Here is a 57,199-nt window from a genome sequence, read left to right as displayed (position 1 = left end):
TCGCCGGCATCGTGGACGCGGTCTCCTTCGGCGGCCAGGACGCCTCCCCGCGCGTGGTCGACGACTGCGCCCGCCACGCCGAGACCGTGCGCGGCGGCCTGGGCCCGGCCTTGGCCGGGAGCCGCCGGGCCCGGGCCGCCGACGTGCTGGGGCGGCTGCGCTTCGGCGCGCTGGCGCGGACGTACGCCGTGCACCGCGCCGCCGCGGCGGACCGCAAACGGGCGGGGTCCTGAGGCGGGTCACGGCACCGGACGCGGTGCCGACGGGCGCCCGCGCGGTTGAAGCCGCTGCACGGCGGTGTCGCCCGAGGTACGGGCCCGCCGGCATTCGGCGGCGAAGGCGGCCGGGGTGACCCCCAGACTGCGGCTGAAGTCGTTGATGAAGTGCGGCTGGTCGAAGTAGCCGAACTGGGAGGCGACCCGCGTCCACGGATCCGGCGCGCGCACCAGCGCCGCGGCCGCGCCCAGGATGCGGCAGCGGCGCATCGCCGACTTCGGCCCGGTGCCGAGGTGCGTGTGGAACAAGCGTTGCAGCGACCGGATCGACAGGCCGTGCCGGTCCGCCGCCTCGCGCACCTGCCGGTTCCGGCCGGGGGCGAGCACCGCCTCCAGGACGTCGCGGGCCCACACTGGCTCGCGTTCGCGGCCGCGGCATCGCGCCAGTTGTTCGGAGAGCACGGCGACCATGTCTCCGGGGCCGGCCGATGCGCTTAGGGCGTCGCGCAGGGCTGCGGCGTCTCCGGTGCCCGTCCAGTGCGCCAGCGGCATCACGCGGTCGACGAGCGCCGAGGCGTCCCGGTCGCCGAACAGGGCGGTGAGCGCGCCCGGCCGCAGTTCGACCGCCAGAACGCTGCCGGTTCCCCGGAGTTCGTGCGTGTGGCGCCGGGTCCACACGCCGGCGACGGCGACGCGGTCCCCGGACACCACGAGGTGCGGGACCGGGTAGCCGAGGACGACGGCCTGCCGGCGTTCGGCCGGGGCGAAGTCCCAGGCGGCGTACGCCCACGGGCCGAGCCACGGATCGTCCGTCGGGGGCTGCCCCCGTTCCGAGCGCGGACCCGCGCCCTTGACGCCGATCACCGCCCGGTCGCTGGTCGCGGTCCAGTCACGGTCGTTCGGACGGGCGGAGGGCATCGCGGCGGTCCTTTGCACAGGGCGGGCCCGCACGGGCGGCGGAGGCCGTCCGCCCGGATGCGCGGGCCCCGCCGCGAGCCAGTTTTCGCGCGCCGGGGCCGATGCCGGGAGGCCGAGGCCGTTACCCAGGACTTGCCCGGGTCCGGCAGGCGTCCCGGCGACTCGGCACCGCCTACGCCTCGGCCGGCGTACCGATCGGCAACCCGTCGGGCGCGGCCACGGGCCCCTCGGCCGCCGGACGCCCCGCGGCCGCCACGTCCCAGCGGAGGGTGAGCGCACGGGGAGCGTGCAGGTCGGCCCGGCAGCAGGTGATCAGCACCGTGCCGTCCTCGCGGTGCGTCCAGGCCACACCCGAGGACGACGGCGCCTCCCGGCCGTCGGCCTGCTCCTCCAACACGTCGCAACCGCGCAGTGTGGCGACCCCGAGTTGACGCACGGTCAACTGGAGCTGCTTGGTCGGCCGGACGATGTCCTGCCGCCAGTAATGGTCGTTCACGAACAACCCTCCGGTGCACAGGTATTGCAAGACCAACGACTCCCGGGGCGCGAGCGGCGGGGTGATCAGGCACGCGAACTTCAGGAAGGTCTCCGTCTCGTGGACCCGCCGGATGGTCACCGCGTGCGAGGGCGCGGTTCCGGCGGTGGGGGACCGTACCGGAACCAGCGAGATGCGCCCCGAGGTCTGCTCGAACCACACCTGCCGCGCGAACCTGGCCATGGGCCGTTCACCGAGGTTGAGCAGCACGTGCCGGTACAGGACGCGGGCGTGGCCGCCGACCGCGATGTCCAGGGCGACTTCGGTGCTGAGTTCGACGACCTTCTCGGCGTTCTCCGCGAAGCCGACGTCGAACGCGTCCGCCAGGGCCGTGTCGTGGCCCGACGCGGCGCCCTCGTGCTCCCCGCTCCCGGGCCACGGCGGACCGGTGGGCTCCCCGCCGATCCGGGGCACGCGAGGTGCGGGCAGCGCCGGTACGTCACCCGATTCCCAGGGACGCGGCGCAAGGCCGAGCATGTGCCCGGGAATTCCGAGGCCGTCCGCGACCCGCTCGATCACCTGCTGCTGTTGCGCGTGCGACCGCCCGGAGGTGTACTCGCCCACCCTGCTCGGTGTCAGCCCGCACAGCCGTGCGAGCCTGCTGTTGTAACAACCGGTGTGCCGCCTCGCGAGCCGGAAGACCGCCCCGATGTCCCGGGCCGCGCACGCCTCGATCATCTCGTCGCGGCCCAGCAGCCATTCCGGCATGCGGTACTCGGACTCGCGCCCCTGCATTCCCCACCCCAACCCGCCGGCCCGTCGGCCGCATCGCGAACACGCCTGGTACGGCGTGGAATCCATGATGTGCGCCGGGCACCCGGCGGACGTGTAAATACGCGCCGATATTCGCCTCGGGCAAACCGCCCGGTAAACCCACGGAATGATGGCGCCTTTTTCCAGAAATCCCGGGGGAAGATTGGCGTTACGATTCCGAAGGGGAATCGACGCAACGGGGATGCGGGGACTCTTGTGGCCACTTCGACACGCACAGCGGTACAGCGGCGCACATTCGACCGGGCACCGGCGGAGCCGACGTGAACGGGGACCGAGTACTACGGCACCGGGACTCCGCCACCAGCTTCGTCGGACGCCGACGGGAACTGGCGGACATCGCCCGGGTGTTCGCGAACGGAGCGCGACTGGTCAGCCTCGTCGGCCCCGGCGGCATCGGCAAGACGCGGTTGGCGATGCGCGTCGCCCGGCTGCGCGCCGACCGCGGCCAGGAGGTCGTCCTGGTCGACCTCGCCCCGATCTGCTCGCACGGCCGCCTGGAGGACGCGGTCCTGAGAGCGGCCACGCGTGGCGCCGAGGCGCGCGGCCTGCCGCCCAGGTCGTTCACCGAACTCCTGGGCGACCGCGAGGTCCTCGTGGTCCTCGACAACTGCGAGCACCTGACCGCCGAGGCACGCCGGGTCGCCGAGTCACTGCTCACCGACTGCCCCGGCGTGCGGATCATCGCCACGGGCCGGGAACCGCTGCGGGCCGAGGGCGAGACCGTGCGGCACGTCGAACCGCTCGCGGTGGACTCCGAGGCAGAGGGTGCGGGCGGCCACGACAACCAGGCGGTCCGCCTGTTCATCGACCGCGCGCGCCTGGTCCGCCGCACGCTGGACGTCTCACCCTCCGTGGTCGGTGACGTACGCCGCATCGTGCGCGCGGTGGACGGCATCCCGCTCGCGATCGAACTGGCCGCCGCGCGCGCCCGCATGCTCACCGTCCACGAGATCGCCGACGGCCTCAACCTGCACATGCTCTCCGCCACCCGCCGCGGCGGCGACGCCCGGCACCGCACCATGAGCACATCACTCGACTGGAGCTACTCACTGCTGTCGATCCCCGAGCGGGTGCTGTTCCGGCGTCTGTCGCAGTTCCGGGGCCAGTGGTCGGAAGAGGCCGCGATCGCCGTCTGTGCGGACGACGACCTGCCCCCCGAGGCGGTACCGGGCCACCTGCGCGCCCTCGTCGCCAAGTCTCTGGTCGTACGCCGCGAGACGCCCCTCGGCGAACGGTTCCGCATGCTGCTGCCGATCCGCGACTACGCGCGCGAGCAGGTGTACTCCGCGCACGACCCGGCCGTGCACCCCGTCGCGGGCGTCCCGTCCGCCGACCGCCATCTGCGCTACTACGTCGAGCTGGCCGAGCGCGCCGACGCCGCACAGTGGGTCCTGGACTTCCAGGGGCGCGAGGAACTCGAGGACGCCTCCGCCAACTTCCACGCCGCCCTGGAACACGCCTGCGCACACCACCCGGAGGACGCGCTGCGCCTCGCCGCCGCGCTCGGCTTCTACTGGCGCGTCACCGGCCGCCTCACGATCGCGGCCGAGGCGTCGGCCCGCGCCCTCGAGGCCGCGCCCGGCACGCCGCATCCGGCGCGCGCCGTCGTGCTGGCGAACCAATCGGCGCTGCTCTTCTGGCTCGGCAACGTCTCGGACGCCCACGCGTACGCGGTCGCCGCGGTGGATTCCGCGAGCCTGACCGGTGACACCCGGGCCCGGGCGCACGCACTGGTCCGGCTCGGCAGCAGCTTGGCCGCCACGTGCGCCCGTGAGGCGCAGACGGTGATGCGCGAGGCCGTCGACCTGGCCCGCCGATCGTACGACCCGGTCGTCCTCGGGGACGCGCTCGTCAACCTGACGCTCAGTCTGATGTGGCAGGAGGACTACACGGCCATGCGCGAGGCCGCCGAGGAAAGTGCCAGCCTCGCCTACATCTTCGGCTTCGACTACATCGAAGCGCTCACGCTGTGGTGCCAGGCCCACGAGGCCAGGGCACGGCACGACCCGGCCAGGGCAAGGGCGTCGGCCGAGCGGGTGCTCGAACTGACCGGCGGGGACACACCGGGGCGAGGCGGCTGCGACGTACGCACCTTCTGCCACAACGGCGCGGTCCAGATCCTCGCGCTCACCGCGGTCGACGAAGGCGACCCGGAACGCGCGGCGGCCCTCGTCGCCGCCGAACTGGCCCGCTGCGAGAGCGAACCGGTGCCGTGGGGTGTCGGCGTACTCCTGCACGCCCGAGGGTGCGCCGAACTCGCCGCGGGGGACACTGCCGCCGCCCGTGCCACCGGCATGCAACTGTACGAGCGCGAGCGCGGTGGCAGCGCGGCCCTGGCCTGGCGGGGCCTGGAGATCCTGATGCGCGCGGCACTCGCCGAAGGGGACACCGCGGCCGCCCGGCGCCACGCCGAGGGCATCCGGATCCTGGCTCGGGACCTGGGAAACCGGGTGGCCGAGGCCACCGCGACGCTGGGCACGGCACACGCGGACCTGGCCGCGGGCGACGCGGGCAGCGCGGAGATGCGTGCCCGGGAGGCGTTCGGCATCGGCCTCGCGGCGCGGATGCCGGCACATGCCGTCGCCGCGCTGGACCTCCTCGGCGAGATCGCGGTGGCCCGCGGACGTCCGGCGCAGGCCGCGTGCCTCGTCGCGGCCGCGGACGCCTCGGGCGGTGCCGTGCGGGAGCCGTACCGCCAGGCCGCCTACGCGGCGGTGCGCGGGGCGATCGACACGGCGCTGGACGCGTCCGAGCGCGAGGCCGCGTACGCGCAAGGCGCCGGCATGACGCTCGACGACGTCGCGGGATACCTCCGCCGTACGCGCGGCAAGCGCGTCCGGGCCGACCGCGGATGGGCGAGCCTCACCGCGACCGAGACCGCCGTCGCCCGGCTGGCCGCGGACGGGTTGCTCAACCCCGCGATCGCGGAGCGCCTGGTCATCGCGCGCGCGACGGTCAAGGTGCACCTGTCGCGGGTGTACGCCAAGGTCGGTGTGGCCAACCGCACCGAACTGGCGGCTCAGTTGCGGGCGGTACCGCCGACGTGACGCCGTGGGACGAGCCGGAGGGGCACGTACGGGTCGACGTGTCGCTGGAGAAGCGCGGGCCGGCGGGGCGCCGGTCCGCGGGACGGTTGGTGCCGCCGCCGGACCCGGGACTCGATCCGGCGCTCGATCCGGCGCTCGATCCGGGACAAGATCGGGGACCCGAGTCGGCACCCGAGTTGGGTTCGGCGCTCGTGGCGGCAGTCGGGGCCGAGGCGGAATCGCCGCACCAGGTCGGCCCGGCGGCTGAACCGGACCCGTCGGTCGAGGCTCAACTGCCGGTCGAGCCGCGACAACCGGGCGAGCCGCCACCGCCGGGCGATGCGGCAGCGCCGCCGGACCTCGACGCCGTACCGGCCGAGGTGTCCCTCCGGATCCCGCTGTGGTGGTCCGACGGCGGACGGTCCACCGCTGCGCCGAGCAATCCGCCCTACTGGGCCGGGACCCCGCGAAGCGACGGCCCCGAACGCCCCGATCACCTCGACCCGGGCGACGACGGCAGGGGCGGCGGCCCGGCACCCGCGGAGGCCGAGCGGTCGTTCGCGTGGGCCTTCGACGGTGCCGAAGATCCGCCGGTGTACTCGTCGAGCGGCCGCCGCTTCCTCTGGATCCTCGGCGGCGTCGCCGCCGTCGCCGCCGTGGTGGCCGCCGCCCTCGTGCTCGGCAGCGACGGGGAGAAGACCGCGAAGCGCCCGAACGGCCCCCCGCAGTCGGCCGCGCAACCGCCGCCCGCCGGGGCACCGCCCGGGCCGGCGTCCGCGTACATGCCCCGGACCCTGGCCCTCAGCGGCTTCGAGAACAAGGTCCAGGTCACCTGGCAGCCACCCGAGCGAGCCGGCGAGGCGGTGGGCTTCATGGTCGTCGCGCAGAGCCGCGAAGGCGCCGTCCTGGAACACCGTTTGGTGTCCGCGGGGGAGACCTCGGCCGTCTTCGCCGCCCCGCCCATGACCCGCGACGGGTGCGTCGTCGTGGCGACACTCGTCCGCGGCCCGACGGGAGTCACGCCCATACGCGCCGACCCGGTCTGCCGCTGACGCCTGTCGGCGGTCCGTTGCGACGGCAAGTCCCGCCCGCCCCACCTCTGCCAGCCCGCGATGCCGACGGGAGCCCTTGGATGATCGACGAAACGGCCGTCCCCGACTGGCCGGTGGTGACGATCCGGATGTCGCCCGACGGGCGTGCCGAGGTGGACGGCCAACCCGTCGTCCACGGTCCCGGCGAGGATGCCAGGGACGCCGCGATGAGCCGGGCCGCCCACGCCGCGCAAGGGCTCGGGCGTCCGGTCCGCGTCGATGCCCGGGAGGCCGACGGGACGCTGTTCCCGCTCATCGTCGATCCCACCGGAGCGGTCACCGAGGCGGGGCCGCCCGTACCGGCCGCCTCCGAGCGGCGCGGCCTGCTGCGGCGGCGCAGGAGCACGGTTACCGAAGAACTCCCGAGGCCGCCGGCGGCATACGCGGAACCTCCGCGACACGAACCGGAGTTCGTGCCCGCGAGCGCAGGCTCGGCCGGCCCGGTCCGGGCCGTCGCCCACCCGTCCGAGGTCACCGGAGACCCGTCGCTGCCTCGGCCGGGCGTGCACCACGTACAGGTCCTCGACCAGGTACGCGGTCTCGCGGAGTCGGGCGACCACCCCGCGGCGCTCCGCCTGCTGGCGGAGCTCCAGCCGGACGCCGATGCCGAGGAGGCCGTCGCCCTCGGCGAGATCCGGGCGTATCTGGCGTTCCTCGAAGGCGATGCCGTACGCGCCACCCGCCTGTACACGGATGCGGCACTCGCCTGGTTCCGGCTGCGCACCGCGGTGGACGGGTGGGTCCTGGGCCTCACCGAATGTGCGCACTACAGCTGGGGCCACGTCGACGACCCGGATCAGGCGTTCGGCCTCGGATGCGAACTCGTCGCCGCCTACCAGACATTGGGCATCACCGATTCCCCGCGCGCCCACGTCGCCCGGGCGAGGCTGGAGCAGACCCGGGACCGGCTGCTCTAGCACACGGGTCCCGGCCCCGCGGCCGCATCACGCGCCGGACCGACCGACCGGTCGGATCACTCGGAGTACTCGGAACAGTTGGACCAGGCCGGCAGGCCAGGCAGGCCAGGCAGGTCAGTCGGCTGAAGCCAGGCCCGTGGTCGTGGGCCCCTTGGTGGTGGATCCGGCCGCGCGCCCGGCCGGCGACGGCAGCACATTGAGCATGGGGTGCTCCGCGACCTCCGGCGGTGCGGGCAGCAACGGCAGGGGTTCGGGCGGGAATTCGCCGTGGCCGCTCTCCGGGTCGCAGGCGGCGAAGGGCCCGTACGTCGGGTCCATCAACTGGCGCATGTGCGGGTCCGCGTGGTCCAGCCACCAACGCGACAGGCCCACGGCCGGATCCCCGCGCATGTGCTCGAACGAGCGCCACAACACGGACAGCCGGGCGATCGCCTCCGGGTGCTTCCACCAGGCAGGGCACCAGATGGCGGTGGCCCGGTTGAGCCTTCTGCGCAGGACCTCCGCGAGGTAGTCGCGTACGAACGCCTCCAACGAGTCGAAAGCCGGTTCCGGGTCCGCCGGTTCGGCTACCAGGATCATGCGGCACTCGCCTTCCCGGGAACCGCCTCGGTGCGAGGCGCCGGCCCGTGTTCCAAGAGCGATGCGCGGATCTCCGTGGCGTGGTCGCCGTCCCACCACGGCACGGTCCGCACAAGAGCGGGCGGGCTTCCGCTGACCTGCACGAACGCGCGTCCGCGCGGCAGCGACGCCAGGTCGGGGACGTCCAGCACCGGTTCGGAGCGGGACCCGGTGCTGATGTTGCGCTTCCAGACGTCGCTGGTGGAGTAGCTGACGCCGACGGTGTGCGGCTCGAACACCCCGGAGGCGGAAGACAGATCGGCGAGGAACTTGGTGTCAAGTACGCCGCCGCCGTACACGCGCACGTTGGCGGCGCCCCACAGCTTCGCCATGCCGGTCTCGCCCCACGCGGACACCCCTTGGGCCCACGACTGGAGGATGGTCATCATCACAATGCCGCGCGATCCGAAGTGCGAGTACTTGTCGGGCAGGGCCTTCCACGGGCAGACGTTCGCGGCCTCGTCGAGGACGAAAAGCATGGGGGTCGGCAGTCGGCCGCCGGGCCCGGCGGTGCCCTGGTTCTCCGCCTCTTCGGCCAGCGCGGCGGTGAAGACGGTGATCAGCGGCGCCGCCATCTTGTTCGTCTCCTCCGACAGCAGGTACAGGCTGTCGGTCGCGTCGCGCACGAACTCCTTGTAGCGGAACCGGGGTCGGCTGGGGTCGCTGCCGGGTGTCACCCACTCGGTCATGCTCGGTGCGGTCAGGAACGACGCCATCTGCGCGGCGGTGCCGTACACGCCCGCGCGCTGCCGCTCGGGCGAACTCACGATCGCCAGCACCGAGTCGGCCGAGAGCGTGTGGCCGTGCGCGCGCAGGATGCGTACCGGGGCGTCGTCCGCGGGCCGGGTGAGCCAGGTGTAGACGGCGGTGATCACCCGTCCGTCCAGCGACGCGGCGAGCAGCAGGTTCGCCAGCAGCTCCTCCGCGGCGGGCTCGAAGTACGCGTCGCTGCGCACGTGTTCGGCGCGGTTGATGGACGCGATGCGGCTCGCCGTCTTCACCGCGAGGGTGATCTTGCCGTTCACGTACTCCAGCGGGTCCCAGTACCAGGACGGCGGCTCGTTGGCCTGGTTCTGCGGGTCGAAAACCCACACGCGCCCGCGGCGGGCCCGCGAGTTCCGGGTGGCGTCGACGACGTCGCGCTTGTTGGACGTCACGACGACGGCGCCGGGGGCCGCCACGATGTTGGGGATGGCCCGCGCCGAGGTCTTCCCGGTACGCGGTCCCCAGATGTCGACGTGCATGTCCTCCCAGGAACCCCACAGCATTTGGCCGCCGCGCACGAGGCGGCCCACCGCGACACCGGGAGGGTCCACATGCCCGTAGCCGATCTTGTCGGCGGTCTCGCGTACGCCCCGCGTGGTGGTGGCCATCAGGTCCCGCGGCCTGGCCAAGTACGGGATCGCGCGGTCGATCTTGACCCGGCGACGCTTGCGGAGCAGGACCGACACCCCCACCATCAGCGCCGAGCTGAGGAAGGCCGCGCCGAGCAGGGACGCGTACAAGGTGGCCTTGGCCCCGGGCCACGTGTAACGGCCGTTGCGCAGGTGCCAGATCATCGTGATGGGCGACGCGGGCGGCTTCGGCGCACCCGCCGGCGTGGCCAGGTAGGCACCCAGCCAGACCACCCCGCAGCCGAGGAAAGCGACGACCACGAGGCCCAGGAGCACGTGGAGTTCGCTGAACGGGTACGGCCCGCGGCGACGGGTCGTGGCGCTCATCGCAGGATCCTTCCGAAGCCGGTGCGGGTGGTGCGGGTGGTGCGGGTGGTTCGGGTGGTTCGGGTGCCGCGGTGGGGCGGCGGTGCGGCGTACCTCACGGGACGTGCCGCGGGGTCTGCGGGGGCCGCAGCCCGGTGGGCACCTGGACGCCGAGCGGCAGCGCGGCCGCGAACGCGGCCGCCTGGCAGCCGTAGGCACGGCGCAGTCGGACCTGCGTGCCCAGGGACAAGTGGTCCAGCGCCGCGTCTCGGGCTTGGCGCACCGTCGCGTACGTCGCGGTCAGAAGTGTCGTCGGGCGCATGGCCCGTGAGCCGCCGTGCGGTGGGGCGTGGCCCGCGACGGGGCGTCGGTGCAACAGCGCGAGCCGCGTGGTCGTGGCACCCGGCAGGCCGTCCCCGACCAGGCCGGCGAACGGTTCGTGGTCGGGGGCGCCCGACATGACCCACGTGACGGAGGCGCATCCGTCGTGCGCCAGGTGGTCCCAGGCGTCCAGAGACGAACGCGGCGCTGCCTGGCCCCACTTGGGTCCCTCCGCGGCCGAGGCCGGCATCGCGTCCACCATGCGGGCGACGCTCGGGTCGTACGCGCTGCGCACAAGTCCGCTCAGCGCCTGGGTGGTCAGCGGCACGACGGCCGTGTCCAAGGCGGATTCCAGGGTGGAGCAGACTCGTGGCAGCGCTGCGCCGACGATGGCGGCCGCCTCGACGGCCCCCGTCCCGCCGAGGCGCCACCGGGACCGGCGTCCCTCGGGTGCGGTACGCCAGGTCAGCCCGACATGGCCGCGAAGGCCGGTCGGGTCGACCCGGACCGCGACGGTGGCGGCGACGAGGTGGGGATGGTCGCCCAATGACGCGATCACCTCCGTCCAGTTTTCCGCCCACTCGGACACGGCCCGTGCGGAGACGGCCGACTTGGAAGCGGATGGGGACCCGGCACGCTCGGGCCCGGCACGCCCGGACCCGGTGGCGCCCGGCCCGAGCGTGTCGCCGCCCTCCGCCGTGAGCACCGCGGTGTGCGTGCCGGGTGTGGCGGCGAGCAGCGCGTACGGTCGCCCGTAGGCGTCCCGTGCGGCCACGAGCCGGTGCGCGAAGGCGAGCCCGGGCAGCCGGACCGCACCCATGGGCGTGGCCTCGACGGCCCGTGCCCGGCGGGGGGCGTCGCGCGCGGGCCCGGTGCGCTCGGCACCCGGGGACTTGACACGGTTCGTCATCGCAGGATGTCTCCGCCGATCGTTCTCGCGGGCGGCGCGGTCGGCCCGGACCCGCATGCACGCGGCGGTGCACTCCAGACGGGCCGGGCGCCGTGCCGACGCATTAGGAAAACATCGGCCCCGAGGGGGAGTTGCGGGCGCCGTGCCGCCCACCATCCGGCCCCTCGCCCGAGTTCGTCAAGATGCCTCGGGCAAATCCCGTGGTACACCCCGGAATTGTGGCGCGTTTGTCCAATCAAGCCTGCTCGGGGCGTTCCTACACTGGACGGGTCAGCGACCGGACCGCATTTACGCACGGGCAAGGCCGATACTTCGCGCAGGGTGGGTCATATGGACGCGCTATTGAAACTCTGGATCTCGTGGGACGTGTCGCTCGGCGCGCCCATGGCGCCTGCGCCGCCCCCGGCTCCACCGCCGCCGGACAACTCGAAAACGATTCTGGAACCCGGCGGGGCGCATATTCCGGAAAGCCTCACCGGAGGATTCTCCAAACTCCTGGCCTTCGGGTCGTGGATCGTCCTCGGGCTGTGCGTGGCAGGGCTCCTGGCCACCGCCGGACGCATGGCGTACGCCCACAAGACCGGCGGCGAGGTGCACATTCCCGGCCTGCTGATGCCCATGGCCGCGTGTGTCATCGTCGGCTCTGCCTCGGCGATCGTCGGCATCGTCGCCGGACCTTGACGGACGGCGGGCGGCTTCCCGCGCCTGCCGGCGCCCGCCCATGAGCCTCTCGGGCCTGCCTGTGAGCTTCCCGCGAGTCGTCGCGCGTTGACCCGCGAGGCGTCCCGCGCGCATTCCCGCGAGCGCCCTGGGTGCTCTCGCGCGCGCTCTCTTTCGGCCGTCGGGCGGGATCCGCCCCGGTCCCGGCAACTCCCCCAGTGGAAGACGGAGATCCCCTTGTTCGGTCGCAGGCGAGGCGAGCGCGCCACGGACGGCGCGTGGCGCGCCGATCGCGGTTCACTCGCCCAGCCGGGCTTCATCGGCGCCGCGCTGGTGCTGGTCATCGTGCTGGTCTTCGCGGTGCTGCTGATCGTGGACGTCACCACGACCGCTCCGCGGGCGGCCGCGGCCGATCCCGCCGGGAGCAGTGGCCCCGTCGCGGGCGCGGGGGACGGCGGCACCTCTCCCACCCCACCGCCCAATCCGGCGGCCCCCGGCGTGACGGTGCCTCCGCCGCGGCCCGCCGCCTCCTCGGACGGCTCGTGCCCGGCCTTCCAGGACAGCCCGACCGCGCAGCCCACGAAGGTGCCGTCGCACATCGAATGGGTGGACTACCGCGGGCTCATGGTGCCGCTGTCGCGGATGGCCGGACCGGCCGAGCGGGTCGGCAGCGTCGCGCGCTGCTTCGCCCCGACGCCCGCGGGCGCGCTGCTCGCCGCCGCGAACATCGTGATCCGGCATCCGGTCGCGCCCGACTGGCGCAGCCTGGTCGAGCGGCAGGTGGTGCCGGGTCCGGGGCGGGACGCGTACGTGCGGCTGCGCGAGCAGCAGCCGGGCCCGACCGTCGACTCGGTGGTCCCGCCGGCCGCGGACCGACTGGCCCGGCTGGCCGGCTTCAGATTCGTCAGCTACTCCCCGCAGTCCGCCGCAGTGGCCCTGCTCTTCCGCATGTCGAACGGCGAACTGCGGGCGAGCGTCCACACCGTGCTGTGGGCCGAAGGGGACTGGAAGCTGCAGATGCGCGACGACGGCTCGGACGCGTTCATGGAGCAGATCGCCACCGGCCCTGAGGGCTACGTCGAATGGGGAGACGCATGACCGGCGCGCGTCGCTCCGCGAAGGCCGTGCTCGTCCTGCTGGTGCTGGGACTCCTGCTCGGGCTGCTGCCCGGCTCCGTCCCGAGCGCGACCGCGGAGGAGACCGGCCCGTCCGACCTCAAATACGAGGACTCGTGCATCTACATCCCGATGAACATCAGCGGATCGCAGTGGTATTACGTCTGCCCGCAGCAGAACTGGTCGACTTCGGTGGTGCTGCGGAACGAGAAGAACGAGCGTATCAACGGGTGGTGGCAGCCCGACAACATCTCCGGCGGACCGCCCTGGTTCAACTTCACGTCGGGCACCGAGGAGTACAAGGACCTGGTCGCCGAGCAGGAATCCTGGGCGGGGCTGTGCACCGAGCAGTGCGCCGGTCAGACGGACAAACGCGCGGTCGCCCCGAAAAGCGACACGTACGGTCCGGATTCGTTCTGGGGAAACAACAACGAGAACGCGGACGCCAGCAGTCCCTGTGAATTCCTGAAACCGCGGACGCAGCGCAAGATCAGCTGCGTCGACCCGCGCGTCGACCCGAACAAGCCCGAGGACCGCAACAAGTCGCTGTGCCCGGAGGACCGCCTGCCCGGCGGCGGGCCGACCAGCCTGTTGGAGAAGTGCCGGGCCGCCACCAAGGCGTTCCACGACCACTTCAAGTACGGCGAGCGCACCCCGGAACAGCCGAGCGCCTGCGGCACGGTGGCCGCCGCCGCGTGCGACCGAGGCGACTCGCGGCCGGTCACCACCGCCGGGTACGACCCGTCGATCAAGTTCCTCGACGACCCCATCGCGTGGACGAAGGTGAACCTCGGCGCCGCGGCCGCCACCGTCTCCACCTGGTGGGTCAACTCGCCCGACCCGGTCATCAACAACGACACCGGCTACAAGCTGGAGCAGAACGTCGACTTCCTGGTCCGGCACACCAACGTCATCACGTACTTCCTGGTGATCGTCTCGATCCTGATCGCGGCGGTCCGGATGGCGCTGACCCGCGACGCGACGCCCGCCCGCGACGTCCTGCGCAGCATCGCGACTCTGATCGTCGTCTCGGGCCTGTCCGTGATGGTGGTCAACGCGCTTGTCCGGGCCTCGAGTTACTTCTCGTCGTGGGTGCTGATCCGCGGCCTGGACCCGAGCAACCCGCAGGAGATCACGCCGGAGAACACCAGCAAGGCCACGAAGGAGGCGCTGGCCACGCTCACCGGCGCCATCTCCGACTCGAACCTGAACTTCTTCGTCTTCCTGATCGTCGTCGTGTGCCTGATCGCCAGCAGCCTGATGAACTACTTCTACATGACCGTGGCGTTCTTCATGGTCATCGTGCTGACCGGCACGCTGCCACTGGCCACCGCCGCCACCAACACGGAGGCGGGCCGCAGTTGGATGCGCGGGCACCTGTCGTACCTCGCGGCGTTCATCCTGCTCAAACCCGCGACCGTGCTCGTCTTCGTCGCGGGCGCGCGCATGTGGGCGCCGCAGACGAACGACCCGCTCACCACCGAGATGCAGTTCCGCGGGGTGTTCGTGCTGATGCTCATCACCATCCTGCTCCCGGCACTGCTCCGGATCGTCACGCCCATCGTGAGCCCGGCCGCCGGATCGGACGGCGCCAACGCGGCGCTCGCCGGCGGCATGCTCGTCACCGGGGCCAAGGCCGTGGGCGGCGCCACCAAGGTCGTCGGCAAGATCATCCGCCGTTAGCCCGGCGCGGCGGAACGGACCCTACCCGGCAAGGCGAGGCACCCGTCATGGACTCCACCCCCACCACGGAACCCCTGGGACCGCGGACGTACGGCAACTGGCGCAAACCGCTGTCGCCCGGCATCGGCGGCATCGGCGCGGCGGGCACCCTGCTGCTGTTCACCGGGATGCTGCTGTTCATCATCGTCATGTTCGTGTCGATGGTCATGGCCGTCGGCGTCGCGGTGGTGTTCGGAATCGCCCTGCTGCCTCTGGTGTTCCGCGACAAGCACGGCAGGAACGGCCTCCAGCGCATCACCGCGCGGGTCGCCTGGATCCGCGGGAAGCTGGCCGGGAAGCACCTGTTCCGTTCCGGCCCGCTCAGCGAAATCCCGTCGGGGACTTGTGAGTTGCCCGGTGTCGGCGCGGCGTCCTCGGTGTACGCGTCCACCGACGCGCACGGCCGCCCGTTCGCCCTGGTGTCGTTCCCGGGGGTCGGCCACCACACTGTCGTGCTGTCCTGCGAGGCCGACGGAGCCTCGCTCGTGGACGGCGACCAGATCGACACCTGGGTCGGCTACTGGGGGCAGTGGCTCGGCCAACTCGGCCACGAACCCGGGCTGGTCGGCGCGTCCGTCACCATCGAGGCGGCACCGGACTCCGGCGAGCGGCTGCGCCGCGAGGTGACCGACAACCTCGCCGCCGACGCCCCCACCGTGGCCATCGACGTGCTGCGCGAGGTGGTGCGCTCGTACCCGAAGGGCTCGGCCAGGCTGTCCACGTGGGTGGCCCTGACCTACTCGGGTGTCTCCCGCATCAGCGGCGCCCGCATGTCCGTCGACGAGGTCGCCGCCGGGATCGGGTCCCGGCTGCCGGGGCTGTGCGACGCCTTGCAGATGACGGGTGCGGGCCCTGCCCAGCCCATGACGTCGCGCGAACTGGCGGAGGCCGTACGCGTCGCGTACGACCCGCGCGCCGCGGCCACGCTGGAGCGCAGCCACGGCGAGGGCGAGGAGATCCCCTGGTCGGAGACCGGCCCGATGAGCGCGGTCGAGGCGTGGGACCACTACCGGCACGACAGCGGCTGGTCGGTGACCTGGTCGATGTCCGAGGCCCCGCGCGGCGGCGTGTTCTCCTCGATCCTGCTGCGTCTCGTGCTGCCGCACGCCGACATCCTGCGCAAGCGCGTCACCCTGGTCTACCGGCCGCACGATCCGGGCACCGCCGCCCGGCTCGTGGAACGCGACCGCAAGGACGCGCTGTTCAAGGCCAAGCAGGCGAAGATCCCCAACGCGCGCGACTCGGTGGCGGTACGCGCCGCCGAGCAGGCGGCCCACGAGGAGGCCACCGGCGCGGGCGTGGTGCGCTTCGGGATGTTCGTGACCGCGACTGTCGACTCCGCCGAGGCGCTCAAGCTCGCGGCGTCGACCGTGGACAGCCTCGCCTCGTCGTCGCGCGTCCTGCTCCGCCGCGTCTTCGGCGCGCAGGCCACGGCCTTCGCGGCGACCCTGCCGCTCGGCCTGGTGTTGCCGTCGCACCTGCACGTACCGCAGAAGCTCAGGGAGTCGATATGACCGCCTTCGAGGCGGCTCCGGGACGGCGCCGGGGCAGGACTTGGTGGGGGAGCGGGGGCCGGAAGGGCGGCGGCTCCGCGGCCGGTGCCGCCGGATGGCCGGCGGGCGAAGGACCGGGCGGTGTGGTTCCAGGCGCCGGCATGCCGGGTGGCGGCATGCCGGGCGTCGGGTTGCCGGGCGCGGGGGGCGGCCTCGTCCCCCCGGCGCGCGGGCACGACGGATGGGGCCGCGGCTCGGCGGCGTACATCGAGGCCGCCCCCGAATGGCGCGCGACGACCGTGCAGGCCTGCGGACTCTGGCCGTTCGGCGCGGGCTCGGGAACACCCATCACCGGCGTGCCGATCGGCCACACCCTCACCAGCGCCGCGACGTTGTGCTGCGATCCGATCAGCTGGTTCCAGCGCGCCAACCTCATCCTCAACCCCAGCGAATTCGTGCTCGGCAAACCGGGGTTGGGCAAGTCGACGATCGTCCGGCGGCAGGCGCTGGGACTGTCCGGGTACGGCGTGCAGCCGCTCGTCTTCGGCGACCTCAAGCCCGACTACGTCGACCTCATCCACGCGCTCGGCGGCCAGGTCATCACCCTGGGCCACGGACGCGGCTACCTCAACATCCTCGACCCCGGCGAAGTCGTGGACGCCGCACCGCGGTTGCCCGCCTCCGCACGCCAGGTCCTGCTGGCCGAGGCGCACGGACGGCGGCTCAACGCCGTCGCGTCGCTCATCACCGTGCTGCGCGGCCACGCCCCCACCGACCGCGAGGAGACGGTGCTCAACACCGCCCTGCGGATCCTGGACGAACGGCACGACGGCGTACCGGTGTTGGCCGACCTGCTCGCGGTCATCAGGTCTGCGCCGCCGGAGGTCCGGGCCGCGGCGCTGGACCGCGACGACATGACCCGGTACCAGGCGATCACCGAGGAGTTGGAGGCCTCGCTCGTGGGACTGGTCGGCGGCGGCCGCATGGGCACGATGTTCTCGAAGCCCACCACCGAGCCGATGCGGCGCGACCGGCCGGTCTGCTTCGACATCAGCAGCCTCGACGACAACGAGATGCAGCTGCAGGCCGCCGCGCTGCTGGCCTGCTGGACGTACGGGTTCGGAGCCATCTCGGTGGCCCAGGCGCTGGCCGACGCCGGCCTCGAACCGCAGCGGAACTACTTCGTGATCCTGGACGAGCTGTGGCGCGTGCTGCGTGCGGGCCGGGGGCTCGTCGACCGGGTCGACGCGCTGACCCGCCTCAACCGGCAGCGCGGCGTGGGCATGGCCATGATCACGCACACGATGTCCGACCTCGTCGCGCTGAGCGCCGAGGAGGACCGCATGAAGGCGAAAGGCTTCGTGGAGCGCGCCGGGATGGTGATCTGCGGCGGCCTGCCCCGGGCCGAAATGCCGCAGCTGACCGACGTCGTGGGCATGACGGACGCCGAGCAGCGCATGATCGTCGACTGGGCGACGCCGCCGTCGTGGGACGCCGGAACCGGACGCAAGTCCGCCCCGCCCGGCCTCGGCAAGTTCATGGTCAAGGTCGGCGGCCGTCCCGGCATCCCGGTCGCGGTCACCCTCACACAGGCCGAACTCGCCATCAACGACACGAACCGGCGGTGGGCCAAGTGAGCCGTACGCGCGCCGCCGCGGTGCTCGCCGCGCTGGTGGCGGTGCTGGTCGTCGGCCCTGTCGTCGGGCCCGCGGTCGGACCGGGCGTCGGTACCGCGGCGGGCGCGGTCGGAGGGTCCGACGCGCCCGCCCGCCCCAACCTGCTGCCCGCCGACGACGACATGCACGAATGCGCGGGCCGCGACGACTCGTTCTTCGTACCCGAGGACACCGCGGGCAGCCGGTTCCTCTGGTACTGCCGCAACGGCAAGCAGGGCAGCGGGTTCCGGCCGACCACCAGGGAGAGCGACTGGGTCAACGACAAGGACGACGACATGAGCCTGGGGCGCTGGGCCGCCCGCAACGGCTCGCCGGACGGCAGCGTCGACTTCGCGAAGCTCCGCGACGAACCCTGCGACACCTTCCGCGGCGGCAACGGCCTCGAACGGCGGCAGTGCCTCAACTTGCACGGCCTCCGCACCGAACGCGCGCAGGGCGTGTGCACCCAGTGGCGGAAGCTGATCGACGACCTGTCGCGCTCGGATCCGCAGAACGTGCCGCCCTACAACGACGCCCAGGACGGCGCGGTCATCTCGCAGTGCGACACCGACAATCCGGTGCTCACCGGGGCGTACCGCGTCAAGCCGCGTATGGACAGCAACCAGTACAGCCGCACCGACTTCAGCGCACCTCCCGGGGTCACCAAGCCGCTCGGCGAACTGCTCTCCGTCGGTACGTGGATCGCCCTCAGCGCCAGCGTCGTCGGCATCCTCATCTCCGCCGGCCGCCTCGCGCTCGCCCGATCCCGCGGCGTCGGCGAGACGGCGCAAGGGGCCTTCGTGGTCCTGGCCGCATCGGTGCTCGCCGGTTCGTCGACGGCACTCGCCCAGTTTTTCCTGTTCGCCTGAACGCCTCGCCCGCACGCAGTTCCTCCGCACCGACTCCTGAACGCGCTTGAGGCCGCCCGTACTTACCCCGAACGCCCGATGACCCGAGAGAGGAACGCGCATGGCCGGCATCCACGAAGGAACGGCGCCGATGGTCACCGTGGCGGTGGCCGGACTGACCCAACTGGTCACCGCCGCGGGGGACGTCGGCGCCAAGGTCGTGTCGGAGGTACGCAAACCCATCGCCGCGCTGGTCAGCGCCCCGGCCCGGGCGCCGTCCCAGGGCGTCGCGATGGGCAAGGAAAAGTCGTTCGGCGGCTGACGCCATGCGAGCCATGCTTCTGGCCGGGCCCTTCCTCGGGGTCCTGGCCGTCGTCGCGTTCTTCCTCGGGTCCTGCACCTGGATCCCCGAAGCCGCCGAGGCCTACCGGGAAGCCGAGGTGGAACGGCAGGCCAGCACCGGGCGTTCGGGCGTGCTGGCGGTCGACGTCGTCCCGGTGGCCCATCGTTCGTGGATCGAGAAGGCGGGTGCCATGTGCGCCGAGGTCTCCCCGGCGCTGATCGCCGCCCAGATCGACGCCGAGTCGTCGTGGAACCCCAACGCGGTGAGCCCGGTGGGAGCGCAGGGGTTGAGCCAGTTCATGCCCGGCACCTGGGCCACGTTCGGCCGCGACGAGAACGGCAACGGAGTCAGTCCGTTCGACCCGGCGGACGCGATCATGGCCCAGGCCCGCTACGACTGCCAACTCGCCGCCGAGATCAAGCAGATGCAGAACGGGACCTGGAAGCTGCGCTGCTTCGACGAGCGGCTGGGCCGCCTGATCCAGGCGCCCGTCGCGGGTGAAGTACGGGGCGATGTCCTGGAGTTGATGCTCGCGGCGTACAACGCCGGACCGTGCGGCGTGCGCATCCACCGGGGCATACCTCCCTACGCCGAGACACAGAGGTATGTGGTCAAGATCCTCAAGCTGCTGGAGAAATACTCCGCCCCGCTCCCGGCCCCCATCGCGGACCCGGTCGCGGTGGGGAGCTTTGTCGCCAACGTGCTGCGCATCGCGCACGCACAACTGGGCCTGCCGTACGTGTGGGGCGGCGGCAGCATCAACGGCCCCGACAACGGCTCGCGCGACCGCCCCAACGCGGAGGGCGAGACCGGATTCGACTGCTCCGGTCTCGTGCAGTTCGTCTTCTACCAGGCGACCAAGCACCTGCCGCAAGGTCAGCGCCTCATCATGAGCCCACCGGCGAACGCGCAGGCACAGTACGGCGCCCCGGTCGCGCGCAACGACATGCGCGCCGGCGACGTGATCGCCTACCGGAACAAAGGGACCAGCCAGTACAGCCACATCGCCATCTACATCGGCAACAACCAGATCATCGAGGCACCGCAGGACCCGCTGCGCGTGCGGATCTCGCCGGCCTCCATCTACGACGACAAGGACTGGATGATCCGCCGCTACACCGTCAACGGCTACACGGAGCCGGTATGAGAACCGCCTGGAACCCCGCGGAGATCCGCAGCCGGACCACGCTCGGCACGGCAGCCGCCGCGCTCGTCCTGTCCGTCGCGTCGCTGAGCGGACTGACGGCATGCTCGTCCGGATCGCCGTCGTCCGCGCCGCCGACCGAACCTGCGTTCGCGACAGGGCCGTTCCCGGTGCACGGCGCCGCGACCGGGAGCGTGACCCCGTTCCCCCCGGGCGGCGGCGGCCCCACCGGGACCGTCGGCTCGCCGCCAGGCCCGGTGCCCGCCACCACCTCCGTAGCCCCGGCCACACCATCCCCCGAATTGTCCGCCTCCGCCCAGCCGCTCCCGGTGCGCAGCCCCGCCCCGGCGCCGCCCGGCGTCCCGGCTGCGGGCGAAGTGAACCGTGCGGACGCGGTGGCCACCGCACGCGCGGCCGTCGTCACCATGTGGGCGTCCGACACCACCACCGACGCGGGCGAACGGGAGGCGTCCCTGCGCGCGGCCCCGTACCTGACCCCCGAGTTCGCCGCCCAGCTGCGACGCGATCCACCGGTGGCCGGGCCAGGCGCGGAATGGCGGGAGTGGGCGGCGCACCGGGCGTACGTGTCCGTCACCGTCGAACTCGCCGACGAGATGGGCCGGCCCCCGGACACCACGAACACGTCTGTGCACACCTTGCAGGTCACCGCCACACCGGTCGGCCGCGACGGCTGGAAGGGCACCCCGCTCACCCAGACCGTGATGATCTCCTTGTCCCGCGCCGACGGCGCCCCCTGGGCCGTCACGTACCTCCAGGTGAGGATGTAGCCCACCCCCGAAACAGCCCCCGCACGCCCACCCGCCCCTCAACCCCACACCCCGCGCAGCCACAACGCCCTGCTGCGAAGGTCACCCCAGCACGCGTCATTGTCGATGTAGCCCATCCCCGCAGCAGCCTCCGCGCGCCCGCCCGGCCCTCCGGCAACCGCACCCCGCGCCGCCGCAACGCCCTGCTGCGAAGGTCCCCCCAGCACGCGTCATTGTCGGTTAGGGGCGGGGTGGGGGGATTTCGCTGGGGGCGTACATGCTGCTGTGGTTCGGGGTGGGCTGCCTACGATGGGGTATGGCCGAGACTGTTCCGCTGTTTCCGTCCACTGCCGACCCGTCCGTTGTCGCCCCGGCGAGCGCGGATCCTGTGACTGCGGGCCGCGCGCCTTCGGGGCGTGGCAGAGGTGCCGACTCGAATGCCGACCGGCCGAACGGCGGGCGTTCGGGGACCGACGGCGACGTGCCCGGCAGGGGCGCGCCCCGGCCGGCGGGTGCGCCGGTGCGGGAGCCGTTGTGGCGCCATGTCCTCGGCGACCAGTTCCGTACGCTCCGCCACGAGCGCCGCGAGACCCTTGTCGAGACGGCGGGCCGTGCCGGGGTGTCCCCGCAGTACCTCTCCGAGGTGGAACGCGGCATCAAGGAGCCGTCGAGCGAGATGATCGCGGCGCTCGCGGGCGCGCTGGACGTGACGCTGGTCGAGTTGACGATCGCGGTGAGCGAGAACCTGCGGAGTGCGGCGTCCGTCGGTGTCGCCAATGCCGTCCACCGGTCGCCGGTCTGCCGGGCCGCGTACGCCCTGGCTGTGTGACGTACCGCGCGGGGCGTCGGCGGGTGCGTCCGCCGGCCCCGCGCGGATCGCGGGCCGGGTTGCGGCGCGGGTCAGCGCTCCGCGATGACCTGGTCGACGAGGCCGTACTCCTTGGCGCCGGCGGCCGTGAAGACCCGGTCGTGGTCGGTGTCCGCGCGCAGCGCGTCGGTCGTCTGCCCGGTGTGCCGGGAGAGGATGCGCTCGATGTCGGCGCGGACGCGTACCACCTCGTCGGCCTGGAGGATCAGGTCCGGGATCGCACCGCGACCCTGAGCCGCGGGCTGGTGGAGCACCACGCGCGTGTGCGGCAGGGCGGCGCGCTTGCCGGCCTCGCCCGCCGCGAGGAGGACCGCGCCGACGCCGATGGCCTGGCCGACACACGTGGTGGCGATGTGGGGGCGGACGTACCGCATGGTGTCGTAGATCGCGAGCATGGCGCTGGGGTCGCCGCCCTCGCAGTTGATGTAGAGCTGGATGTCCTGCTCGTGGTTGTCGGCCTCCAGGAACAGCATCTGGGCCACGAGCGCGTTGGCGACGCCCGCGTCGATGCCGGTGCCCAGGTAGATGACGCGTTCCGCCAGGAGGTGCGAGTACACGTCCATGATGCGTTCGCCGCGCGAGTTGCGTGTGATGACGTTCGGGATCGTGTAGGTGCTCACCGCGGGCCTCCTCGGAATCCGGTGTTGGCGGCGGTCCGTGCCGCGCCGCTCGGGGCGATGTCGTCGAACTGCTCGACGATCGCGTCGACGAAGCCGTAGTCGAGGGCTTCCTGCGCGGTGTACCAGCGGTCGTGCAGCGAATCCTCGAAGATCCGCTCGACGGGCTGCCCGGTGTCCTGGGCGATGAGGCCGAGCACCGTGTCGCGGGTGTGGCGCAGGTCGTTCGCCTGCAGCTCGATGTCGACGGCGGTCCCGGCGATCCCCGCCGAGCCCTGGTGCATGAGCACGCGGGCGTGCGGCATCGCGCGGCGCCTGCCCCGGGTACCTGAGGAGAGCAGGAACTGCCCGGCGCTGTACGCGATGCCGAGCGCCAGCGTCGAAACGTCGCACGGGATGACCCGCATGACGTCGCGGATCGCCAGCATCGAGGGCACCGACCCGCCGGGGGAGTGGATCCACAGGGAGATGTCCGCCGACGGGTCGTCCGCCGCGAGGCTCAGCAACTGGGTCGCGAGGAGAGCGCCGTTGTCGTCGTCCAGCGGGCCGTCGAGGACCAGGACGCGCTGGTCGTAGAGGTCACGCCGCATACGTTCGTGGAACATCGGAGGCTTGCCGTTTTCGCTCATGCCTCCACCTTGCGCGCCGCCGCAGCCCTGTGACCTCGGTATCTGCCCACGGCAGATCTGCTGACAGCAGATGCGGCGGAACCGGGACCCTCAGGCCGCGGACAGCGCCCGGGCCGTACGCGAAGCCTGGGCCGCGAGCCCGGGGATGCTCGACGTGATGAACGACCCGCCGCCGACCAGGTCCCCGACCACGTGCACGCGCGGGTCGGCGGGGGTCACGCCCCCGAAGGGGTGCATCGTGGCGAGCCCGGCGTCCACGACGGATTGCACCAGCCCCTGCGCCGCGGCCGGGACCGCCTGCGGTGACGGGTTGACCGCGTTGACGACGACGTCTGCGATGAGTTCGCTGTCCCGGGTACGCACCCGGAACCGTCCGTCGCGCATCTCGATCGTGTCGAGCCCGGCGGCCAGGGTGAGTTGGCCGGAGTCCAGGAGAGCCATGAGCTGTACGGCGTTCACCGGGACCATGGGCGACGCGACGCTGGTGGCGGTGCGCAGGTGGCCGCGTATCCGGGCGCGGTCGGCTTCGGGCAGGAGGCGCCACGCGTACGGACCGACGGTGTGCGCGGTCACCTGGAGGACGCGGCGGCCGATGCGCGGATCGTCGACGGCGGCGATCTGCCGCCGGAGACGGTCGACGGGATCGTCGTGCCCGGTGCTTCGCAGCTCGGCCGCAAAGTCGTCGAAGTCCTCGCCCGTCTCGGCGAGTTCTGCGCGCAGCAGACCCACGAGGTCGGTGAGTGCGAGGCCGCCTTGCGCCTGGTGGAGTTCGGCGACGCGTTCGATCGTCACGTGCCGCGGGCGCCGCTCGACCGGGCGTTGCCACACGTGCGGCAGTACGCCGCTGCGCGACAGCAGCGTGATCCGCCCCGCGTGCCCGCGCGCCGCGAGTGACACGACGACATCGACAGCGGTCAGTCCGCTGCCGATGACCGCCACGTCCGCGTCGGCTGCGACGCGTTCGAGGGTGTCCGCCAGCGGATACGGGTCGACCGTGAACCCGGGGTGGCCGGCGAGGCCGTAGAGGTCCGGCGGTGTTCCGCCGCCCACGCACAGTGCCACCTGGCCCACTTCGCGTACCTGTGCGTCGCCTTCCGTACGCAACGCCAAGCGGGCTCCGGCGCGGGCGACTTCGGTGACGCGGTCGGCCACGACCTCGACCTGCCGGCCCTGTTCGCCCAGCGCCGCGACGGCTTTCTCGGCGGTGTTTGCCAGGTACTCGCCGTAGAGCGCCCGCGGGACCAGCGGTCGGTCGAAGAGCCGATCGAGGTGGTCCGCGCCGCGCTCGCCGAGCCAGGCCGCGTAGTGGCCGAAGTCGTCGGCGCGGATGGACATGATGGCCGGCGGTGCGTTCACCAGGACCGCGTCCAGGTCCGGTCCGTACGCCCGTCCCCGCCACAGCCACGGCGACGGCTCGAAGATCGTCACCGTGCCGCCCGTCCGGCCCGCCGCGTCCTTCCCGGGCACAGATGATGCGGTCGCCGGGGCCGATGTGGCCAATGCGTCCAGGAGGCCGACCGCTGCCGCGCCGCCTCCGATGATTGCGATGTCCATGTCCGCCCTCTCCGTCGGTCGTATGCCAACGACCTTTGCCGCAAAGGCCGGAGAGCCCCATCCCCCGAACACGGGTGAACGGGCGGAGGCCGACCCCCTCAATCGGGGGGTGGACGCCACTCACATGTAGAGGCAGGCTGACCTGCGGAGGGACACCCATGACCGATCCACGCCCTTCGTCGCTGCCGTCCGGCGAACGGCTCGGCGCACGGCCCGGCGAACAGACCCGCGAACGGGTTAGCGAACGGGCCCGCGACGCCTTCGAGCTGTTCAACCTGGCCTCCGCCGATCTGCGGCGCCGCGTGCCGTTCGACTGCGCCGTGTGGACCGCGGCCGACCCGGAGACCGGCCTGATCACCGCGCCGATGCTGGTGGAGAACCTCGGTTCCGGTGAGGGCTGCGCCGCGTACTGGGAGAGCGAACTGCTGGAGGAGAACGTCCTGCCGTTCCGCGAACTCGCCCGCGCGCCCGTGCCCGCCGCGGCACTTCGCGCGGCGACCGGCGGCCTCCCGGCCCGCAGCACCCGGTTCCGTCGCCTGCTCGGGCGCCAGGGCGTGTACGACGAACTCCGCGCCGTCCTGCGGATCGCCGACCGCCCCTGGGGCCTCGTCAGCCTGTTCCGCACGGCCGACGCGACCGCGTTCCGCCCGGACGAGACCGCGCTGCTCGCCGACCTCTCCCGCCCCCTGGCCGAACGGCTGCGCCGGTTCGCCCGGCCGCCCGCGGTCTCCCCCGGCAGCGGGGCGCCCGCGACCGGCCTCATCCTCTTCGACGAGGCGGGCGAGGCGACGTCCGTCAACGACGAGGCCAGGCAGCACCTCGCGCTGCTGCCCGAGGGACCGTCCATCCCCTCGCCGCTCGGGCTCGACCTGCCGATCTGGGTCATCGGTACGGCACTTCAGGCGCGCGCCGTCGCCCACGGCCGGGACGACGGCGACGCGCGGATCCGCATCCGGACCACCGAGGGCCGCTGGCTGACCTGCCACGCGTCGTGCCTCACCGGCATCGGCGGGAAACCGGGGCCGGTGGCGCTGGTCGTCGAGCCGGCCGCGGCGGGCGATCTCGCGGTGCTGGTCGCCGAGGCGTACGGTCTGACCTCGCGCGAACTCCAGGTCACTCAGCTCATCGCCCGCGGCGGGTCCACCGCGGAGATCGCCGCCGCCCTGTTCATCTCCCCGCACACGGTCCGCGACCACCTCAAGGCGGTGTTCGGCAAGACCGGCGTCTCCACCCGAGGCGCCCTGGTGGCCCGGCTGTTCACCGACCACTACTGGCCCGCGTTGCCGCGGCCGACCGAAGTCCCGGGGCCGGTCGGCGTACCGGCCCTGGCCCGCCGGAAGCCCCCGGTCACACGGCTTTGACCAGGTCGGACCTGCCCGTCCGGGACGCGCTCCGGACGGTGGTCGGAACCCCGGACAGCGCCTGCCGCGCGTCGTGGCGCGGCCACAGGAGGAGCGCGGCGACGGCACCCGTCCCGGCGAGGCCCGCGAGAACGGACCAGGTCAGCGTGAAGCCCGCGCTCGTGCCGAGCCATCCCGCGATCGGGTAGGTGACGAGCCAGGCCAGGTGCGAGAGGGAGAACTGGGCCGCGAACACCCCCGGCACCGCGTTCGGTGCGACGGAGGCACGCAGGACGGCGCCCGTCGGTGTGACGACCAGCGCCATGCCGACGCCGATCACGGCCCAGACGACCGCCGTACCGGTCCGCGTGGCCAGTTCGGCCGCGACGAGGGCCACCGCGGCGACCGTGCCCCCGACGAGCACTCCGGCGCCGGTCATCATGGTCGCGCGGGCGGGGACCCGGTCGAGTACGCGGGGCAGTACGAGCGCGGCCAGGAGCGTCCCACCGCCGGAGGCGGCGAGCATCCATCCGACGTCCGACTGCGAGCCGCCGAGGTCGTCGCGGACGTAGTTGACGGTGCTGACGACGACGATCGATCCCGCGGCCGCGACCACGAGGTTGAGCGCCATGACGCCGCGCAGCCGCGGGGTCCCGAGGAAGGTCCTGATCCCCGCCGCGGCCTTGTCCCACACCCGGGTGTGGGCGCTGAGGCGGGCTTCGGGGATGCGCGTGGGCAGGATGAGCAGCGCGGAGAGGACGAACCCGGCCGAGGTGCCCAGGAACAGCCAGTTGAAGCTGATGAACGCCAGGGCGACCGCGGTGAGGACGGGGCTGAGCAGGCTCTCCATGGTGTAGGCGACCTGGGACGCGGACAGGGCACGCGTGTAGTCGGACTCGTCGGTGACGACGTCGGGGATGACGGCCTGGAACGTCGGGGTGAACGCCGCGGACGCGGCCTGGAGCAGGCCGATCAGCACGTAGATGTGCCAGACCTCGCTGACGAACGGAAGGGCCAGGACCACCGCGGCCCGCACTACGTCGAGGAGGACCAGGACGGTCCGTCTGGGGAAGCGCCCGAGGTACGCGGCGGCGATGGGGGCGATGAGCACGTACATGACCATTTTGACGGTCAGGGCGGTGCCGAGGACGACGCCGGCGCCCGGGCCGGCGAGGTTGTAGGCGAGAAGTCCGAGGGCGACCGTCGTCAGCCCGGTGCCGAACAGGGCGATGATCTGGGCGCTGAAGAGGTAGCGGTAGTCACGGATGGCAAAGAGGCGCATGGCGTGTCCCTTCCGTTCTTCTGAGGCGGTGCGCGGCTCCGGGGTGGCGCTCGTGAACCGCACGTACAGGGGGGTGCGCTCATGTGCATCGGTGTCGCTCCCAGGTCTGCCGTCTTCTCTCGTGTCGCCCGCATCCATCGAAAATATACCCCTTGGGGGTATATAACAAGGCGGCATCACCCGAGACTCCCGCCCCCGCCCCGGAGCCGGCCTCCCGCCCGTCGGCAGCGGAACCGACTCGCGCTCCCACCGGCTTTTCGCTTCGGCGGCTGCGGGCATTGCGGATGCTTCCGGTGTCGGGAAGATGCGACGGTGTGGTCGCGGGAAACCGAACGACAGCCGGACGGAGAGGAATTGCCATGGTGGTGGGACGTGCGGCTCGTCGTGCGGAGCGCGCGGCGAAGGCCGAGGCCGCGATGGGGGCGGATGCGGCTTCGGCGGCGCTGGACCTTTTGGAACTGGTCGAGTTCGCGTGGCACGACTGCTACGCGGAGATCACGCCGCACGAGGATGTGATCGACGACATCCTGGTATGCGCCGGAGGCGATCTCGCGCGGATGATCAGCTCCGCCCGGCTGGCCGTCGAGGACTCGCGCGACCTGAGGATGGCCGCCGACGCGAGGCGGGCCGCCGAGGGACCGCCGGTCTGACGGTGGCGGGCGCGGGGTCTCGACTGTCGTGGTGGTCGGGGGTCGTCAGTCGCGCAGGCGGGTCAGAAGGTCTCGCAGTTCGCGCGGCTTCGTGATGCCGGGGACGTCGTCGCGGGTGAGCCAGGACGGGGACGGGGGCGCCTCGTGGCGTGCCCACGAGGGCGCGTCCGGCCAGTGCTTTCGCGTCATGCGCTGAAGAGGCTCGGTCAGGCCGGCCCGCTCGCATGCCGCCGCGTACTCGACGCTCGTGTCGCGGGCGCCGGTGCGGTCCCAGAAGTCCTCTTCCTTGGACCAGAGCCCGTCGCCCGCGTACCAGAGCACGGACAGCCCGGCGAAGTCCCAGTACGGCGGCCCTTCGTCGGACGGGTTGTCCCGCCGGTTCCGGTAGTGGAACGTGACGATCCCGTTCTCGATCGTGTACCAGTCGAGCACGCCGTAGATCTCGGGGACGCCTTTCATGACGGCGTGGATCCACAGGTCGATCTCGTCCCGGCCGTGCAGCGGACCCCAGAAGTGGTCGATGTAGTAGGCGTCAGGCGTGTAGAGCCGCGCCCAGGAAGCCCAGTCCTCGCCGGCGTTGCCGATCGACCACCAACGGGCGAACTCCGCCTCCACTTCGCGCCGGTCGAACTTCACGGCCCAACCTCCCGGAACTTGATCAGTCGACCCGTTGTACACCAGATCGCCCGAGCATCCGAGGGGCACGCGGAGGCGCTCTGGCCCGCGGCGTGTGCGGGACGACCCGGGGCGTGTTCGATCAGCGGGCGCCGGTCGGTCGCGGGGTGGTCAAAATCGCCCCTTCGCGCTTGAGCAGGCGGAACACCGTGGTGGTCTCGACCGACGTGACCCGCGTCAGCGCGGCGATCCGCGTCGTCAGGTAGCCGTACAGCTCGGTCTCGTCGCGGAAGCAGGCGACCGCGATGACGTTGGTGGCACCCGTGGTTGCCGCCGCGAAGACGACCTCGGGATGCAGGCTGAGCTTCGCGAGCACGTCGGCCAGGTGCGACGGCGGCACGGACATCCTCAGCGCGGCGGTCGTACGGTGGCCCAGCGCCGCCGGATCGGCGTCCAGCTCGAAGAACAGCAGGCGCTCGCGGCGGAGTTCGTCCATCCTCCGGCGCACCCAGGACTCGGACTGCCCGGCGGCCGAGGCCAACTCCGCGTAGCCGGAACGGCCGTCGCGGGCCAGTTGCTCGAAGAGCCGGGTGTCCGCCTCGGTGGGCGTCACGCCGCTCGGTCCGGTGTCCAGGTCGTGGTTCAAAGGGCCGTGGCCGGGGTCCAGTTCGGCGACCTGATCGGGGGTCAGCCACGCCGACTTCTCCCGCCAGCTCATCGGCCCGCCATGGGCGATGTGCAGCACGCACTGGGCGGTTATGTCGACGACCTTGGGCGTACGCGGCAGCGTGTGCCGCAGCAGATTGTCCGCGTCGGCGTTGCTGCCCAGGCGGGCGACGCAGCTGATCTCCGTGCCGCCCGAGGTGAGTTCGACCCAGGATGTGTCGCGGCGGCGGGCCAGGGCCTCGGCGATCGCGAACGCCGCGTCCGGAGTGCTGCGGATGCGTACCACCCACGTGGTCAGGCCGAGCCGCTGCGGGTTGGCCAGGCCGACCACGCGCGCGACGCCGGTTCCCCGGAGTCGGCGGTAGCGGCGCGCGACCGTCTGTTCCGAGACGCCGATCACCCCGGCGATGCGCGCGAAGGGCGCGCGGCCGTCGATCTCCAGGGCGTGGATGAGCGCGCGGTCGATCGCGTCGAGCGTCACCGGCATGCCGGCCGTGCCGGTCGTGCCGACGGTCGTGCGGGGAGTGGAGGATTCCATCCACAGGAGAGTACTCGTGGCGGATTTCCGCCGAATGCGGCCGCTGACTGGTTGACCTTGCGGCACGCCAGGAGCGTGGGCGTACCACTCCGAGCACCGCCCGAGCGCTGCTCCACCCACCACTCACCGCACCGCTCCAACGCGAGAAATGAAGACGCCATGCGCAAATGGGGACCGCTCGTCGCGGTATGCCTGGGAGCGTTCATGCTCCTCGTCGACACTACCGTCGTGCTCGTCGCACTGCCCGACATCGCCGACGACACCGACTCGACCTATGCGGACCTGCAATGGGTGGTCGACGCCTACGCGTTGGCCCTCGCCGCCCTGCTCCTGGGGGTGGGTGCGCTCGCCGACATCGTGGGCCGCAAACGCGTGTACGCGGTCGGCCTCGTCGTGTTCACCATCGCCTCACTGCTGTGCGGCCTCGCGCCCGGCACCGGCACGCTGGTGGCCGCGCGCGTCGTCCAGGGCATCGGCGGCGCGGCGATGCTGGCCACCGCCATCGCGCTGATCGGGGCGGCGTACCAGGGCCGCGACCGCGGGGTGGCCTTCGGCGTGTGGGGCGCGGTCTCCGGGGCGTCGGCGGCACTCGGGCCGGTGGTCGGCGGGCTGCTGACCGAACACGTGAGCTGGCGCGCGATCTTCCTGATCAACCTGCCGGTCGGGGCCGTCGCACTCTTCCTCGCCCTGCGGTGGCTGCGCGAGTCGCACGGCGACCGTACGACGCGCGTGGACGTGCCCGGCGCGGCGGTGTTCACCCTTGCCGCGGGAGCGCTCACGTACGCCTTCATCCGTGCGGGTGAACACGGCTGGGGCGACGCCACGGTTCGAGGCGCCTTCGCCGCGGCGGCCGTCGCCGTGGTCCTCTTCGCCGTGGTCGAGACCCGCAGCGCCGCACCGATGCTCGATCTGCGCCTGCTGCGCGACCGGTCGTTCACCGGCATCCTGATCGCCGGACTCACCCTCCAGATCGCCGCGTTCGCGTGGATGCCGCAGGTGTCGCTGTGGCTCCAGACGCACCTGGGGAACAGCCCGGTGCGCGCGGGCCTGATGCTCGCGCCGCTGGCCGGCGTCGCGTTCGTGGTGGCGGGCGCCGCGGGGCGGCTGCTGCACGACGTACCGGCACGCTGGACGATCGGCGGCGGCCTGCTGTTCATCGGCACCGGCGCGCTGCTGCTGACCCGCATCGACGCCGGATCGGACTGGACGGTCCTCCTACCCGGCCTGATCGTCGCGGGCGTCGGCGTCGGCCTCGGCACCCCCGCACTCGCGTCCGCGATCCTCGCCACCGTGCCGCCGGAGCGGGCCGGCATGGCGGGCGGCGCGCTCAACACCTTCCGCCAGCTCGGCTTCGCGCTCGGCATCGCCGTCACCGGCGTCGTGTTCCAGGGCGAGGCCGAGACCGTCCTGCGGGACGCCGGGGTCGCCGGGGCCCACGGCGCCGCGGCCCGGCTCACCGAGGGCGGGGGCGGGGCAGGCCTGCCGCCCGGCGCGGCGGACTCGGCGTACGCCTCGGGCCTCGACGCCGTCGTCCTCATGTCGGGCGTGGTGGGCCTCGTCGCGGCCGTGCTCGTGGTGCTGCTGGTACGCGGCGGACGCCCCGGGGCTCCTGCCCCGAAACCCGACCGGGCCCGGCCGGAGCAGGCCGAGGGCGCCGCGATCGGCTGAGAGTAAGGTTTCGGCCACGCAACGTTGACAGGACAGTCACTCAGGGTTGCGTTACCGTTGTCGGTATCTGCGTTCATTTGTGGTTATGCGGTACCTGCGGGGAAGGGTGGCCGGTCATGCTCAGCGCACGCGGCATTCTTCAGGAGATCCACCAGGACGACGACGCGTTCCGTCTGTTCTGCAGCATCGCCGCCAAGGGCGAGAGCCAGGGCGGCTGGGAGAACAGGCGGATCGCGGCCCTCGTCCCCGATCCGGAACTCGCGCCCAAGGTCGCGCGGCACGGCGCCGACGAGGACAAGCACGGGCGCATCTTCAACGCCATGCTCCACCGGCGCGGCCTTGACCCGGTCGAGGTCCCGCCCGAGACCGACTACTGCATGCTGCTCGAACGGCAGGGCATCGGCCTCGCCCACGAGCGCCTGCGCCGCGACGAGCCGATGACCGACGCCGACGTGGTCGAGTACCTCGTGCACTCGCGGGTCACCGAGCAGCGCGCCGCCGAGGACATGCGGCTGCTGCGCCGCTACCTGGGCGACGACCCGGACATCGGGCGCGGTATCCGGATGATCTGCGACGACGAGGAGAACCACCTCGCGTACTGCCACGAGGAGTTGCTGCGGCGTACCGCGGTCGGCGGCAGCCTGCAGATCAAGCGCGCGCTGGAGAAGACCGCACGCGCGGAGATCAAGGTCAACCGCGACGTCAGCCTCGCCGTCATGGCGCGGATGGGCAGCCTCCTCAACTGGTCGCGGGCCCGCCGCACGGTGCTGAGCGCCGGAATCCACGCGACGTACGTCTACGACCGCGTGTGGGGCACCCGCCGCATGGTCAAACTCCGCCCGCCCAAGCGCGTCAACGCCATGGGCCCCAGGCCCAGCGCCCACCCCAACGCCGCCTGACTACCGAGTCGCGGGAGCGGTTCGACGGCGTTGGCGGTAGCGCGCGGGGGCGGTCGTTCAGTCTCCGACCAGGCAGAACTCGTTGCCTTCCGGGTCCCGCAGGACCTGGAAGGCGCCCTGGTCGTCCTTGACGATGCCGCCCAGGCGTACCGCGCCCAGGAGTTCGACCGCGCGGGTCGCCGCGGGGATGTCGGTGACCTGGACGTCCAGGTGCAGGCGGTTCTTGCCCGACTTGCCCTCGGGTACGCGCTGGAAGGCGACGCGCGGCTTGCCCGGCGGGTCGACGTACGCCCAGGCGGCGTCCCGCTCGACCGCGTCGCCGCCCAACACCCGGGCCCAGAAGACCGCGAGGCGGTACGGTGCGGCGCAGTCGACCACCACCTCTTGGAGGTCGCGCCCGAACCGCGCGAGCCCCGCCGCGTGGCCCATCACGATCAGCGGCGTGACCGTGCCGTCCGCCTCGACGAACGGCGCGGAATCGGCGTCGGGCTCGTCGACGAAGCCCTCGGCCAGGTACAGGCCGTGCGCACGGTCGTTGCCCGCCTTGACGTCGAGCCAGACGCGCCGCGCGCCATGGACGGTGTACGCCCTGGTCAGCAACTCCCGCAGCAGTGCCCGCCCGTGGCCGTGCCCGGTGTGTGCCGTACCGACCACGATGCGCCGCACCTCGACGGCTTTGTCCTCGCGGGCGAGACCGGCGAGCACGCCGAAGCCCACGACCCGGTCGTCCTCAAGCACGACCACATGTTCCTGGGCCGGGTCGACCAGGGCCAGGTCGTGCCAGGTGCGGCCGATGTCGCACAACCAGCGCGCCGCGTCCGGTTCGGCCTCCAGTGTGATGATCGTGTCGAGGTCGGTTTCCTTGCCCAGGCGGAAAGAACGCACGTCAGGCAGGGTACCGGTGGTCCGCGGCGGTGACGAACGGTTGGTCCGGGTGCCACGGCGGATGTGGCATGCCCCGTCTGTCGGATAGCGTCTTCGCCATGCGTGACCTGGAACCGGGGGATCCGCACCGCCTGGGCGACCACGAGTTGGTCGGCGTGCTGGGCGCGGGAGGATTCGGCCGGGTGTTCATGGCCAGGACGCCGCAGGGCAGACGGTTGGCCGTCAAACTGACCCACCCTCACCTGCTGCGCGCCGACCCGGACTTCGCGATGCGCTTCGCCGGGGTCATGGGCGACCTCTCCCGTGTCCGCAACCTGGGCGCGGGACGCATCGTCGACTGGAGCACAGACGGCGTACGGCCCTGGTACGCCCGCCGATACGTCCCCGGCGCCTCGCTCGTCGAGGTCCTCGCCGCGGCCGGACCGCTTCCGCACGCGGCGCTGCGCATCGTCGCCGGGGTCGCGCGGGGCCTTGCCGCCATGCACGACGCGGAGTTGCCGCACGGCGGCGTGACCCCGGGCAACGTGCTCGTGACCGCGACCACCGCGCAGCTCGTCGACGGCGGCCTGGCCCGGGTGTTCGGCGGACCCGGGCAGGGCGGCGCGCAGGGCGCCCTCGTGCCGCTCACCGGTCCGGCGTTCGCGCCGCCCGAAGGCGCGGACGCGACCCTGGCGGCCGACGTGTACGCGCTGGGGGTGCTGCTGCTCCTGTGTGCCCGCGGGCACCTGCCGGAGGAGTCGGACGCACGGGGCGGAAAGGTAGGCGTATCGGCCGCGGGCCTCCCGGACGGCGTCGCCCCACTGGCCGCGCGGCTGCTTCATCCGGTTCCCGAGTCCCGGCCGACCGTCGCCGAGATTGTCGCGCAACTCGGCCGCCCCGTCGGCGAACTGGCGACCCATCTGCCGCGGGCCGCGCGGCGGGCGATCAGCGCCCACGCCGAGCCGGCCGGTTCGGAGGAACCGCCGATCGGGACAGCGCTCGCCACACCACGGCCTGTGCGTGCTCCTGCCGCGACCGATGTGGCACCCCAGGTGCCGGAGACCGCCGCGGAGGCGGCCAAGGCCAAGGGCTCGATCCCGAGGGCACGTCAGCGCCGCGTACCCGCGCAGGCGGCCGCGGTGGTCGGGACGGCGACGGCGGAGACGGGCGCCGCCCCGAACCCGAAGGGGCGGCAGAAGGAGCCGAAGACGCCGCGCAAGCGGGCCGCGGGTGCCGGAAGCGCCATCGTGAGCAGCCGCGGGAAACTTCCCGCCAAAGCGGCGACACCAGTCGGCGTCGAACACGGCGTCGAGCAGGACGCCGAGCACAAGATCGAACACGACTCCGCGCCGGGCGTCGAGCACAGCGTCGAGCACGGCATCGAGCACGACGCCGCGCACGACCCGGCGTACGACTCCGCCCATGACGCCACCACCGGCTCCGCGCACCCCACTTCACCCGCACTCGGCGACGACCCCGCGGCCACCGCCACCGCCGGCGCCACAGCCGGCGGCACAGCCACTGCCGGCGCCACGTCCGCCGAACCGGCCGAACAAGCCGCCGCATTAGGCGCACAATGCCTCTGGACCCGGGAAATCCCCGGTGTGCAGAGCCTCTTCATGTCCGACGGCCTGGTCTTCGCCGGCGGCGAGAGCCTCGTGGCCCTCGCCCCCGAAACCGGCGAGCCGGTGTGGAGCAAGCCGGGCTGGCGTATCGTCGGCGAGCCCCGCGGCGGGCGCGTGTACGTCACCCAGGGCACCCGCATCGCCCTACTGGACGCCATCACCGGGGCCGAGCGCTGGCGTACCGACGTCGCCGCCGCGCGTGGCCTCTGGGCCCGCGGCACCTCGCGACTCGCGCGCGCCGAGCGGGCGTTCCGACTGCACGCGGTGTTCGAGCCCGCGGAAGGGGTGCTCGCGGCGATCGGCGGCCACACCGAGCTCTTCGGACTCGACCCGGCCTCCGGCGAGTTGCTGTGGAACCGCCGGGAGGCCCGCCGCACGGCGTTCACCCGCGACGACGCGGGCGCGGTCTACCTGAGCGGCGACGGCCGCGAGCCGATGCGCGCGCTCGACCCGCGGACCGGCGAACTGCTGTGGCGCGACGACGCCGAGGACTCGATCGTCACCGCGGTGGACCGGGGCTGGGTGCTGTGCGCCCGGTTCCGCCCGGGGACCGCCGAGGTCGGCTCGTACGTCGTGCGCGCCGCCGAGGACGGCGGCCTCGTGCATCGCGACATCAGCCCCGGCGACACCGCGATCCTCGAGAACGGCGTCCTCTACGTCCTCGGCGGCGGCGAGTTCCGGGCGTTGCGCCCCGCGCAGGCCGCCCAGCTGTGGAGCATTCCGTGGTCCGGCGGTACGGCCGGGCTGTCCCTCGCCGTCGACTCCGCGGAGGCGTACCTGCGCGGCGAGGACCGCCGCGTGCACGCCGTCGACCTCGCCGACGGATCGGTGCGCTGGACGAGCGGCCCCATCCCGGCCCGTCGGCCCCTCGACGCGGTCGGCGGCCAACTGGACCGTACGCTCCCGGTCTTGGCCGACGGCCCGGTGGTGTGCGTGCGCTCGCACAGCGACTCGGTGCTCATCGTCCTGGACCGCACCGACGGCCGCGAGCTGTGGTGGTGGCGGGCCTGGTACGGCACGCTCACGATGGTCGCCCCCGTGGTGTCCGGTGCCTTCGTCTACGTTGTGGACGGAGACAGGGTCCGTGCGCTGACCGGCCGGGACACCGACGAAACGGGAACCGTGTGACATTTCTCGCCGCTATCCGGCCGGACCGCCGTGGGGGCACGGCACCCGCACGAGCATCCGCGCTCCCGCGGCGCCGCACCGACCTCCTGGCGATGGCGGTGCCGACGCTGTTCCTGGCGGTGATGGGCTGGAACCAGCGCTGGATGACCGACGACGGCCTGATCTTCACGCGCGTCGTGCGGCAGATCACCGCGGGCAACGGCCCGGTCTACAACGTCGGCGAACGCGTCGAGACGTCCACGAGCACCGCGTGGCAGTGGCTGCTGGTGGCGGTGCATTACCCGAGCCCGCTCTCCGACGCCGAGAACGCGGTCTACCTCGGACTCCTGTTGGCGGTCCTGGGCTTTTGGGCGGCCCTGTCCGCCACCTGCTGCCTGCACCGGCGTCTGGCCCCGACCCGCCTGCTCCTGCCCGCCGGAGCGCTCGTCTTCGTGGTCGTCGAACCGGTGTGGGACTTCCTGTCCGCCGGGATGGAGATCGGCCTGATCCTGTTCTGGATCGGCACCTCGTGGGCGCTGCTGGTGTCCGTGTGGTGCGCCTGGCCGGGCGCCGTCCCCGCCCGGCGTCTCCTCGGCCTGTCCTGCTACCTCGGCCTCGGTCCGCTCATCAGGCCCGACCTGGGCATCACGGCGGTCGCGTTCCTGGTGGCCGTCGCCCTGCTCGGGCCGGCGTCGGGGTGGACGCGGGTCGGGATGGCGGTGGCCGCGGGAGCGCTCCCGGCGGCGTACGAGGTCTTCCGCATGGGCTACTACGGCCAACTCGTGCCGATGCCCGCGGTCACCAAGGAAGCCGGCGACTCGCAGTGGGGGAGGGGCTGGGACTACGTCACCGACTTCAACCGCCCCTACCAACTGTGGATCCCGCTGCTGTTCCTGGCCGCCGCCGCGGTGCTCTACGCCCGGCTCGGCCTGCCGAGGCGGCGCACGGTCCTCGTGCTCGCCGTCGCACCCGCCGCCGCCCTCGCCCAGGCCCTCTACCTGGTCAAGGTCGGCGGGGACTTCATGCACGCCCGTATGTGGGTCCCCATCCTGCTGACGCTGCTCCTCCCGATGCTCTTGCTGCCGCTCCGGCGGGCCGTACTGCCGCTCGTCGCCGCGGTGGCCGTGTGGGCAGTCGTGTGCGCCGCGGTGCTGCGGCCCGGCGGCAGCGGCACCACCAAGCCGCCCGTGCCCGCCGCGAACGGGCAGAACCAGGTGTGGAACGAGCGCGGCGTGACGACCCGGGCGACCGGGGAACGGAACCCGGTGACCGCCGGGGCGCACGTCGCGTACAACGCGCAGATGCACGGCCTGCTGGTCGCGGCCCGCGACGACGGGCGGCACGTGCTCATGCTCGACCCGCGCTACGGCAAGGTGTTCGGGCTGCCCCCGGACTTCGCGCTGCCGCTGCGGCCCGACCTGGAGAACCCGGTCGCGCTGGTCATCGGCAAACTCGGTGCGGGCGGCGCGATGACGCCGCTCGACGGGCTGCTCGCCGACGTGTGGGGGCTGTCCAGCACCCTCGGCGCGCACCTGGAGCAGACCAACTTCACCGCCGCCGGGCACCAGAAGCTGCTGGCCCCGGTGTGGAACATCGCGCTGTACGTCGACCCGGCGGCCTTCCCGTCGGTGCCGCCCGCGCTGGCCGACCAGGAGCAACTACGGGCCGCGCACCGGGTTCTCGGCTGCGGCGACGTACGCGAGCTCCTGGAGTCGGTCTCCGAGCCGATGAGCTTCGACCGGTTCTGGAAGAACCTGACCGGTGCGTACGAACGGACAAACATCCGTATACCGGCGGATCCGGTCGAGGCCGCCCGCAAATTCTGCGACTGACCCGGGGCCGACCGGGCGAATTTCCCCGGTGAATTTCGCAACCGACGCAGCTTTTCGGACGCCCGACAGCGTCTTTGGTGAGTAGACGCCCGAGGCCGCCGGAGGCCGGGCGTCCCGCCCCGCGGCTCACGCCGGGGCGGAAATGAGCCGCACTCCAACGCCTGTACCGGGATCCGAGCGGGGATCCGCCGCGGGCCGGAGCCGAAATCCCCCTGGGAGCCGCATGCCCCCGACGTCCGTCCCGGCCGCCAGCCCCGCACCCGCGAACTCCGCCGACGTCGAAGAGACACGGCCGAGACCCGCGGCGCCGGACCAAACGGGCGGCCGCGCCCGGCCGTTCGCCCGCGCGGTCCGCCGCCGCCTGCCCAGGCCGGCCGACCTGGCCGTCATGCTGGTGCCGACCGCCATCCTCGCGGTCATGGGCTGGCACCGGCGCTGGATGACCGACGACGGCCTGATCTTCACGCGCGTGGTCCGGCAGATCGCCGCGGGCAACGGCCCGGTGTACAGCATCGGCGAGCGTGCGGAGACGTCGACGAGCACCGCGTGGCAGTGGGTGCTGGTGGCCTTCCATTGGGTCAGTCCCTTCCCGCCCGCCGAGACCGCGGTCTACCTCGGACTCGCCCTGTCCGTCACGGGGTTCTGGATCGCCCTCGACACCACCCGGCGCCTGCACCGGGCGCTGACCGCCAAGCGCTTCCTGCTGCCCGCCGGCGCACTGGTGTTCGTCGCGGTGCCGGTGAACTGGGACTTCCTCACCGCGGGCATGGAAATGGGCCTGGTCCTGCTGTGGATCGCCGTCTCGTGGTCCCTGCTCGTCGGCGCCTGGGCCGCGCCGGTCGGCGGAGTCGGCACCCGGCGGCTGCTGGCCACCTCCTTCTGGTTCGGGCTGGGCCCGTTGATGCGCCCCGACCTGCTCCTGACCTCGCTGGTGCTGCTCACCGCGCTGGCCGTGCTGACCGCGGCACGGTGGCCCCGGCTGGTGGCGATGGCCGCCGTCGCGGGGGCGCTGCCCGCCGCGTACGAGGTGTTCCGCATGGGCTACTACGGCCTGGTCTTCCCGATGCCGGCCCTCACCAAAGAGGCCGGGGACTCGCTGTGGGGGCGCGGCCGGGACTACATCCTGGACTACGAGCGGCCGTACCGGCTGTGGATCCCCGCCGTGCTGCTCCTCCTTGTCGCGGTACGCGGCGCCGTACTGCTCGGCCGCCGCCGGGACGTGAACCGCACCTGGCTGCTGGTCGCCACCCCGCTCGTCGCCGCGTTCGTCCAGACCCTGTACCTCGCCAAGGTGGGCGGCGACTTCATGCACGGGCGGCTCATGCTGCCCGTCATGTTCCTGGTCCTTCTGCCGCTGCTGCTCGTGCCGTTCGACAAGCTGTCCGCGCCGCTGGTCGCCACCGTGACGGTGTGGGCCCTGTTCTGCGGCATCGACATGCGCAGCGGCGTGGTGACGACCCTGACCTCGCCCCGCGACGGCCAACCCCCGCAGAACCAGACGTGGAACGAACGCCGCGTCTACGTCGGCGACACCGGCCACGAGAACCCCGTCAGCTCCCAGGCGCACATCGCCTACCTGCGCAAGTCGTACTCCCTGGTGGTGCGCGCGGACGCGGCGGGCAAGCGCGTGCTCTATTGGGACTTCGGCTACGCCCGGGCGTACGGACTGCCCGGGGACTTCGAACTGCCGCTGCGCCCCGACCTGCAGAACGACGTCGCCCTGGTGATCGGACGCCTCGGCCTCGGCGGCGCGATCGTGCCGCTGGACGGCATGGTCGCGGACCTGTGGGGGCTTTCCAGCACCATCGGCTCGCACATCGAGCAGACGCACTTCGCGGCGGCCGGCCACCAGAAGCTGCTGCCGCCCGCGTGGAACATCGCGCTGTACGTGGACCCGGTCGCGTTCAAGGACGTACCGCCGCAGTTGGCGTCGCCGGAGGCGATCCGCGCCGCGTACCGCACGCTGGGATGCGGGAAGGTCGCCGAGCTCATCGACTCGGTGACCGAACCGATGAGCATGAAGCGGTTCTGGGACAACCTGACCGGCGCCTACGACCGCACCAAGCTGCGCATCCCCTCGGATCCGATCGAGGCGGAGCGCAAGTTCTGCGGAGGTTCGTGACCGCCGCGAAGTCGTCGCGCCGGCTCAGGACTTGAGGACGTCGTCGAGGCTCCCGGCCAGATCGCCGAGAGCCTCGTCGGCCGCCGCCAGCAGGCCCGCGCCGACCTGGAAGATGTGCCAAAGGTCCGGGTAGTCGGTGTGGTCGACCGTGACCCCGTGGGCGGCCGCGCGGTCGGAGAACGCGGCCCCTTCGGGGGCGAGGATGTCGTCGGTGCCGCACTGCACGATCGTCGGCGGCAGCCTCGACAGGTCGGAGTTCCGCGCGGGGGCGAGCGTTTCGCGGTCGACGCCGTTCGCGTACCACTCGGCGCAGCAGGTCAGCCACGCCGGCCGCAGGACGGGATCGCGGCCGTAGCGCGGTTCGTACGGCCAGGGCCGCAGCGGGTCGAGCCAGGGGGATATCAGGACCATCGCGTCGGCGACCCGGTCACCGGGGTGCCCGCTGCCGCCGGCGGCCAGGCCGAGGGCCGTGGTGAGGGCGATCCCGCCGCCGGCCGAGTCGCCCGCGATCACGAGAGGCGTGGTCGCCGGCGTCGTCGCGGCCAGCGCGCGCCACGCCGCGAGGGTGTCGTCGAGGGCGGCGGGGTACGGGTGTTCGGGCGCGCGGCGGTAGTCGAGCAGGTAGACGGCGCTCCGCGTCGCCCGCGCGAGGTGCGCGCCCCACGACAGGTGCGACCGCGACGAGCCGGTGGCGTACCCGCCGCCGTGCAGGTAGAGGATCGTGCGCTCGGGATCCTGCGGCCCGACCGAGACGCGGCGCGCGGGCACCCCGCCGGGCGAACGGCGCAGCACGTGCGTTCCGGGCGGCAGGGGGCCGGAGTTGGCGTCGAGGCGGGCCCGCTGCACGGCGAGCGGGACGCGGGGGTGCAGGAACGGCCGAATGGTGCGGCGGGCGAGACCGCGGGCCAGGGGAACGGTGAGCTGGGGCACGAGGGTCCTCCTCGGGGCTGCGTCCCGGGGCCGCGTCAAGGGGGCGGCGTCCGGGACTGCGTCCGTGGGCTGCATCCGTGGGCTGCGTCGCTCGGGCCGGGCCCGCCCCACCTACGGTGACACCCGCCCCCGCCCCTGACCAGAGCCCACCCACCCCAACCCAAACCCCACCCCCCAACCTCAACCCCCCAACGTCAACCCCCCAACCTCAACCCCCACCCCCAACCGCCAACCCCCAACCGCCGACCGCCAACCCCCAGCTGCCGACCGCCGACCTCACCTACCGACCCCAATTGCCAACCTCAACCGCCGACCCTTAACCGCTGAACCTCAACCGCCGACCGTCGCCCCCCAATCCCTAGCTTCGCCGCGCACCCCCAGCCCCCGATCTCGAACGCCGACCGCAGCGCGCCCGAGCCCCGGTTACGTGTGCCGGCGGGCGATCGATCTTCCACGTTGTCCGGCTTGCGGCTACCTTGCGTGCGTCAGCGGGCGCACGGCGGGCACGCCCTTTCGGGTGTCGCCAGGCCGGCGCCCAGCAGCGCACCCACGAGCGCGCATTCGTGCGCGCACACGAGCACAGCGGGAGATACGCATGGCCAGCCGGTGGTCCGTCACCATGAACGACCTGGTCCGGCAGCGGGTGGGCGACACGTCCACAGGCGTGCGGTACGGCGACTCTTCGTGGACGTGGGACGAGCACGTACGCCTGTCCGCCCAGCGCGCCGCGTTCCTGGAGTCCCGGCGCGATCCCGACAAGCCGTTCCACGTGGGCGTGATGCTGGAGAACGTGCCGGAGTTCTCGTTCCTGCTGGCCGCCGCGGCGGTGTCGGGCGCGGTCGTCGTCGGCCTCAACCCGACCCGGCAGGGCAGCGAGCTGGCGCGCGACGTCGAGCACACCGGCTGCACGCTGCTGATCACCGGCGACGCGCACGCGGCGCAGCTGGCCGAGGCGGTGCCGGACTTCCCGGCGGAGAACGTGTGGAACGTCGACTCCGCGGCGTGGACCGACGCGCTGGCCCCGTTCGAGGGTGCCGAGCTGCCGGGCAGCTCGCCCGCACCGGACGACCCGTTCATGCTGATCCTGACGTCCGGGACGACCGGCCACCCGAAGGCGGTCATCTGCTCGCAGGGCAAGATCGCGTCGCAGGGCGGCTCGGTCGTGGCGATGCAGCAGCTGGGCGGCGAGGACGTGGCCTACTGCGCGATGCCGCTGTTCCACTCCAACGCGATGATCACCTGCTGGACCCCGGCGGTGGCGTCCGGCGCGGCACTGGTGCTGCGGCGTCGCTTCTCGGCGTCGGGCTTCCTGCCGGACGTGCGCAAGTACGGGGTGACGTACGCGAATTACGTCGGCAAGCCGCTGTCCTACATCCTGGCCACCCCCGAACTGCCGGACGACGCCGACAGCACGCTGACGCGCGTCTTCGGCAACGAGGGCGGGCCGCAGGATGTCGAGCGGTTCGCCCGGCGGTTCGGGTGCAGCGTGCGGGACGGGTTCGGATCGACCGAGGGCGGCCTGTCGTTCGTCCCGGTGCCGGGCATGCCGCCCGGCGCGCTGGGGACCGCGAGCGGCGACATCCGGGTGCTGAACCCGGATACGCGCGAGGAGTGCGCGACGGCCCGGTTCGACGCGGACGGGCGCCTGCTGAACGCCGACGAGGCGGTCGGCGAACTGGTGAACCTCGACGGCGCGGGCTCGTTCGAGGGCTACTGGAACAACGACGCGGCAACCGCGGACCGGCTGCGCGACGGCTGGTACTGGAGCGGCGACCTGGCCTACCGGGACGAGCGGGGGATGTTCTTCTTTGCGGGGCGCAGCGGTGAGTGGGTCCGCGTCGGCGGCGAGAACTTCGGCTCGGCGCCGGTCGCGCGGATCCTCGCCCGGCACCCGGACGTGGTGCTCGTGTCGGTCTACGGCGTGCCCGACGAGGCGGCCGGCGACCAGGCGATGGCGGCGGTCGTGCTGCGTGAGGGCGCCGAGTTCGACCCGGCCGGGTTCGCCGCGTGGCAGGCCGAGCAGCCGGACCTCTCGCCGACGTGGCGTCCCCGCTACGTGCGCGTCGCGCGCGAACTCCCGCACACGCAGACCAACAAGGTGCTGGTGCGCGTGCTCTCGCGGCAGGCGTGGTACGCGGACAACGGCGACGCGCTGTGGTTCCGGCCGGGCAAGGACGGCCCGTACCAGCCCTTCACCGAGGCGGACGTCAAGGCGCTGGAGACTCGCTTTGCGGAGCACGGCCGGGCTCACGTGCTGGACCTGCTGGACCGTCCGTAGCAGTGGTGGCGGCCGTACCGGTCGTGGCGGCGGCAGCGCTCGTGGCGGTCGCGGTGCTCGCGGGCACCACGACGGCGGGGGCCTTCAGCGGCTGCGCGGCGGCCGTCGCGCGCAGGGACCGGGCCTTCGCCCGGGTCCTGCGCGCCTGGCCCAGGGCGTCGACGGTGAGCACCGCGAGCGCCGCCCAGATCAGCCCGAAGCCCGCCCAGCGGGACGCGGGCATCGCCTCGTGGTAGACCCACACGCCGACGCCGAACTGCAGGATCGGGCCGAGGTACTGCAGCATGCCGATCGTCGACAGCGGGATGCGTACGGTCGCCGCCCCGAAGCACAGCAGCGGTATCGCGGTGACCACGCCTGTGCCGATCAGCAGCAGCGTGTGCCCGAAGGACACGGTGCCGAGCGTGCCCTCGCCGGTCCACGCCAGGTACGCGAGGTAGCCCGCGGTCGGCAGGAACATCACCGCGGTCTCGGCGGTCAGCGATTCGGTGGGGGCCAGGCCGACGGTCTTCTTGACGTACCCGTAGATCGTGAAGCTCGTGGCGAGGACCAGCGCGAGCCACGGGAGCCGCCCGTACGCCACGGTCAGCACCAGCACGGCCGCGATGCCGAGGGCCACCGCGGCCCACTGCGCGGCGCGCAGGCGTTCGCCCAGCACCAGCACCCCGATCGCGATGAACGCGAGCGGGTTGATGAAGTAGCCGAGCGAGGTCTCGACGACCTGGTCCGAGTTGACGCCCCAGATGTACAGGCCCCAGTTGGTGGTGATGACCACGCCCGCGATCGTGATCTTGGCCAGCCGGGCGGGATTGCGCAGCAGCGCGCGGATCCATGACCAGCGCCGCAGCACGGCCAGCACGAGGAGCATGAAGACCAGCGACCACACCATGCGGTGGGCGAGGATCTCGACCGCTCCGGCGGGCTTGAGGTGCGGCCAGTAGAGGGGGAAGAGCCCCCACATCACGTACGCCGCGACGCCCAGCCACAGGCCCCGACGCTGCTCCGCCGTTTCCGTCAAATCGCCCACGGGCGGACCCTAGCCACGGATCCCGCCAAGTGTCGCGGTCCAATTCGCCACGGGTGGATCGTGGACGCCACCCAACCGGCTGCCCGAGCCCGACAGTGAAGGGCCTGTAGCCGCCCGTGACCAACGCATGCGTATGTCGCGAAATCGTTATATGACGACCCGTCAGATTCCGGGCCGATCGAGTTAGGTTGACCGAATCCACCACTCCGGTTGCCTTGCAAAGCCGGGTCCCCTGAACTGCCCGGCGGTCGGTCCTCATTTCGCCCGACCCGGGCCGCCGACACAGCGCCAGGAGCAGTTTTGCGTCTCGAACGACTCCGTACACCCCGCACGATGGCCGCGGTCGCAGGTGCCGCCGCCATCGCCCTCACCATGTCCGCATGCGGCGGCGGTGACGACAAGGACTCCGGCTCCGGCGGCTCGGGTGGCGGCAGCGCGGCCCCCGGTGGGGCCGGCAGCAGCGGCGACCTCACCGTCCTGATCACCCAGGAGACCCGCGGCGTCGACCCCGCGATAGCCACGATCTCGTCGGTCAACGGCGGCACCCAGGCCGCGGCCGTCTTCGACGTGCTCTTCTGGATCAACCCGAAGACCGGCAAGGTCGAGCCGCAGCTCGCCGAGTCCGCCACGACGTCCGAGGACGGCAAGGTCTGGACCGTCAAGCTGCGCCCGAACGTGAAGTTCACCGACGGCACGCCGCTGGACGCCGAGGCCGTGAAGTTCAACTGGGAGCGCCACCAGGACCCGGCGGCCAAGTCGGTCGCCGCGCTGGCCGCGAAGGACCTCAAGTTCGACGTGGTCGACCCGCTGTCCCTCAAGGTGACGCTGCCCACCCCGAACATCCACTTCGACCAGATGATCGCGCACAACCTCGCGTTCATCGGTTCGCCGACGGCGATCAAGGCCGACCCGGCGGGCTTCGCCACGAAGCCGGTCGGCGCGGGTCCGTTCAAGGTCAAGAACTGGGTGCGCGACAGCGCCATGACGCTCGAGCGCAACCCGGACTACTGGAACAAGGACCGCCCGCTGCTCAAGTCGGTCACCTTCAAGCCGGTGCCGGACCAGAACCAGCGCCTCAACTCGCTCGCGAGCGGGCAGGCGGACCTGGTCACCACGATCAACTTCAAGATCGTGAACGACGCCAAGGACAAGGGTCTGACGGTCGCCTACGCGGAGAAGAACGGCGGCTTCATGACCATGTTCAAGACGGACAAGGCGCCGTTCAACGACCCGCGGGCGCGTCGCGCGTACGCGCTGATCATGGACGCCGGCAACCGCAACAAGCTGATCCAGGGCCCGGCGGGCGCGGACCAGACGCTGAGCACCTTCTTCCAGCCCAGCTCGCCGTACGTCAACCCGGACGCCAAGATGCCGTCGCAGAACAAGGCCGAGGCGCAGGCCCTGCTGGACCAGCTGGCTGCCGAGGGCAAGCCGCTGTCGTTCACGTACACCACGAACGACAGCCCGGCCGCGCGCAAGTCGGCCGAGTACTGGCAGACGCAGCTCCAGGGCATGCGCAACATCGAGATGAAGACCGAGTTCCTCAACGGAGCGCTGTACGGCTCCAAGGTCATGATCCAGCGCGAGTTCCAGGCCGCCGAGTTCAACGTCTTCTTCGACGACCCGGAGCCGTTGTTCTACAACATCCTGCACTCGAAGGGCGCGGAGAACCGCACGGGCTACAGCAGCCCCGTCGTGGACGCCGCACTCGACAAGGCGCGCAACTCGACCGACGAGAACGTTCGCAAGGAGCAGTACGGGATCGTGCAGGCCGAAATCGTCAAGGACCTGCCGTTCTGGTCCTACGAGAAGGGCTTCATGGCCGCGATCCAGGGCAAGAAGGGCAAGGTCGACGGGCTGGAGCTGTTCGAGGACGGCCTGATCCTGTTCGACCGCGTCAGCGTCAGCTAGGCGAAAAACCGCCTGACGGCGTGTCGCTGACAGCGCGTCACTGACAGAGCGTCGGCCCGGCCTTCTCGGGTCGGGCTGACGCGGCGTCAAAAACGAGCGGTGGCCGGGCTCCTGCTCCCCGGCCGCCGCTCGTGGCTGTACAGACCAGGCGAGTTCGAGCCTGGCACGTTCGGCCTGACCGCACGCGGCCCGAAGACCGCGCGCGGCCCGAAGGACTTCGGACCGCGCGCGGTCGGACCGAACGCGTTCAGACCGCGCGAGCCCGGATGAACAGCCCCTCGGCGTCCGCCACCAGCACGCCGTCGGCGTAGGAACGGGCCTCCACCCACGCCTTGCGGCCCTCCACGCGGGTGACCTCCGCCTCGTAGTCGATGCGTTCGAACAGCGGCGTACCGCGCTTCAGGCGCACCGTCAGGTAGGCCGTCATGCCGAGCGCCCCGGCGCCCGACTGGGCGACCCCCATGACCTCGTCGAAGGCTGCGCATACGTAGCCGCCGTGCACGCGCCCGGTGGGGCCCTCGTACGCCGCCCCGAAGACCGCGTGCGCGCGGATGACCGGCCCGTCCGCCACCAGCTCCATCGGCGGCGCCAGCGGGTTCGCCGCGCCCACGAACGGGCTGCGTTCGTGCAGTTGGAGGTCGTCGAGGGTGGGTTCCCGATCGTTCAGCGAGGCCATCGCGGAGATCCGGGCTGCCAGATCTGATACATCGTCAGCTACGCTCTTGAGCGCGTCCGCGTCGCCTTCCGGGTCGACCAGCTTGACCGCCTCGACCAGGCGGCGGGTGGCCTCGGCCAGCCGGTGGCGTGCCGCGCGGCCCGCGCTGCCCGGTGCGGGACGTGGCGTCCAGGTGCTGCGCAGCTCCGCCAGGACGTCGGCGGGCACCTCGGGTACCCCCGAGGCGGCCGCGGGCGTCTCGTCGGGCAGCGGTTGGATCGTGGACATGGCGACCCCCAGGTCGTTCTAGGTCTGGCACCGGCGCGGGCGTCCTCCGGGGGCGGCGGCGCGCTGCGGTGTCGGTCACAGAGGCGGCCGATCATTGCACGGAAACGAAAACAAGTTCTAGTTTGTGAGCGCTGCCGGTCACCCGGAGCGCATCACGGACTTGATCACCACACCAGGGAGGAGACGTCATGCCGATCGACGTCGCAGTGGCCACCGGCGCCGAACCCCGCAAGGGCGAGATCAGCTGGACGCACAAGGATGTGATCCTCTACCACCTGGGCGTGGGTGCGGGCACCCCGGCGACCGGCGCGGACGAACTGCGCTACACGTACGAGAAGAACCTCCAGGTCCTGCCGACCTTCGCGACGGTCGCGGGCACCAAGGTCGGCGGCAGCCTCTCGGCGCTGCCGGGCATCGACATCAACCTCGCGGCCGTGCTGCACGGCGGCCAGGAGGTCGTGATCCACAACCCGCTGCCGGCCAAGGCGAAGAACATCCAGGCCACCAGCCGCATCGCGGACGTCTGGGACAAGGGCAAGGCCGCCGTCATCGTGCTGGAGTCGTCCGCGACGCTCGAGGACGGCACGCCGCTGTACGACTCGCGCGCCGAGATCTTCGTGCGCGGCGAGGGCGGCTTCGGCGGCGAGCGCGGCCCGGTCACCAAGATCGACGTCCCGGAGCGGGACGCGGACCACGTGATCGACGTCGCCACCCGCGAGGACCAGGCGCTGCTGTACCGCCTCTCCGGCGACTGGAACCCGCTGCACGCCGACCCGGAGTTCGCCAAGCGCGCCGGGTTCGACACCCCGATCCTGCACGGCCTGTGCTCGTACGGCCTGACCCTCAAGGCCGTCGTCGACACCGTCCTCGGCGGCGACGTCGCCCGGGTCAAGCGCTACCGCACCAAGTTCGCGGGGATCTTCTTCCCGGGCGAGACGATGCGCATCCGCGTCTGGGACGAGGGCGGCAAGCTCATCGTCCAGACCTCCTCGGTCGAGCGCGACGACGCCATCGTCCTGTCGGACACGGTCGTCGAGTACTCGGACTGACACCAGGGCTGACACTCGGACCGGCGGTGTGGTGACCGGCACCTGACGCACCATCACCGCCGGTTGGCCGTCGGCGTGCAGCTGACCGCACACACAGAAAGTGGGCCCTTCCCCGCGTCGGGGAGGGGCCCACTGCTGCGTGCTCGGGTGCGGGCCCGCGTACCGGCGCATCGGACCGCGTACCGGCGGAGCGCGCCATCTGCCTATCTGCCCGTCGACTGCCACACCGCCAGGCCCAGACCCGCCAGGCCGCTCAACGCCGCCAACGATGGCAGCGGCCAGCGGGCCCGCTCCAGTGCGCTGATCCGCGCGTCGTGCTCCGCCAGTTCCTTGTCCGTCTGATCGGCACGCTGGAGCAGCAGCGCCAGATCACCCCGCGTCGTCGCGAAGCCGACACGCAACCGCGTCCCTGCTGGTCGGCAAGCTGTCCGCGTCCGGGCGGCAGAACGCCCTCGCAGCGGCGCTCAAGGAGTACGGCGCCGCGCGCCGCACGATCTACGCCGCCCGCTACCTCGCCGACCCGGCATACCGGCGCAAGATCTCCTGGCAACTGAACAAGGGCGAGTCGCTGCACGCGCTCCAACGCGACCTGCTCTACGCCCACGAGGGCGCCATCCGGGCCCGGCACCTGGAACAGCAGACCGAACAGGCATGGTGCCTCACCCTCGTCACCAACGCGGTCGTCACGTGGACCACCGAGTACTACGGGCTGGCCGTGGACTCGATGCGCCGCTCGGGGCGGCGCGTCGACGACGAGGACTTGGCCCACATCTCCCCGGCCCACAGCGAGAACATCAACATCGTCGGCGCCATCGAGGTCGACATCGAAGGCGAACTCGCCCGACTCGGCCCCACCGGATACCGGCCGCTACGCATCGCCGACGCCCTGTTTTGAGTTCTGACAGCGGGAGTTTTCCCCCGAGCGTGGGTACGGCCGTCTGTGGCCGGCTTCTACAGGAATTTTTCGCGCGAGAGCTGCCGTTCGCTGACGGCCTTGTAGGGGCTGATGCCACGAACGGCGTCGAGTGTGGGGGAGGTGTTGACGGCAGTCGGGGACTGCCGCTGGGGTGTCATCCTCGGTTTGATCACCGGTAGCGAGCTGAGACCTGCCGCAGGCGCTCTGAGTACGGCCGGATCGACAAGCGCCGCGCGTGTTCCGTCTGCCGCTGTCCGGACCGCTCCACGGGGCGCTGGTGCGTGGACCTGGCCGGGGCCGGTTTCCGGCGCAGGGCGTTGGACGGGCCCGGGCGTCGGCGCCACGGGAAAATTGACGTCGGGGAACCAGTGCTCGACACCCGTCACCGACCGCGTGTGCTCCCGCCCCCGCCATTCTTGAAGCCGCGCGCCCGGACCGGGGACGAAGGGCTCCTTCGCCTGCGCGAGGCGTTCGGCGACCTTCTGATTGATCGGGTGCGCCTTTTCTTTGTTGACGGACACGTCCGCGTCCGCGTCCGCCACGAGTTCGTTCATCGCGCCGTCGAAGTCGCCGGCCGCATTCACCCCGAGTTCCGCGGCGACATCCTTGGGCGTGACCTGCCCGGCGGGCTTGCCCCGGCGTTCACCAACCATCTCCGCGACCTGCTCGCGCAGGCTCTGCGGATGGTCGGGCATCACGCCGGCCTGCTTCCACTCCGGATGCGCCATCAACGCGTCGACCACGTGCGCAAGCTCGTGAGCGCCGGCTGCTTGCGGCGTGCGCAGACGGCGCGTACGCCCCAAGCCTCCCAACTCCGCCCCCCGGGCGCCCATCCATAGACCGAACCGCGCGCCGGGCCGGAACCGCGACTCGTTCAAGGTGATGTGCCCGCCACAGTGCGTCAGCTGCGCGGTCACTGTGTCGCACTGGACGTTGGCACCCGCGAACGCGAGTTGCTCTCTGGGCAGGCTGCCGACCTCAAGCGCGTCGAGCGGAACGCGACCGTGCCGACGCACTGCCAGGAGCATCCCGTCGGAGAACTCCCGCAAGGTCTTGGCGCTGAGCGCGCTGCCGCTGCGCTCCAAGGCGACGTTCCGTCCGGTGGCGGCCGACAGGCCGCGTTGGGTGGCATGCACCACCTCGTCCACCGTCCGGGCGGCACGCAGGGCAGGATCCGCCACCGTGGTTGGGAGCGTTGGAATGCCTACCCATTTCCACAGGTGGTAGCGCGCACTCTCACGCCACGTCATCGCGAGTCCTGTCCCAGAACTGTGCCAGACCTGCAAGTTGAAGCTGAATGACTCCGCCGAAGCATCGGGACCGGCCCGTCCGCACTCAGCAGGCCCGGCTCCATCACACTAGACCGCGTCGCCGCGGTTGCCTGAGGCCGTCGCTGCAGATGTCTTCAAAGGATCGAATGACGACAGGGAGGCGGCGCGTCCAATGAACCCGTGCAATCCGGGGGTTCGAGGCGGCGCGAATCCAATCGGATCCGATGGCGATTGATGACAGGGTTTGGCGACGGATAGGGTCCGATCCTCGGTACGGAAGGGACCCTCGAGTGGCGAACCTGGTCTAAAGCGGGTCTCGACCGACCAGCAGTCGACCGCCCGGCAGAACCTTGTCCTGAACGAGGCCGGCATCGAGGACCCGGCCGTCTTCGAGGAGGACCCCGGCACCTCCAGCCGCCTCCACCCCCTCCAGCGCCCGAAGTTCCGCGCGCTCCTCGACTACGCCCGGCCCGGCGACACCGTGCACACCTCCGAGATGTTCCGCCTCGTCCGCGGCACCGGCCACATCCTCGACGTGCTCGACGTCCTCCACACTGCTCATCTCGCCCTGCGCATCCACGACGGCGCGTTCTCCGCGATGGACCTCACCGCGCGCCACCCGCGTACCGGAGAACTGCTGTCCGCGGTCAAGTTCATGGCGCAGACCCTCGCCGCCGCCGGAGAACTGCAGCGCGACCTTCAGCGCCAAATGACCTACGACGGGCTGCGGGCCGCCGAGGCGAAGCGTCCCGGCGCAGGCGCTTTCAGGTACACGCGGTCGCCTTCCGCGCTGTCGGTGGCGTTGGGGTGTTGCCCTCGACGGTGTACGCGTAGGTGGCGTCGTATGCGTACACGAGCCCCACCTGCGACCCGCCGCCCGGCCCGAAGAACACCTGCGCCCCGACGGCCGGATACTCCGAGAACCGCCCTCGGCTCCTGAACCAGGCGACGCCCGCGGCAACCGAATGCCATGTCCGTACCGAACGCCACGGCGGACTCGACGGCGCCGGGTGCCGGCGGAGGAGCCGGCACCTCCCACACGGGCACCACCGGGGGATCCCGGTAGATCAGATATGTGGGCAGCAGTTCCGCCAACTTCGCGGCCAGTTCGTTGAGCTGATCAGGCGTCTGGGAGAGAACGCCCCCTTCGGCCGTTTCCCCCCGGCCGCCGAACCCCGAATTCGCCCCATGGCCCCGTCCGCGGCCTGCGCCGACTTGCGCACACCGTCGAGGCGGCGACTGGCCTGATTGGCGGGGCCGGTCACTCCTTGCAGCGAACTCGCGGCGATCGGCCCGAGTTCCGCACATTGGTCAACTCGCGGGATGCCGCGGACAGTCCGGTCTTCTGGTACTTCCTGGACTACGGCGTGGAGCGGCCCAGCGCGTTCGCCGGAATTCGGCACTGGAAGACGAAGAACCACGGCTTCGCCGTCATCGACGACTTCGAGAACTGGGACGACCCGAAATTCCACGCAACCGTGCTGACGGAATTCGCAGCGTGGTGGATCGCTTTCCACACCGGTCGCCGGACGTGACAGGACCGGCTACCGGAGTTCGCCGGGCCGCCATGGGTGATTCGTCTGTTGGAAATGGCGGTGTCTTGGGCACGTTGGCCAAGGGAGAGAGCACTGTTCGGCCGGGAGTGTCGCGCCTGGCTTTCCGTGGGTACCCGGTGCCTTCGTAGGGGCACAGCTCCGCCGCTGCATTGTGTGTGACGCCGGTGCTCAGGTCGCGCAAATGGCTTGATCGGTCGGGGTGTCGCGGGATCGTACGAACGCGGGCGGCAACGAGCCTGGTCGATTTGGGTTCGACCAGGGCTCGTCGGCCGGTGCGTGGCCACCCGGTGGGCTATCCGGCGTGGTCCGCCGGTTGTCGGGGCGCGGCGGGCACACGCCGCCGCGTGGCCCGCTCCGCCGCGAAGACGTCGGCGGGGCGGAACAGCGTGCTGCGGCCCCGGCGTTCGGCGATCGTGAGGTGGCCGCGCCGGACCCGTTGGCGGATGGTCGCGGGCGGGACCCTGGCCTCGCCGGCGGCCATCTCGGTGGTGAGCAGATACCCGGTAGCCGCGGTTCATCGGCGGCTCCCGGCAAGGGTGTTCAGCGGTCGGGGGGGTGTCGCGTCGGGCCAACTGTGCGCGGGGCCGGGGCCCGACGCGCAGCCGCAATCGGCCGTCGTGCAGCGGCAGTCCGGGTTGGCGCACCACACCACGCCGTCCAGGGGGAGGTGGCGCATCGACACGCAGTCGCAGTGCGGGCAGGTGCCGGGCAGGCGGAGCATCGGTCCGTCGTCGCCGAGGGCGCAGCTCGCGCGACGGGCCATGCGGCGGGACTCGTCGCGTGCGTGATGGGCGAGCACAGGGGCGGTGTCGATGTGCGCGAGCAGTCTGAGGAGGTGCCGGATCGTTTCGCCGGTGCCGGCGCGCTGGGGACGTCGGATGCGCAGGCGGTCACAGACCGCCTCCTCCAGTTCGGTGACGCCGTCGGTGATGTCGCGGAGGGCCTCGGAGACGTGGATGCGGATCGGGGCGCGGGTAGGGGCCAGGCCGGTCAGGCCGACGCGCAGGTTCGCCCGGGCCGCGGCGCGGTCGGCGCGTACGTCGGTCGCGTGGTCGGTCACGTGGCCCTCTGTCGTACGGCGGACGCGGTGACGTCGCGCCCGTTGCGCCAGACGCGTCCGCCGCTCACCCCGTCGAACCAGTGGCGTTCGGGGTCCACGACGCTCAGGCAGAGGTCGCGGACCGGGCAGTCGGCGCAGGCGGAGAGGGCGACGCGCGCCGCGGAGTGGTCGGTGCCGAGGACCCGTCTCGGGCGGGAGCCCGATGCACGCGGCACGGGTACGCCAGTCGAAGCCGTCGGCAACGCCGTTGTTATTTGTGGTGATTTGAGAATTTGGAGGAAAATGCGTCTTTCCCGAACCTTGCTGAACTGCATGTGTGCACAACTGGTGGCGCCGGCGCTCCTGGACGAGGTGACGTCCGCGGCGCTGACGGCGGTCCGGGCGGCCCTGGAGGCCGAGTACCTGGCGGGGTTCCGGGACGGCTGGTCCGAGTGCCTGGAGGAGGCCGGCATGGCCCCCGTTCCGTCGTCGGTGAGCTGGTCGGCCGAGGTCGTCCCCCTGCCCCTGCACGATGCCATCCCGTCCGCCCGCGATATGGCGGCGCGGGCCTTAGGCGCCGAAGCGGGCCCGCAGGCCGTGCCGGGGGGGCGATGGCGGCGTACGGCGGTGCGCAGGGCTTCGGAAGGGACCACTCCCAACTGAGGTGCGCGGGGCCCCGGCGACCGAGGCGGGAGTCTCCGGCGACCGCGGCTGGGGGTCCCTGACGACCGCGGCAGGGGCCCCTGGCGGCGCCCGGAAGCGTGCTCCGGAGGGTCTGATGGCGGCCAAAGGGCCCCGAGGGCTTCAGCAGACTTGCCCGGGCGTATAGCTTGACCTTGTCATCGACCTTGTCGGAAACGAGAACGCGTTATATTTTCGCGACGTCGGCGACCGCACCCCGACCGGGCCCGACCGGGGCCACGGCGACCTCATGGGCACGGCTAGGACGAGGAGCAGCATCATGCGCGCAGCCATCCTGCACGAGACCGGACAGGACAAGCTCGAGGTCCGCGACGACGTCGAGGCCGTCGGCATGGGGCCGGGCCGGGTGAAGGTCAAGCTGCATGTGACCGGCGTGTGCCACTCCGACCTGTCGGCGATGACCGGCGTACTGCCGCAGCCCGCACCGTTCGTGCCGGGCCACGAGGGCGCCGGCGAGGTCGTCGAGGTCGGTGACGACGTCACCACCGTCGCGGTCGGCGACAAGGTCATCGTGTGCTGGGCGCCGCCGTGCGGCACCTGCAACTTCTGCACCGGCGGCCAGTCGAACCTGTGTCTGTCGGGCTTCATGAACGCCGGCACCCAGAACTTCACCTTCGGCGGTACGCCGTCCTTCGGCATGACCGGCACCGGCACCTTCGCCGAGGAGGTCGTGGTCGCCGCCCCGTGCGCCGTCAAGGTGCCGGACGACGTCCCGTACGAGATCGCCTCGCTGATCGGCTGCGGCGTGACCACCGGCATGGGCGCGGTCTTCAACAGCGCGAAGATCGAGCCGGGCATGAGCACCGCCGTCATCGGCGCGGGCGGCGTCGGCATCGCCGTCATCCAGGCCCTCCGCGCGTGTGGCGCCTCGGAGATCGTCGCCATCGACCCCGCGACCAGCAAGCACGCCTGGGCCAAGCAGTTCGGCGCCACGCACACCGCCACCCCGGACGAGGCCGCCGCGCTCAAGCAGGAGCTGACCGCGGGCCAGGGCTTCGACGCGGTGTTCGAGGTGGTCGGCAAGTCGTTCACCGTGCGCAGCGCGTACGACCTCACCCGCCGCGGCGGCCAGGTCGTCGTGGTCGGCGCCGGCGCCATGGACGACAACGTGCAGTTCAACATGTTCGAGCTGTTCTTCGACCAGAAGCAGATCATCGGCAGCATCTACGGCGGCGGCGACATCGTGCGCGAGTACAACCGCATCATCCGCCTGTGGCGGGCCGGCCGCATCGACCTCGAGAGCATGATCACCCACCGCGTCGGCATCGCCGACATCAACCAGGCCTTCGAGCTGATGCGCAGCGGTGAGTCGATCCGCACCATCGTCACCCTCGCCTGACCCCGGTCCGATCCTCAGTCGGCGGGCCGGGCCGGACGCGCGGAGCCCCGCGGGCCGGCCCGGCCCGCCGACGACCACACCGCACACCCAGGAGAGCAGCACATGACCACGTCCCTCGCAGGCAAGGTTGCCGTCATCACCGGCGCCGGCGGCGGTCTCGGCCGCGCCGAGGCCCTCGAACTGGCCAAGCAGGGAGCGAAGGTCGTCGTCAACGACTTCGCCCCCGAGGGTGCCCCGAACCCGGCCCAGGCCGTGGTCGACGAGATCGTCGCGGGCGGCGGCGAGGCCGTCGCGCACCGCGGCGACATCTCGGTGTTCGAGGTCGGCGGCGAACTGATCCAGCTCGCGATCGACACGTACGGCTCGATCGACATCCTCGTCAACAACGCGGGTGTGCTGCGCGACCGCATGCTGTTCTCCATGACCGAGGCCGAGTGGGACCTCGTCCTGGCGGTGCACGCCAAGGGCACCTTCAACACCTCGCACCACGCCGCGAAGTACTGGCGCGACAAGTCCAAGGCCGAGGGCGGCCCGGTGTACGCGCGCATCGTCAACACCGCGTCCGAGGCCTTCCTCGCCGGCTCGCCCGGCCAGCCGAACTACGCCGCCGCCAAGTCGGCCATCGTCGGCCTCACGATGAGCACCGCGAACGGCTGCCACCGCTACGGCATCCGCGCCAACGCCATCGCCCCGCGCGCGCTCACCAACATGACCAGCAACGTGTTCAACGCGAAGGACGGCCTCGCGGACGGCGAACTCGACCCGCTGGCGCCCGAGCACGTCTCGCCGCTCGTCGCGTTCCTGGCCAGCCCGGCCGCCGAGAACATCTCCGGCCAGGTCTTCGTCGTGCACGGCGGCTTCGTCGCGGTCGTCGAACGCCCCACGCTCCAGGCGAAGTTCGACTCCAAGCAGGAGACCTTCACGCCGGAGGAGCTGGAGCAGGTGCTCGTGCCGCACTACGCGGACAAGAAGCTCAACCAGGGCTACTCGGCGACGGACCTGCTGTTCCTCAAGCGCGAGCGCTGAGCGCCGGGCCGCCCGGCGCGGCCACCCGGCACCTGCGTGTACGGCGCGCCCGGCCTCGTCCGGGCGCGCCGTCCGTCGCCGCAATGTCGACACGTGTCACCTGAGTACGCGGCCACCTGAGTACGCGGCCACCCGAGTACGCCGCCACCTGAGTACGTCGTCAGCCGACCAGCCGTCACCTTGACCAGCCGTCACCGCGGCCTGCCCTTCCGGACCCGGGCCGCCTCATCCGTCGGGCCCGGCCCGCGAACCAGAAAGGGGCGCCGCGTGCTCACTCCCGCGGACGACTTCCCGATCCACCAGACCCCCGAGCCCGTGGCCCACCCGGGCACTTCGGACCGCAACGCGTACGACCGCTACTGGTTCAACGGCTACGACCGCGACGGCGCGTTCTACTTCGCGTTCGCGCACGGCCTGTACCCGAACCGCTTCGTGGCCGACGCGCACTTCACGGTCAGCGTCGACGGCGTGCAGCACAGCCTGCACGCGTCGCGCCGCGCCGCCCAGGACCGCTTCGACCTGACCGTCGGCCCGCTGGGGATCGAGGTCGTCGAACCTCTCAAGGTGCTGCGCATCTACGCGACGGACAACGAGACCGGCCTGACCTGCGACCTGACCTTCACGGCGCGGGCCGCGGTGATCGAGGAGCCGCGCGTCACGACCCGCAACGGCCACCACGTCATCATGGACGCCACCCGGCTCACCCAGTTGGGTGTCTGGTCCGGCACCATCACGCTGCCGGGCGGCCGCGAGATCGCCGTCGACCCCACCACCACGCTTGCCACGCGCGACCGTTCGTGGGGCATCCGCCCGGTCGGCGAGCGCGACGCGGGCGCGCCCAAGCCGTTCAACCCGATGATGTGGCTGTGGGCCCCCATCCATTGGGAGAACGAGGTCACCCTCTGGGGGTCCTTCGAGCGCGCCGACGGCGAGATGTACCAGAAGGACGGCCACCGCATGGTCGCGCAGCCGCTCGGCACCGTGCCGGACACCGCCGCGCTCGCCGTCCCGACGGACGGCGCGGGGGCCACCGGCTACACCGAACTGCACCCGGTACGCCACGAGTTGACGTTCGTGCCCGGGACGCGCCGGGTGGCCGGCGGGACGATGCACCTGGCCGACGCGGAGGGCAAGGAGTTCGCGTACCGCATCGAACCCATGGGCACGCGCGGCTTCCTGGCCGGGCTCGGCTACCTGCACAGCAAGTGGGCGCACGGCGTCTGGCAGGGCGAACTCGCCGTCGAGGGCGAGAGCTGGGTCGTGGACGAGGTCGACCCGCTGGCCTTCGACCGGCAGCACCAGCAGCAGGTCATCCGGGTCACCGAGATCGGCGGCGAAGGCCGCGTGGGTGTGGGCGTGCTGGAGCAGATCGTCTTCGGCCCGCACGAGCGGTACGGCTTCCAGGAGATCCTGGACGGCGCGACCGACACGGGGCTCGGCGCGGGCGCCGTCGAGTAGCGGAGCAACGGACGCGGCCGTGCGGTAGCGGACGAGCCCGACAGGCGTGCGTGCGCACGCAGGCGCGCACGCACGTACCCACGACATAGGGCGGGGCGCGGTACGG

50 protein-coding genes (1 of these 50 cut by a window edge) are annotated in these 57,199 nt (G+C 72.0%); 31 read left to right on the top strand and 19 right to left on the bottom strand.

The features are described from left to right. A protein-coding gene (locus tag AB0C36_RS09040) for a transglutaminaseTgpA domain-containing protein (protein WP_358351458.1) crosses the window boundary here: on the top strand, positions 1-233 show its 3' end. The gene continues 2,059 nt to the left of window position 1, outside the view; only the last 233 of its 2,292 coding nucleotides appear in the window; its start codon lies off the left edge, out of view; it ends in the stop codon at positions 231-233. Positions 234-239: 6 nt separating this feature from the next. On the opposite strand, the gene AB0C36_RS09035 is transcribed toward AB0C36_RS09040, so the two are convergent. Then, positions 240-1,133, bottom strand: coding sequence for a helix-turn-helix domain-containing protein (locus AB0C36_RS09035; RefSeq protein WP_358351456.1), 894 nt, complete (start codon positions 1,131-1,133; stop codon positions 240-242). A 172-nt stretch (positions 1,134-1,305) separates the two neighbouring features. Further along, a complete protein-coding gene (locus tag AB0C36_RS09030; RefSeq protein ID WP_358351453.1) occupies positions 1,306-2,403 on the bottom strand; it encodes a hypothetical protein in 1,098 nt (365 codons plus the stop codon). 299 nt (positions 2,404-2,702) lie between these two features. On the opposite strand from AB0C36_RS09030, the gene AB0C36_RS09025 reads away from it, so the two are divergent. The 3 genes from AB0C36_RS09025 to AB0C36_RS09015 all read left to right on the top strand — a co-directional run bounded on the left by AB0C36_RS09025 (position 2,703) and on the right by AB0C36_RS09015 (position 7,476). Beyond that, positions 2,703-5,489, top strand: a complete 2,787-nt coding sequence (locus AB0C36_RS09025) for a helix-turn-helix transcriptional regulator (protein WP_358351450.1) — start codon at positions 2,703-2,705, stop codon at positions 5,487-5,489. Next, complete coding sequence (locus tag AB0C36_RS09020; protein ID WP_358351447.1) at positions 5,486-6,520, top strand: hypothetical protein; 1,035 nt, start codon at positions 5,486-5,488, stop codon at positions 6,518-6,520. Before AB0C36_RS09025 ends, AB0C36_RS09020 begins: the two co-directional genes overlap by 4 nt. 80 nt (positions 6,521-6,600) lie before the next feature. Further along, positions 6,601-7,476 carry a hypothetical protein gene (locus AB0C36_RS09015; RefSeq protein ID WP_358351445.1) on the top strand — a complete coding sequence of 292 codons (876 nt, stop codon included), beginning with the start codon at positions 6,601-6,603 and terminating at the stop codon, positions 7,474-7,476. Between the two features lie 114 nt (positions 7,477-7,590). On the opposite strand, the gene AB0C36_RS09010 is transcribed toward AB0C36_RS09015, so the two are convergent. The 3 genes from AB0C36_RS09010 to AB0C36_RS09000 form a co-directional block, all read right to left on the bottom strand. Beyond that, on the bottom strand, positions 7,591-8,055 hold the full coding sequence (locus AB0C36_RS09010; protein ID WP_358351443.1) for a DUF4913 domain-containing protein: 465 nt from the start codon (positions 8,053-8,055) through the stop codon (positions 7,591-7,593). After that, on the bottom strand, positions 8,052-9,815 hold the full coding sequence (locus tag AB0C36_RS09005; RefSeq protein WP_358351440.1) for a type IV secretory system conjugative DNA transfer family protein: 1,764 nt from the start codon (positions 9,813-9,815) through the stop codon (positions 8,052-8,054). Before AB0C36_RS09005 ends, AB0C36_RS09010 begins: the two co-directional genes overlap by 4 nt. Before the next feature lie 94 nt (positions 9,816-9,909). Continuing rightward, entirely contained in the window at positions 9,910-11,025 is a 1,116-nt protein-coding gene (locus AB0C36_RS09000) for an SCO6880 family protein (RefSeq protein ID WP_358351437.1), read from the bottom strand. A 330-nt stretch (positions 11,026-11,355) separates the two neighbouring features. Between AB0C36_RS09000 and AB0C36_RS08995 the strand changes: the two genes are divergently transcribed. The 10 genes from AB0C36_RS08995 (at position 11,356) to AB0C36_RS08950 (ending at position 21,601) form a co-directional block, all read left to right on the top strand. Next, positions 11,356-11,706 carry a hypothetical protein gene (locus AB0C36_RS08995; protein WP_358351434.1) on the top strand — a complete coding sequence of 117 codons (351 nt, stop codon included), beginning with the start codon at positions 11,356-11,358 and terminating at the stop codon, positions 11,704-11,706. A 216-nt stretch (positions 11,707-11,922) separates the two neighbouring features. Next, positions 11,923-12,783 carry a DUF8175 domain-containg protein gene (locus AB0C36_RS08990; RefSeq protein WP_358351431.1) on the top strand — a complete coding sequence of 287 codons (861 nt, stop codon included), beginning with the start codon at positions 11,923-11,925 and terminating at the stop codon, positions 12,781-12,783. Further along, positions 12,780-14,483, top strand: a complete 1,704-nt coding sequence (locus AB0C36_RS08985; RefSeq protein WP_358351428.1) for a hypothetical protein — start codon at positions 12,780-12,782, stop codon at positions 14,481-14,483. The genes AB0C36_RS08990 and AB0C36_RS08985 overlap by 4 nt, the downstream gene beginning before the upstream one ends. A 47-nt stretch (positions 14,484-14,530) precedes the next feature. Continuing rightward, a complete protein-coding gene (locus tag AB0C36_RS08980) occupies positions 14,531-16,036 on the top strand; it encodes an SCO6880 family protein (protein ID WP_358351425.1) in 1,506 nt (501 codons plus the stop codon). 122 nt (positions 16,037-16,158) lie between these two features. Then, entirely contained in the window at positions 16,159-17,652 is a 1,494-nt protein-coding gene (locus tag AB0C36_RS08975) for a putative type IV secretion/conjugal transfer ATPase (RefSeq protein WP_358351422.1), read from the top strand. Then, positions 17,649-18,539, top strand: a complete 891-nt coding sequence (locus tag AB0C36_RS08970) for a hypothetical protein (protein WP_358351419.1) — start codon at positions 17,649-17,651, stop codon at positions 18,537-18,539. Before AB0C36_RS08975 ends, AB0C36_RS08970 begins: the two co-directional genes overlap by 4 nt. A gap of 100 nt (positions 18,540-18,639) precedes the next feature. Continuing rightward, positions 18,640-18,840, top strand: a complete 201-nt coding sequence (locus tag AB0C36_RS08965) for a hypothetical protein (RefSeq protein WP_358351416.1) — start codon at positions 18,640-18,642, stop codon at positions 18,838-18,840. A gap of 4 nt (positions 18,841-18,844) precedes the next feature. After that, on the top strand, positions 18,845-20,008 hold the full coding sequence (locus tag AB0C36_RS08960; protein ID WP_358351413.1) for an NlpC/P60 family protein: 1,164 nt from the start codon (positions 18,845-18,847) through the stop codon (positions 20,006-20,008). Next, entirely contained in the window at positions 20,005-20,793 is a 789-nt protein-coding gene (locus AB0C36_RS08955) for a hypothetical protein (RefSeq protein WP_358351411.1), read from the top strand. The genes AB0C36_RS08960 and AB0C36_RS08955 overlap by 4 nt, the downstream gene beginning before the upstream one ends. Before the next feature lie 499 nt (positions 20,794-21,292). Continuing rightward, a complete protein-coding gene (locus AB0C36_RS08950; RefSeq protein ID WP_358351408.1) occupies positions 21,293-21,601 on the top strand; it encodes a helix-turn-helix domain-containing protein in 309 nt (102 codons plus the stop codon). A 71-nt stretch (positions 21,602-21,672) separates the two neighbouring features. On the opposite strand, the gene AB0C36_RS08945 is transcribed toward AB0C36_RS08950, so the two are convergent. From AB0C36_RS08945 to AB0C36_RS08935, 3 genes are all read right to left on the bottom strand, one after another. Then, positions 21,673-22,260: a ClpP family protease gene (locus AB0C36_RS08945; RefSeq protein ID WP_358351405.1), complete on the bottom strand. Its 588-nt coding sequence runs from the start codon at positions 22,258-22,260 to the stop codon at positions 21,673-21,675. Then, complete coding sequence (locus tag AB0C36_RS08940; protein WP_358351402.1) at positions 22,257-22,886, bottom strand: ClpP family protease; 630 nt, start codon at positions 22,884-22,886, stop codon at positions 22,257-22,259. The genes AB0C36_RS08945 and AB0C36_RS08940 overlap by 4 nt, the downstream gene beginning before the upstream one ends. 90 nt (positions 22,887-22,976) lie before the next feature. Beyond that, positions 22,977-24,440 (bottom strand): FAD/NAD(P)-binding protein, encoded by a 1,464-nt coding sequence (locus tag AB0C36_RS08935; RefSeq protein WP_358351399.1) that lies wholly within the window; start codon positions 24,438-24,440, stop codon positions 22,977-22,979. A gap of 158 nt (positions 24,441-24,598) precedes the next feature. Here AB0C36_RS08935 and AB0C36_RS08930 point away from each other — a divergent pair, with 158 nt between their 5' ends. Beyond that, the gene (locus AB0C36_RS08930; RefSeq protein WP_358351397.1) at positions 24,599-25,801 is read left to right on the top strand and encodes a LuxR C-terminal-related transcriptional regulator; all 1,203 of its coding nucleotides are present in this window, start codon (positions 24,599-24,601) and stop codon (positions 25,799-25,801) included. On the opposite strand, the gene AB0C36_RS08925 is transcribed toward AB0C36_RS08930, so the two are convergent. Next, a complete protein-coding gene (locus AB0C36_RS08925) occupies positions 25,788-27,062 on the bottom strand; it encodes an MFS transporter (RefSeq protein WP_358351394.1) in 1,275 nt (424 codons plus the stop codon). The two genes, AB0C36_RS08930 and AB0C36_RS08925, sit on opposite strands and share 14 nt — an antisense overlap. A 359-nt stretch (positions 27,063-27,421) precedes the next feature. Here AB0C36_RS08925 and AB0C36_RS08920 point away from each other — a divergent pair, with 359 nt between their 5' ends. Beyond that, positions 27,422-27,712 carry a hypothetical protein gene (locus AB0C36_RS08920; protein ID WP_358351392.1) on the top strand — a complete coding sequence of 97 codons (291 nt, stop codon included), beginning with the start codon at positions 27,422-27,424 and terminating at the stop codon, positions 27,710-27,712. A 45-nt stretch (positions 27,713-27,757) separates the two neighbouring features. On the opposite strand, the gene AB0C36_RS08915 is transcribed toward AB0C36_RS08920, so the two are convergent. Together AB0C36_RS08915 and AB0C36_RS08910 are read right to left on the bottom strand one after the other, a co-directional pair. Next, positions 27,758-28,348, bottom strand: a complete 591-nt coding sequence (locus AB0C36_RS08915) for a nuclear transport factor 2 family protein (RefSeq protein WP_358351389.1) — start codon at positions 28,346-28,348, stop codon at positions 27,758-27,760. Between the two features lie 121 nt (positions 28,349-28,469). Continuing rightward, complete coding sequence (locus AB0C36_RS08910; RefSeq protein WP_358351386.1) at positions 28,470-29,531, bottom strand: Lrp/AsnC family transcriptional regulator; 1,062 nt, start codon at positions 29,529-29,531, stop codon at positions 28,470-28,472. Between the two features lie 159 nt (positions 29,532-29,690). On the opposite strand from AB0C36_RS08910, the gene AB0C36_RS08905 reads away from it, so the two are divergent. Both AB0C36_RS08905 and AB0C36_RS08900 read left to right on the top strand, forming a co-directional pair. Continuing rightward, positions 29,691-31,199: an MFS transporter gene (locus AB0C36_RS08905; protein ID WP_358351383.1), complete on the top strand. Its 1,509-nt coding sequence runs from the start codon at positions 29,691-29,693 to the stop codon at positions 31,197-31,199. A gap of 116 nt (positions 31,200-31,315) precedes the next feature. After that, positions 31,316-32,098 (top strand): ferritin-like domain-containing protein, encoded by a 783-nt coding sequence (locus AB0C36_RS08900; RefSeq protein WP_358351381.1) that lies wholly within the window; start codon positions 31,316-31,318, stop codon positions 32,096-32,098. A gap of 57 nt (positions 32,099-32,155) precedes the next feature. Here AB0C36_RS08900 and AB0C36_RS08895 read toward each other — a convergent pair whose 3' ends face one another. Continuing rightward, a complete protein-coding gene (locus tag AB0C36_RS08895) occupies positions 32,156-32,983 on the bottom strand; it encodes a GNAT family N-acetyltransferase (RefSeq protein WP_358351379.1) in 828 nt (275 codons plus the stop codon). 98 nt (positions 32,984-33,081) lie between these two features. Between AB0C36_RS08895 and AB0C36_RS08890 the strand changes: the two genes are divergently transcribed. The 3 genes from AB0C36_RS08890 to AB0C36_RS08880 all read left to right on the top strand — a co-directional run bounded on the left by AB0C36_RS08890 (position 33,082) and on the right by AB0C36_RS08880 (position 39,648). Beyond that, on the top strand, positions 33,082-35,715 hold the full coding sequence (locus tag AB0C36_RS08890) for an outer membrane protein assembly factor BamB family protein (protein WP_358351376.1): 2,634 nt from the start codon (positions 33,082-33,084) through the stop codon (positions 35,713-35,715). Positions 35,716-35,807: 92 nt separating this feature from the next. Then, entirely contained in the window at positions 35,808-37,526 is a 1,719-nt protein-coding gene (locus tag AB0C36_RS08885) for an arabinofuranosyltransferase AftB family protein (protein ID WP_358351373.1), read from the top strand. A 223-nt stretch (positions 37,527-37,749) separates the two neighbouring features. Then, positions 37,750-39,648 (top strand): arabinofuranosyltransferase AftB family protein, encoded by a 1,899-nt coding sequence (locus AB0C36_RS08880; protein WP_358351371.1) that lies wholly within the window; start codon positions 37,750-37,752, stop codon positions 39,646-39,648. A gap of 24 nt (positions 39,649-39,672) precedes the next feature. On the opposite strand, the gene AB0C36_RS08875 is transcribed toward AB0C36_RS08880, so the two are convergent. Then, a complete protein-coding gene (locus AB0C36_RS08875; protein WP_358351368.1) occupies positions 39,673-40,578 on the bottom strand; it encodes an alpha/beta hydrolase in 906 nt (301 codons plus the stop codon). A gap of 595 nt (positions 40,579-41,173) precedes the next feature. Here AB0C36_RS08875 and AB0C36_RS08870 point away from each other — a divergent pair. Further along, the gene (locus AB0C36_RS08870; RefSeq protein ID WP_358351366.1) at positions 41,174-42,856 is read left to right on the top strand and encodes a long-chain-fatty-acid--CoA ligase; all 1,683 of its coding nucleotides are present in this window, start codon (positions 41,174-41,176) and stop codon (positions 42,854-42,856) included. Here the strand turns inward: AB0C36_RS08870 and rarD are convergent. Further along, positions 42,786-43,874, bottom strand: coding sequence for an EamA family transporter RarD (gene rarD, locus AB0C36_RS08865; protein ID WP_358351539.1), 1,089 nt, complete (start codon positions 43,872-43,874; stop codon positions 42,786-42,788). The genes AB0C36_RS08870 and rarD overlap by 71 nt on opposite strands. Before the next feature lie 342 nt (positions 43,875-44,216). Here rarD and AB0C36_RS08860 point away from each other — a divergent pair, with 342 nt between their 5' ends. After that, positions 44,217-45,794 carry an ABC transporter substrate-binding protein gene (locus AB0C36_RS08860; RefSeq protein WP_358351363.1) on the top strand — a complete coding sequence of 526 codons (1,578 nt, stop codon included), beginning with the start codon at positions 44,217-44,219 and terminating at the stop codon, positions 45,792-45,794. A 247-nt stretch (positions 45,795-46,041) separates the two neighbouring features. Here AB0C36_RS08860 and AB0C36_RS08855 read toward each other — a convergent pair whose 3' ends face one another. Further along, the gene (locus AB0C36_RS08855) at positions 46,042-46,737 is read right to left on the bottom strand and encodes a PaaI family thioesterase (protein WP_358351360.1); all 696 of its coding nucleotides are present in this window, start codon (positions 46,735-46,737) and stop codon (positions 46,042-46,044) included. A gap of 188 nt (positions 46,738-46,925) precedes the next feature. On the opposite strand from AB0C36_RS08855, the gene AB0C36_RS08850 reads away from it, so the two are divergent. After that, positions 46,926-47,786: a MaoC/PaaZ C-terminal domain-containing protein gene (locus AB0C36_RS08850; protein ID WP_358351357.1), complete on the top strand. Its 861-nt coding sequence runs from the start codon at positions 46,926-46,928 to the stop codon at positions 47,784-47,786. A gap of 203 nt (positions 47,787-47,989) precedes the next feature. On the opposite strand, the gene AB0C36_RS08845 is transcribed toward AB0C36_RS08850, so the two are convergent. Continuing rightward, on the bottom strand, positions 47,990-48,187 hold the full coding sequence (locus tag AB0C36_RS08845; RefSeq protein WP_358351355.1) for a hypothetical protein: 198 nt from the start codon (positions 48,185-48,187) through the stop codon (positions 47,990-47,992). Between the two features lie 8 nt (positions 48,188-48,195). On the opposite strand from AB0C36_RS08845, the gene AB0C36_RS08840 reads away from it, so the two are divergent. Beyond that, on the top strand, positions 48,196-48,681 hold the full coding sequence (locus AB0C36_RS08840) for a Tn3 family transposase (RefSeq protein ID WP_358351537.1): 486 nt from the start codon (positions 48,196-48,198) through the stop codon (positions 48,679-48,681). Between the two features lie 56 nt (positions 48,682-48,737). Here the strand turns inward: AB0C36_RS08840 and AB0C36_RS08835 are convergent, their stop codons facing one another. Then, a complete protein-coding gene (locus tag AB0C36_RS08835) occupies positions 48,738-49,952 on the bottom strand; it encodes a hypothetical protein (RefSeq protein WP_358351352.1) in 1,215 nt (404 codons plus the stop codon). A 265-nt stretch (positions 49,953-50,217) separates the two neighbouring features. Here AB0C36_RS08835 and AB0C36_RS08830 point away from each other — a divergent pair, with 265 nt between their 5' ends. Both AB0C36_RS08830 and AB0C36_RS08825 read left to right on the top strand, forming a co-directional pair. Next, the gene (locus AB0C36_RS08830; RefSeq protein WP_358351349.1) at positions 50,218-50,913 is read left to right on the top strand and encodes a recombinase family protein; all 696 of its coding nucleotides are present in this window, start codon (positions 50,218-50,220) and stop codon (positions 50,911-50,913) included. A gap of 328 nt (positions 50,914-51,241) precedes the next feature. Further along, the gene (locus AB0C36_RS08825; RefSeq protein WP_358351346.1) at positions 51,242-51,508 is read left to right on the top strand and encodes a vWA domain-containing protein; all 267 of its coding nucleotides are present in this window, start codon (positions 51,242-51,244) and stop codon (positions 51,506-51,508) included. 535 nt (positions 51,509-52,043) lie between these two features. Here AB0C36_RS08825 and AB0C36_RS08820 read toward each other — a convergent pair. Both AB0C36_RS08820 and AB0C36_RS08815 read right to left on the bottom strand, forming a co-directional pair. After that, on the bottom strand, positions 52,044-52,589 hold the full coding sequence (locus AB0C36_RS08820) for a hypothetical protein (protein WP_358351343.1): 546 nt from the start codon (positions 52,587-52,589) through the stop codon (positions 52,044-52,046). Further along, positions 52,586-52,804: a hypothetical protein gene (locus tag AB0C36_RS08815; protein ID WP_358351342.1), complete on the bottom strand. Its 219-nt coding sequence runs from the start codon at positions 52,802-52,804 to the stop codon at positions 52,586-52,588. Before AB0C36_RS08815 ends, AB0C36_RS08820 begins: the two co-directional genes overlap by 4 nt. A gap of 67 nt (positions 52,805-52,871) precedes the next feature. Between AB0C36_RS08815 and AB0C36_RS08810 the strand changes: the two genes are divergently transcribed. The 4 genes from AB0C36_RS08810 to AB0C36_RS08795 all read left to right on the top strand — a co-directional run bounded on the left by AB0C36_RS08810 (position 52,872) and on the right by AB0C36_RS08795 (position 57,093). Further along, on the top strand, positions 52,872-53,231 hold the full coding sequence (locus AB0C36_RS08810; RefSeq protein ID WP_358351339.1) for a hypothetical protein: 360 nt from the start codon (positions 52,872-52,874) through the stop codon (positions 53,229-53,231). A gap of 298 nt (positions 53,232-53,529) precedes the next feature. After that, a complete protein-coding gene (locus AB0C36_RS08805; protein WP_358351336.1) occupies positions 53,530-54,609 on the top strand; it encodes a Zn-dependent alcohol dehydrogenase in 1,080 nt (359 codons plus the stop codon). 102 nt (positions 54,610-54,711) lie between these two features. Next, positions 54,712-55,635: a 3-oxoacyl-ACP reductase gene (locus tag AB0C36_RS08800; RefSeq protein ID WP_358351334.1), complete on the top strand. Its 924-nt coding sequence runs from the start codon at positions 54,712-54,714 to the stop codon at positions 55,633-55,635. 267 nt (positions 55,636-55,902) lie between these two features. Continuing rightward, the gene (locus AB0C36_RS08795) at positions 55,903-57,093 is read left to right on the top strand and encodes an Rv3169 family protein (RefSeq protein WP_358351331.1); all 1,191 of its coding nucleotides are present in this window, start codon (positions 55,903-55,905) and stop codon (positions 57,091-57,093) included. Positions 57,094-57,199: the final 106 nt, after the last annotated feature.

The sequence above is a fragment of the Streptodolium elevatio genome (assembly GCF_040649515.1).
In the GTDB taxonomy this organism is placed as follows: domain Bacteria; phylum Actinomycetota; class Actinomycetes; order Streptomycetales; family Streptomycetaceae; genus Yinghuangia; species Yinghuangia elevatio.
Note: the sequence above shows the minus strand (reverse complement) of the source record. Positions and strands in the feature narration are given on the sequence as shown.

What these genes read in the sequence shown, in the direction of transcription:
- AB0C36_RS09035 (WP_358351456.1), bottom strand. Translation starts at nt 1,133, where the DNA reads ATGCCCTCCGCCCGTCCGAACGACCGTGACTGGACCGCGACCAGCGAC.
- AB0C36_RS09030 (WP_358351453.1), bottom strand. Translation starts at nt 2,403, where the DNA reads ATGCAGGGGCGCGAGTCCGAGTACCGCATGCCGGAATGGCTGCTGGGC.
- AB0C36_RS09015 (WP_358351445.1), top strand. Translation starts at nt 6,601, where the DNA reads ATGATCGACGAAACGGCCGTCCCCGACTGGCCGGTGGTGACGATCCGG.
- AB0C36_RS09010 (WP_358351443.1), bottom strand. Translation starts at nt 8,055, where the DNA reads ATGATCCTGGTAGCCGAACCGGCGGACCCGGAACCGGCTTTCGACTCG.
- AB0C36_RS09005 (WP_358351440.1), bottom strand. Translation starts at nt 9,815, where the DNA reads ATGAGCGCCACGACCCGTCGCCGCGGGCCGTACCCGTTCAGCGAACTC.
- AB0C36_RS09000 (WP_358351437.1), bottom strand. Translation starts at nt 11,025, where the DNA reads ATGACGAACCGTGTCAAGTCCCCGGGTGCCGAGCGCACCGGGCCCGCG.
- AB0C36_RS08995 (WP_358351434.1), top strand. Translation starts at nt 11,356, where the DNA reads ATGGACGCGCTATTGAAACTCTGGATCTCGTGGGACGTGTCGCTCGGC.
- AB0C36_RS08985 (WP_358351428.1), top strand. Translation starts at nt 12,780, where the DNA reads ATGACCGGCGCGCGTCGCTCCGCGAAGGCCGTGCTCGTCCTGCTGGTG.
- AB0C36_RS08980 (WP_358351425.1), top strand. Translation starts at nt 14,531, where the DNA reads ATGGACTCCACCCCCACCACGGAACCCCTGGGACCGCGGACGTACGGC.
- AB0C36_RS08965 (WP_358351416.1), top strand. Translation starts at nt 18,640, where the DNA reads ATGGCCGGCATCCACGAAGGAACGGCGCCGATGGTCACCGTGGCGGTG.
- AB0C36_RS08960 (WP_358351413.1), top strand. Translation starts at nt 18,845, where the DNA reads ATGCGAGCCATGCTTCTGGCCGGGCCCTTCCTCGGGGTCCTGGCCGTC.
- AB0C36_RS08955 (WP_358351411.1), top strand. Translation starts at nt 20,005, where the DNA reads ATGAGAACCGCCTGGAACCCCGCGGAGATCCGCAGCCGGACCACGCTC.
- AB0C36_RS08940 (WP_358351402.1), bottom strand. Translation starts at nt 22,886, where the DNA reads ATGAGCGAAAACGGCAAGCCTCCGATGTTCCACGAACGTATGCGGCGT.
- AB0C36_RS08935 (WP_358351399.1), bottom strand. Translation starts at nt 24,440, where the DNA reads ATGGACATCGCAATCATCGGAGGCGGCGCGGCAGCGGTCGGCCTCCTG.
- AB0C36_RS08930 (WP_358351397.1), top strand. Translation starts at nt 24,599, where the DNA reads ATGACCGATCCACGCCCTTCGTCGCTGCCGTCCGGCGAACGGCTCGGC.
- AB0C36_RS08925 (WP_358351394.1), bottom strand. Translation starts at nt 27,062, where the DNA reads ATGCGCCTCTTTGCCATCCGTGACTACCGCTACCTCTTCAGCGCCCAG.
- AB0C36_RS08920 (WP_358351392.1), top strand. Translation starts at nt 27,422, where the DNA reads ATGGTGGTGGGACGTGCGGCTCGTCGTGCGGAGCGCGCGGCGAAGGCC.
- AB0C36_RS08910 (WP_358351386.1), bottom strand. Translation starts at nt 29,531, where the DNA reads ATGGAATCCTCCACTCCCCGCACGACCGTCGGCACGACCGGCACGGCC.
- AB0C36_RS08905 (WP_358351383.1), top strand. Translation starts at nt 29,691, where the DNA reads ATGCGCAAATGGGGACCGCTCGTCGCGGTATGCCTGGGAGCGTTCATG.
- AB0C36_RS08900 (WP_358351381.1), top strand. Translation starts at nt 31,316, where the DNA reads ATGCTCAGCGCACGCGGCATTCTTCAGGAGATCCACCAGGACGACGAC.
- AB0C36_RS08890 (WP_358351376.1), top strand. Translation starts at nt 33,082, where the DNA reads ATGCGTGACCTGGAACCGGGGGATCCGCACCGCCTGGGCGACCACGAG.
- AB0C36_RS08885 (WP_358351373.1), top strand. Translation starts at nt 35,808, where the DNA reads ATGGCGGTGCCGACGCTGTTCCTGGCGGTGATGGGCTGGAACCAGCGC.
- AB0C36_RS08880 (WP_358351371.1), top strand. Translation starts at nt 37,750, where the DNA reads ATGCCCCCGACGTCCGTCCCGGCCGCCAGCCCCGCACCCGCGAACTCC.
- AB0C36_RS08870 (WP_358351366.1), top strand. Translation starts at nt 41,174, where the DNA reads ATGGCCAGCCGGTGGTCCGTCACCATGAACGACCTGGTCCGGCAGCGG.
- AB0C36_RS08860 (WP_358351363.1), top strand. Translation starts at nt 44,217, where the DNA reads ATGGCCGCGGTCGCAGGTGCCGCCGCCATCGCCCTCACCATGTCCGCA.
- AB0C36_RS08855 (WP_358351360.1), bottom strand. Translation starts at nt 46,737, where the DNA reads ATGTCCACGATCCAACCGCTGCCCGACGAGACGCCCGCGGCCGCCTCG.
- AB0C36_RS08850 (WP_358351357.1), top strand. Translation starts at nt 46,926, where the DNA reads ATGCCGATCGACGTCGCAGTGGCCACCGGCGCCGAACCCCGCAAGGGC.
- AB0C36_RS08835 (WP_358351352.1), bottom strand. Translation starts at nt 49,952, where the DNA reads ATGACGTGGCGTGAGAGTGCGCGCTACCACCTGTGGAAATGGGTAGGC.
- AB0C36_RS08810 (WP_358351339.1), top strand. Translation starts at nt 52,872, where the DNA reads ATGCGTCTTTCCCGAACCTTGCTGAACTGCATGTGTGCACAACTGGTG.
- AB0C36_RS08805 (WP_358351336.1), top strand. Translation starts at nt 53,530, where the DNA reads ATGCGCGCAGCCATCCTGCACGAGACCGGACAGGACAAGCTCGAGGTC.
- AB0C36_RS08800 (WP_358351334.1), top strand. Translation starts at nt 54,712, where the DNA reads ATGACCACGTCCCTCGCAGGCAAGGTTGCCGTCATCACCGGCGCCGGC.